This is a genomic window from Pseudomonas sp. ACM7, from assembly GCF_004136015.1.
GTDB lineage: Bacteria > Pseudomonadota > Gammaproteobacteria > Pseudomonadales > Pseudomonadaceae > Aquipseudomonas > Aquipseudomonas frigoris.
In genome coordinates, this window is the sequence record NZ_CP024866.1 from 3,650,907 (window position 1) to 3,707,929 (window position 57,023).

General features: G+C 58.8%; 50 protein-coding genes, 4 tRNA genes and 2 pseudogenes (2 of these 56 cut by a window edge). 34 read left to right on the plus strand and 22 right to left on the minus strand.

Annotation, left to right across the window (positions count from 1 at the left end; translation table 11 throughout):
* The 3 genes from CUN63_RS17195 to CUN63_RS17210 form a co-directional block, all read right to left on the minus strand.
* Positions 1-1,241: the 5' portion of a C4-dicarboxylate transporter DctA gene (locus CUN63_RS17195; RefSeq protein WP_129441059.1), read on the minus strand. Its footprint begins 73 nt before the window's first position; 1,241 of the gene's 1,314 nt are visible here — the first part of the coding sequence; it begins with the start codon at positions 1,239-1,241; its stop codon lies off the left edge, out of view.
* Between the two features lie 355 nt (positions 1,242-1,596).
* The gene (gene glyA, locus CUN63_RS17205; RefSeq protein WP_123367763.1) at positions 1,597-2,850 is read right to left on the minus strand and encodes a serine hydroxymethyltransferase; all 1,254 of its coding nucleotides are present in this window, start codon (positions 2,848-2,850) and stop codon (positions 1,597-1,599) included.
* A 223-nt stretch (positions 2,851-3,073) separates the two neighbouring features.
* A complete protein-coding gene (locus tag CUN63_RS17210) occupies positions 3,074-6,922 on the minus strand; it encodes a bifunctional diguanylate cyclase/phosphodiesterase (protein WP_129441062.1) in 3,849 nt (1,282 codons plus the stop codon).
* A 285-nt stretch (positions 6,923-7,207) separates the two neighbouring features.
* On the opposite strand from CUN63_RS17210, the gene ettA reads away from it, so the two are divergent.
* The gene (gene ettA, locus CUN63_RS17215; RefSeq protein WP_059402021.1) at positions 7,208-8,872 is read left to right on the plus strand and encodes an energy-dependent translational throttle protein EttA; all 1,665 of its coding nucleotides are present in this window, start codon (positions 7,208-7,210) and stop codon (positions 8,870-8,872) included.
* 212 nt (positions 8,873-9,084) lie between these two features.
* On the opposite strand, the gene CUN63_RS17220 is transcribed toward ettA, so the two are convergent.
* The 4 genes from CUN63_RS17220 to CUN63_RS17235 all read right to left on the minus strand — a co-directional run bounded on the left by CUN63_RS17220 (position 9,085) and on the right by CUN63_RS17235 (position 12,651).
* Complete coding sequence (locus CUN63_RS17220; protein ID WP_129441064.1) at positions 9,085-9,579, minus strand: GreA/GreB family elongation factor; 495 nt, start codon at positions 9,577-9,579, stop codon at positions 9,085-9,087.
* A 70-nt stretch (positions 9,580-9,649) separates the two neighbouring features.
* Positions 9,650-10,006: a hypothetical protein gene (locus tag CUN63_RS17225; protein ID WP_129441066.1), complete on the minus strand. Its 357-nt coding sequence runs from the start codon at positions 10,004-10,006 to the stop codon at positions 9,650-9,652.
* An 83-nt stretch (positions 10,007-10,089) separates the two neighbouring features.
* Complete coding sequence (locus CUN63_RS17230) at positions 10,090-11,943, minus strand: DUF4105 domain-containing protein (protein ID WP_129441068.1); 1,854 nt, start codon at positions 11,941-11,943, stop codon at positions 10,090-10,092.
* Positions 11,944-12,162: 219 nt separating this feature from the next.
* Complete coding sequence (locus tag CUN63_RS17235) at positions 12,163-12,651, minus strand: DUF3015 domain-containing protein (protein ID WP_129441070.1); 489 nt, start codon at positions 12,649-12,651, stop codon at positions 12,163-12,165.
* A 275-nt stretch (positions 12,652-12,926) separates the two neighbouring features.
* Between CUN63_RS17235 and CUN63_RS17240 the strand changes: the two genes are divergently transcribed.
* Entirely contained in the window at positions 12,927-15,365 is a 2,439-nt protein-coding gene (locus tag CUN63_RS17240) for a Lon protease family protein (RefSeq protein WP_129441072.1), read from the plus strand.
* 332 nt (positions 15,366-15,697) lie between these two features.
* On the plus strand, positions 15,698-16,039 hold the full coding sequence (locus CUN63_RS17245; protein ID WP_129441074.1) for a hypothetical protein: 342 nt from the start codon (positions 15,698-15,700) through the stop codon (positions 16,037-16,039).
* A 5-nt stretch (positions 16,040-16,044) separates the two neighbouring features.
* Here the strand turns inward: CUN63_RS17245 and CUN63_RS17250 are convergent, their stop codons facing one another.
* Positions 16,045-17,874 carry a hypothetical protein gene (locus tag CUN63_RS17250; RefSeq protein WP_129441076.1) on the minus strand — a complete coding sequence of 610 codons (1,830 nt, stop codon included), beginning with the start codon at positions 17,872-17,874 and terminating at the stop codon, positions 16,045-16,047.
* A 170-nt stretch (positions 17,875-18,044) separates the two neighbouring features.
* On the opposite strand from CUN63_RS17250, the gene CUN63_RS17255 reads away from it, so the two are divergent.
* The 3 genes from CUN63_RS17255 (at position 18,045) to CUN63_RS17265 (ending at position 19,705) form a co-directional block, all read left to right on the plus strand.
* Positions 18,045-18,533, plus strand: a complete 489-nt coding sequence (locus CUN63_RS17255) for a TIGR00645 family protein (RefSeq protein ID WP_033054284.1) — start codon at positions 18,045-18,047, stop codon at positions 18,531-18,533.
* 133 nt (positions 18,534-18,666) lie between these two features.
* Positions 18,667-18,966: a DUF6482 family protein gene (locus CUN63_RS17260; protein ID WP_056742834.1), complete on the plus strand. Its 300-nt coding sequence runs from the start codon at positions 18,667-18,669 to the stop codon at positions 18,964-18,966.
* Between the two features lie 121 nt (positions 18,967-19,087).
* A complete protein-coding gene (locus CUN63_RS17265; protein ID WP_046048787.1) occupies positions 19,088-19,705 on the plus strand; it encodes an FKBP-type peptidyl-prolyl cis-trans isomerase in 618 nt (205 codons plus the stop codon).
* 109 nt (positions 19,706-19,814) lie between these two features.
* Here CUN63_RS17265 and CUN63_RS17270 read toward each other — a convergent pair whose 3' ends face one another.
* The 3 genes from CUN63_RS17270 to CUN63_RS17280 form a co-directional block, all read right to left on the minus strand.
* On the minus strand, positions 19,815-20,072 hold the full coding sequence (locus CUN63_RS17270) for a hypothetical protein (RefSeq protein ID WP_129441078.1): 258 nt from the start codon (positions 20,070-20,072) through the stop codon (positions 19,815-19,817).
* Positions 20,073-20,278: 206 nt separating this feature from the next.
* Complete coding sequence (locus tag CUN63_RS17275) at positions 20,279-20,620, minus strand: zinc ribbon domain-containing protein YjdM (RefSeq protein WP_008154270.1); 342 nt, start codon at positions 20,618-20,620, stop codon at positions 20,279-20,281.
* A gap of 165 nt (positions 20,621-20,785) precedes the next feature.
* On the minus strand, positions 20,786-21,754 hold the full coding sequence (locus CUN63_RS17280; RefSeq protein WP_129441080.1) for a polyprenyl synthetase family protein: 969 nt from the start codon (positions 21,752-21,754) through the stop codon (positions 20,786-20,788).
* Between the two features lie 240 nt (positions 21,755-21,994).
* On the opposite strand from CUN63_RS17280, the gene rplU reads away from it, so the two are divergent.
* From rplU to CUN63_RS17305, 5 genes are all read left to right on the plus strand, one after another.
* The gene (rplU, locus tag CUN63_RS17285) at positions 21,995-22,309 is read left to right on the plus strand and encodes a 50S ribosomal protein L21 (RefSeq protein ID WP_003176051.1); all 315 of its coding nucleotides are present in this window, start codon (positions 21,995-21,997) and stop codon (positions 22,307-22,309) included.
* A 34-nt stretch (positions 22,310-22,343) separates the two neighbouring features.
* Positions 22,344-22,619 carry a 50S ribosomal protein L27 gene (rpmA, locus tag CUN63_RS17290; RefSeq protein WP_003215862.1) on the plus strand — a complete coding sequence of 92 codons (276 nt, stop codon included), beginning with the start codon at positions 22,344-22,346 and terminating at the stop codon, positions 22,617-22,619.
* Positions 22,620-22,813: 194 nt separating this feature from the next.
* Positions 22,814-24,037, plus strand: coding sequence for an Obg family GTPase CgtA (gene cgtA / locus CUN63_RS17295; protein WP_010467530.1), 1,224 nt, complete (start codon positions 22,814-22,816; stop codon positions 24,035-24,037).
* Between the two features lie 123 nt (positions 24,038-24,160).
* Positions 24,161-25,279 carry a glutamate 5-kinase gene (proB, locus tag CUN63_RS17300; protein WP_129445113.1) on the plus strand — a complete coding sequence of 373 codons (1,119 nt, stop codon included), beginning with the start codon at positions 24,161-24,163 and terminating at the stop codon, positions 25,277-25,279.
* A 12-nt stretch (positions 25,280-25,291) separates the two neighbouring features.
* Complete coding sequence (locus tag CUN63_RS17305) at positions 25,292-25,756, plus strand: CreA family protein (RefSeq protein ID WP_129441082.1); 465 nt, start codon at positions 25,292-25,294, stop codon at positions 25,754-25,756.
* A 214-nt stretch (positions 25,757-25,970) separates the two neighbouring features.
* On the opposite strand, the gene rpsT is transcribed toward CUN63_RS17305, so the two are convergent.
* The gene (rpsT, locus tag CUN63_RS17310; protein WP_008154937.1) at positions 25,971-26,249 is read right to left on the minus strand and encodes a 30S ribosomal protein S20; all 279 of its coding nucleotides are present in this window, start codon (positions 26,247-26,249) and stop codon (positions 25,971-25,973) included.
* Between the two features lie 252 nt (positions 26,250-26,501).
* Between rpsT and murJ the strand changes: the two genes are divergently transcribed.
* From murJ to ispH, 6 genes are all read left to right on the plus strand, one after another.
* On the plus strand, positions 26,502-28,040 hold the full coding sequence (gene murJ, locus CUN63_RS17320) for a murein biosynthesis integral membrane protein MurJ (RefSeq protein ID WP_129441084.1): 1,539 nt from the start codon (positions 26,502-26,504) through the stop codon (positions 28,038-28,040).
* 129 nt (positions 28,041-28,169) lie between these two features.
* A complete protein-coding gene (ribF, locus tag CUN63_RS17325) occupies positions 28,170-29,120 on the plus strand; it encodes a bifunctional riboflavin kinase/FAD synthetase (protein WP_008154932.1) in 951 nt (316 codons plus the stop codon).
* A complete protein-coding gene (ileS, locus tag CUN63_RS17330) occupies positions 29,121-31,952 on the plus strand; it encodes an isoleucine--tRNA ligase (RefSeq protein ID WP_129441086.1) in 2,832 nt (943 codons plus the stop codon).
* Positions 31,945-32,457 carry a signal peptidase II gene (lspA, locus tag CUN63_RS17335; RefSeq protein WP_129441088.1) on the plus strand — a complete coding sequence of 171 codons (513 nt, stop codon included), beginning with the start codon at positions 31,945-31,947 and terminating at the stop codon, positions 32,455-32,457. Before ileS ends, lspA begins: the two co-directional genes overlap by 8 nt.
* Before the next feature lie 7 nt (positions 32,458-32,464).
* Complete coding sequence (gene fkpB / locus CUN63_RS17340; RefSeq protein ID WP_178082707.1) at positions 32,465-32,902, plus strand: FKBP-type peptidyl-prolyl cis-trans isomerase; 438 nt, start codon at positions 32,465-32,467, stop codon at positions 32,900-32,902.
* A gap of 191 nt (positions 32,903-33,093) precedes the next feature.
* Positions 33,094-34,041, plus strand: a complete 948-nt coding sequence (gene ispH / locus CUN63_RS17345) for a 4-hydroxy-3-methylbut-2-enyl diphosphate reductase (protein ID WP_033054296.1) — start codon at positions 33,094-33,096, stop codon at positions 34,039-34,041.
* Here the strand turns inward: ispH and CUN63_RS17350 are convergent.
* Entirely contained in the window at positions 34,010-34,567 is a 558-nt protein-coding gene (locus CUN63_RS17350) for a GspH/FimT family pseudopilin (protein ID WP_129441092.1), read from the minus strand. The genes ispH and CUN63_RS17350 overlap by 32 nt on opposite strands.
* Positions 34,568-34,698: 131 nt before the next feature.
* Here CUN63_RS17350 and CUN63_RS17355 point away from each other — a divergent pair, with 131 nt between their 5' ends.
* From CUN63_RS17355 to thiO, 7 genes are read left to right on the plus strand one after another with little or no spacing between them, the layout of a single operon-like run.
* Positions 34,699-35,172 carry a GspH/FimT family pseudopilin gene (locus tag CUN63_RS17355; RefSeq protein ID WP_129441094.1) on the plus strand — a complete coding sequence of 158 codons (474 nt, stop codon included), beginning with the start codon at positions 34,699-34,701 and terminating at the stop codon, positions 35,170-35,172.
* Positions 35,169-35,618: a type IV pilus modification protein PilV gene (pilV, locus tag CUN63_RS17360; protein ID WP_129441096.1), complete on the plus strand. Its 450-nt coding sequence runs from the start codon at positions 35,169-35,171 to the stop codon at positions 35,616-35,618. The genes CUN63_RS17355 and pilV overlap by 4 nt, the downstream gene beginning before the upstream one ends.
* Entirely contained in the window at positions 35,615-36,328 is a 714-nt protein-coding gene (locus CUN63_RS17365) for a PilW family protein (RefSeq protein ID WP_129441098.1), read from the plus strand. Before pilV ends, CUN63_RS17365 begins: the two co-directional genes overlap by 4 nt.
* 11 nt (positions 36,329-36,339) lie before the next feature.
* Positions 36,340-36,819: a PilX N-terminal domain-containing pilus assembly protein gene (locus CUN63_RS17370; RefSeq protein ID WP_129441100.1), complete on the plus strand. Its 480-nt coding sequence runs from the start codon at positions 36,340-36,342 to the stop codon at positions 36,817-36,819.
* The gene (locus tag CUN63_RS17375; RefSeq protein ID WP_129441102.1) at positions 36,806-39,862 is read left to right on the plus strand and encodes a pilus assembly protein; all 3,057 of its coding nucleotides are present in this window, start codon (positions 36,806-36,808) and stop codon (positions 39,860-39,862) included. Before CUN63_RS17370 ends, CUN63_RS17375 begins: the two co-directional genes overlap by 14 nt.
* 14 nt (positions 39,863-39,876) lie before the next feature.
* On the plus strand, positions 39,877-40,278 hold the full coding sequence (locus CUN63_RS17380) for a type IV pilin protein (protein WP_129441104.1): 402 nt from the start codon (positions 39,877-39,879) through the stop codon (positions 40,276-40,278).
* Between the two features lie 56 nt (positions 40,279-40,334).
* On the plus strand, positions 40,335-41,435 hold the full coding sequence (thiO, locus tag CUN63_RS17385) for a glycine oxidase ThiO (RefSeq protein WP_129441106.1): 1,101 nt from the start codon (positions 40,335-40,337) through the stop codon (positions 41,433-41,435).
* 156 nt (positions 41,436-41,591) lie between these two features.
* Here the strand turns inward: thiO and CUN63_RS17390 are convergent, their stop codons facing one another.
* The 4 genes from CUN63_RS17390 to CUN63_RS17405 all read right to left on the minus strand — a co-directional run bounded on the left by CUN63_RS17390 (position 41,592) and on the right by CUN63_RS17405 (position 45,892).
* A complete protein-coding gene (locus tag CUN63_RS17390; protein WP_129441108.1) occupies positions 41,592-42,932 on the minus strand; it encodes a sigma-54 dependent transcriptional regulator in 1,341 nt (446 codons plus the stop codon).
* A 2-nt stretch (positions 42,933-42,934) separates the two neighbouring features.
* Positions 42,935-44,524 (minus strand): PAS domain-containing sensor histidine kinase, encoded by a 1,590-nt coding sequence (locus CUN63_RS17395; protein WP_129441110.1) that lies wholly within the window; start codon positions 44,522-44,524, stop codon positions 42,935-42,937.
* Entirely contained in the window at positions 44,514-44,747 is a 234-nt protein-coding gene (locus CUN63_RS17400) for a PP0621 family protein (protein ID WP_129441112.1), read from the minus strand. Before CUN63_RS17400 ends, CUN63_RS17395 begins: the two co-directional genes overlap by 11 nt.
* A 122-nt stretch (positions 44,748-44,869) precedes the next feature.
* On the minus strand, positions 44,870-45,892 hold the full coding sequence (locus CUN63_RS17405; protein WP_129441114.1) for an outer membrane protein assembly factor BamD: 1,023 nt from the start codon (positions 45,890-45,892) through the stop codon (positions 44,870-44,872).
* Between the two features lie 151 nt (positions 45,893-46,043).
* Here CUN63_RS17405 and rluD point away from each other — a divergent pair, with 151 nt between their 5' ends.
* The 9 genes and pseudogenes from rluD (at position 46,044) to CUN63_RS32760 (ending at position 52,950) form a co-directional block, all read left to right on the plus strand.
* The gene (rluD, locus tag CUN63_RS17410; protein ID WP_046048807.1) at positions 46,044-47,006 is read left to right on the plus strand and encodes a 23S rRNA pseudouridine(1911/1915/1917) synthase RluD; all 963 of its coding nucleotides are present in this window, start codon (positions 46,044-46,046) and stop codon (positions 47,004-47,006) included.
* On the plus strand, positions 47,003-47,728 hold the full coding sequence (pgeF, locus tag CUN63_RS17415; protein ID WP_129441116.1) for a peptidoglycan editing factor PgeF: 726 nt from the start codon (positions 47,003-47,005) through the stop codon (positions 47,726-47,728). The genes rluD and pgeF overlap by 4 nt, the downstream gene beginning before the upstream one ends.
* 130 nt (positions 47,729-47,858) lie before the next feature.
* Complete coding sequence (clpB, locus tag CUN63_RS17420) at positions 47,859-50,423, plus strand: ATP-dependent chaperone ClpB (protein WP_095130594.1); 2,565 nt, start codon at positions 47,859-47,861, stop codon at positions 50,421-50,423.
* Between the two features lie 316 nt (positions 50,424-50,739).
* Positions 50,740-50,815 (plus strand) — tRNA-Asn (locus CUN63_RS17425).
* A gap of 9 nt (positions 50,816-50,824) precedes the next feature.
* Positions 50,825-50,901 (plus strand) — tRNA-Pro (locus CUN63_RS17430).
* 5 nt (positions 50,902-50,906) lie between these two features.
* Positions 50,907-50,982, plus strand: a tRNA-Lys gene (locus CUN63_RS17435).
* 98 nt (positions 50,983-51,080) lie between these two features.
* Positions 51,081-51,157: transfer RNA gene (locus CUN63_RS17440), tRNA-Pro, on the plus strand.
* Between the two features lie 167 nt (positions 51,158-51,324).
* A pseudogene (locus CUN63_RS32755) lies at positions 51,325-52,095 on the plus strand (MCP four helix bundle domain-containing protein); the annotation flags it as partial.
* Entirely contained in the window at positions 52,087-52,950 is an 864-nt protein-coding gene (locus CUN63_RS32760) for a methyl-accepting chemotaxis protein (protein ID WP_371928234.1), read from the plus strand. The pseudogene CUN63_RS32755 and the gene CUN63_RS32760, both read left to right, overlap by 9 nt.
* Before the next feature lie 62 nt (positions 52,951-53,012).
* On the opposite strand, the pseudogene CUN63_RS17450 reads toward CUN63_RS32760, so the two are convergent.
* The 5 genes and pseudogenes from CUN63_RS17450 to CUN63_RS17475 all read right to left on the minus strand — a co-directional run bounded on the left by CUN63_RS17450 (position 53,013) and on the right by CUN63_RS17475 (position 56,468).
* A pseudogene (locus CUN63_RS17450) lies at positions 53,013-53,410 on the minus strand (EF-hand domain-containing protein).
* 319 nt (positions 53,411-53,729) lie between these two features.
* The gene (locus CUN63_RS17460; protein ID WP_129441120.1) at positions 53,730-55,028 is read right to left on the minus strand and encodes an NAD(P)/FAD-dependent oxidoreductase; all 1,299 of its coding nucleotides are present in this window, start codon (positions 55,026-55,028) and stop codon (positions 53,730-53,732) included.
* Between the two features lie 60 nt (positions 55,029-55,088).
* Positions 55,089-55,262 carry a DUF3094 domain-containing protein gene (locus CUN63_RS17465; protein WP_003185543.1) on the minus strand — a complete coding sequence of 58 codons (174 nt, stop codon included), beginning with the start codon at positions 55,260-55,262 and terminating at the stop codon, positions 55,089-55,091.
* A 55-nt stretch (positions 55,263-55,317) separates the two neighbouring features.
* A complete protein-coding gene (locus CUN63_RS17470) occupies positions 55,318-55,845 on the minus strand; it encodes an MOSC domain-containing protein (RefSeq protein ID WP_129441122.1) in 528 nt (175 codons plus the stop codon).
* Complete coding sequence (locus CUN63_RS17475) at positions 55,842-56,468, minus strand: DUF1780 domain-containing protein (protein ID WP_008154887.1); 627 nt, start codon at positions 56,466-56,468, stop codon at positions 55,842-55,844. Before CUN63_RS17475 ends, CUN63_RS17470 begins: the two co-directional genes overlap by 4 nt.
* A 249-nt stretch (positions 56,469-56,717) precedes the next feature.
* On the opposite strand from CUN63_RS17475, the gene CUN63_RS17480 reads away from it, so the two are divergent.
* Positions 56,718-57,023, plus strand: the 5' end (the start) of a protein-coding gene (locus CUN63_RS17480) for an aromatic acid/H+ symport family MFS transporter (RefSeq protein ID WP_129441124.1). Its footprint extends 1,062 nt past the window's final position; only the first 306 of its 1,368 coding nucleotides appear in the window; it begins with the start codon at positions 56,718-56,720; its stop codon lies beyond the right edge, outside the window.

The following is a 57,023-nucleotide window of genomic DNA, read 5'->3' on the forward strand; positions in this document are numbered from 1 at the left end:
ACTTTGTTCGCCCGTTGGATATCGATGTCCTTTTCCCAGCGCGCGATGGCCACGGTGGCGACGCAGTTGCCGATCAGGTTGGTCAGCGCTCGGCCGATGCCCATGAACCAGTCCACTGCCAACACCAGCACCAGGCCAACAACCGGAATCGCCGGGATCGCCGTCAGTGTTGCCGCTAGAATCACCAGCGCCGAGCCGGGAATCCCGTGGGCGCCTTTAGAGGTGATCAACGACACCAGCAGAATCGTCAGCAGGTCGGTCATGGCCAGCGGCGTGCCGGTGGCATTGGCGATGAACACGATGGCGAGGGTCAGGTAGATCGAGAAACCGTCCAGGTTGAACGAGTAACCGGTAGGAATGACCAACCCGACCGTCGAACTGCCAATGCCCAGATGCTCAAGCTTGCGCATGATTTGTGGCAGCACGGCGTCGGAGGAGGCGGTGCCCATGACGATCAGCAGTTCTTCGCGCAGGTACTTGAGCAACGGCCACATCTTCAGGCCCGAAAGGCGCATCACCAGGCCGAGAATCAATGTCACAAACGCCACGCAGGTCAGGTAAAACAGGCCGACCAGGCTGCCCAGGTGCTGCAGCGAATCCAGGCCATATTTGCTGGTGGTGAAAGCGATGGCGCCGAACACGCCGATCGGCGCCAGGCGCACGATCATGCCCATGATGCGGAAGATCACGTGGCTCAGCTCATTGATCAGCCGGGAAATACCCGACGCTGCTTCGCCCACCAGGTTCAGCGCACTGCCGAACAGCACCGAAAACAGCAGGACTTGCAGAATGTTGTTCTCCGCGAAGGCGCCGATTACCGAGGTCGGGATCAGGTTCATCAGGAACTGGGAGGTGGTTTGCATGTGCTGACCGCGCTGAGCGATGTCGCCCATGTCGGCAGCGGAAAGCTGATCCAGATGAATGTTCGCGCCGCTGCCGATGCCGGTGCTGAAGGCGAACACCAGACCAATCACCAGGGCGATGGTGGTCAGGATTTCGAAGTAGATCACCGATTTCAGGCCGATGCGTCCGACCTTCTTCAGGTCGCCGGCACCGCTGATGCCGCTGACCACTACGCAGAACACGATCAGACCGATGAGCATCTTGATCAGTTTGATGAAGCCATCGCCGAGCGGTTTGAGCTGGGCGGAGTATTCAGGAAGGGCCAGCCCACAGACGATGCCGAGCACCAGTCCGAGAACCACTTGGAGGAAGATTGAGCGCGAGCACCATCTGAGCATGGGAGGAATCCTGGTCGGTGTCCTGGCTGCCGTGCGCTTCGCGCATCAGATTCAGGACTTAATTATTGTGGTCTTACCGGTATGTCCAGTGCAGGCGCAGTCTACGCTGGGTTTTTTCAGGATGACAAGTAAAAATAGCAAAATTGGCATGACCGGTCTGACCAGTGGTGCGGGTCCCCCAAGGAGCTGCCGAAGGCTGCGATCTTTTGATCTTGCTCTTCATCGGTCTGTCGGACGCTAAAATCAAAAGATCGCAGCCTTCGGCAGCACCTACACCGGTCGTCATGAACGTTCAGGCATAAAAAAACCGGCCATCACTGACCGGTTTTTTCATTGCTGCGGTTTAGCGGGCTGATTAGGCGCCGTATACCGGCAGCTTCTTGCAGATGGCCTTGACCTTCTCACGAACGGCGTCGATCACCGCTTCGTTGTTCAGGTCCGCCAGTATGTCGCAGATCCAGCCGGCCAGCTCTTTGCACTCTGCTTCCTTGAAGCCACGAGTGGTCACAGCCGGAGTACCGAAGCGCAGACCGGAGGTGACGAACGGGGAGCGTGGATCGTTTGGCACGGAGTTCTTGTTCACAGTGATGAACGCTTTGCCCAGAGCGGCGTCGGCGTCTTTACCGGAGATTTCCTGCTTGATCAGCGACAGCAGGAACAGGTGGTTTTCAGTACCGCCCGAGACCACGTCGAAACCGCGCTCGATGAACACGCCGGCCATGGCCTTGGCGTTCTTCACCACTTGTTGCTGGTAAGTCTTGAACTCAGGCTGCAGTGCTTCCTTGAAGCAGATCGCTTTGGCGGCGATCACGTGCTCCAGCGGGCCACCCTGGGCGCCCGGGAATACCGCGGAGTTGAGCTTCTTCTCGATGTCGGCGTTGGCGCGAGCCAGGATCAGGCCGCCACGGGGACCGCGCAGGGTCTTGTGCGTGGTGGTGGTCACGACGTCAGCGAAAGGCACCGGGTTCGGGTAGACGCCAGCGGCGACCAGACCGGCCACGTGGGCCATGTCGACGAACAGGTAAGCGCCAACCTTGTCAGCGATTTCGCGGAAACGCGGGAAGTCGAGGATCTGCGAGTAGGCAGAGAAACCGGCCACGATCATTTTCGGTTTGTGTTCAACAGCCAGACGCTCGACTTCGTCGTAGTCGATCAGGCCGTTGCCGTCGATACCGTACTGAACGGCGTTGTACAGCTTGCCGGAGGAGGAAACGCTGGCACCGTGGGTCAGGTGACCGCCGTGCGCCAGGCTCATGCCCAAGATGGTGTCGCCCGCTTGCAGCAGAGCCAGGTAAACGGCGCTGTTGGCTTGCGAACCGGCGTGCGGCTGAACGTTGGCGTAATCGGCGCCAAACAGTTCTTTTGCACGGTCGATGGCCAGTTGCTCGACCACGTCGACGAACTCGCAACCACCGTAGTAGCGCTTGCCCGGGTAGCCTTCGGCGTACTTGTTGGTCAGTACCGAGCCTTGAGCTTCCATCACCGCAGGGCTGGTGTAGTTTTCCGAAGCGATCAGCTCAATGTGCTCTTCCTGGCGCTGAGCTTCTTGCTCCATGGCGGCAAAGAGATCGGCGTCGTACTTGGCAATAGTCAAATCACGGCTGAACATGGCGGTCCTCAAGGATCGGGGGCAGAAAAGGGGGGCATTCTAACCCATCGGGTTTTGGAAGGCATATGAAAGGACATCATGTCGCAGACAAGTGGGCTTCATGACCAGATATGTGGCGCCTGGAAGGGCCTCTTCGCGAGCAAGCCCGCTCCCACATTTGAAATGCGTTCCCCTGTGGGAGCGGGCTTGCTCGCGAAGAGGCCGCCTGCATCACTACAAAGTCTCAGTCGAACATGAACAACGCATCATTGCTGAACTGCGCCTCAAACCGGTTCGCCGGCATCGGCCGGCCGAACAGATACCCCTGAACCTCATCGCAACCATGCTCACGCAGGAAGTCGAGTTGCTCGTGTGTTTCCACGCCCTCGGCGATCACCGCCAGATTGAGGCTGTGGGCCATGGCAATGATCGCGCGGGCAATCTGCGCATCCTGCTCACCCGACGGCAGGCCGTCGACGAAGGTGCGGTCGATTTTCAGCACGTCGATGGGGAACTGCTTGAGGTAGTTGAGCGATGAGTAACCGGTGCCGAAGTCGTCGACCGCAATGCTCAGGCCGAGATTTTTCAGCCCGGCGAGAATCTGCATCGCTTCGCTGACTTCGCGCATCAGGATACTTTCGGTCAGTTCCAGCTCCAGGCACGCCGGCGGTAGGCCGGTTTCCTTGAGGATGGTGGCGATTCGCGTCCCGAGTTGGCCGTCGGAGAATTGCCGGGCCGAAATGTTCACCGACACCTTCGGCACCCGGACCTTGGCTTGATGCCAGGTCTTGAGTTGACGGCAGGCCTCGCTGATCACCCAGTCGCCGACATCCACCACCAGACCGAGCTCTTCGAGCACCGGTATGAAGTCTCCCGGCGGCACCAGACCGCGTCGCGGATGGCGCCAGCGCAGCAAGGCTTCGGCGCCGGTCAGGCGTTTGCCATCGCCGCTGAACTGCGGTTGGTAGTACAACACGAACTCGTCCTGCTCCAGGGCGTGTCGTAAGTCGCTTTCCAGCTCCAGACGCTCCAGGGCGCTGGCGTTCATATCGGCCTGATAGAACTGGAAGTTGTTCTTGCCACGCTCCTTGGCGTGATACATCGCGGTGTCGGCGTTTTTCATCAGCTGGCTGAGTTCGTTACCGTCCTGAGGGCTCAGGGCGATGCCGATACTGGCCGTGACGAAGAACTCGCGGCCTTCAAGCACGAACGGTTTCACCAGGCTGGCGAGAATCTGTTCGGCCACATGAATCGCCCGGTTCAAGGCAATTTCACGGTTGGCCCGCGGTTGCAGCAGCAAGGTGAATTCATCGCCGCCCATGCGCGCCACGGTGTCGTCATCATCGACACAGCCGAGCAGGCGCGTGGCCATTTCCTTGAGCATGCGATCGCCGGCGGCGTGGCCCAGGGAGTCGTTGATCGGTTTGAAGCGGTCCAGGTCGAGGAACATCAGCACGACCCAGGACTTCTGCCGTTCGGCCGATTGCAGCGCCGTGTGCAGGCGATCCTGGAACAGCGTGCGGTTGGGCAGGTGGGTCAGGGCGTCGTAATAGGCGAGGCGGTGAATCCGCTGCTCACTGGCCTTGCGTTCGCTGATGTCGCTGAAGAAGCACACGTAGCTGGCCAGGTCGCCTTCGTCATCCAGCACCGCCGTAATCCCGACCCAGGCCGGGTAATGCTCGCCATTGCGGCGCTTGAGCCAGACTTCGCCTTCCCACGTGCTGTGCTGATGCAATTGCTTGAGCACATAACGCAGATGGGCTTCCTGCTGTTCGTCGACGGTCAGCATGTTCGGCAACTGGTCGAGCACCTGCTCCACCGCATAACCGCTGACACGGCTGAAGGCTTCGTTGGCCTGGACGATGTAGCCGGCCGGGTCGGTAATCAGGATCGCAGAAGTCGAGTGCTCAAATACGGTTGCGGCCATGCGCAGGTCTTTTTCGGCCCGGCGTTGCTGGCTGATGTCACGACCGACGCCCAGCACGCCTTCGAATGCACCGTGTTCGTCCCAGACCAGCACCAGCCGCAGTTCAATAGGAATCTTGCGCCCGTCGGCCCGCAGACAGTCGAACAAAAACAGTTGGGTCTGCACCTGACTGCGCAACAGCGCCAGTTGGTCGGGTTTATTCAGCGCTTTGCTGACCCGGTCCATCAGGTGGTAAATGCCGGTCAGCTGTTGCGGGTTGGCGATGGTCGATTGCCAGCCGTTCTGGAAAATCCAGTCGGCGTCGTAGCCCAGCACGGCTTGCACCGACGGGCTGACGTAGTTGAGCGCCATCTTGCTGTCGGTCGAGAAAATCACGTCGCTGATGCTTTCGGCGAGCATCCGGTAACGCTGCTCGCTGTCGCGCAGGGACTCACTGGCCTCGATCTGATCGGTGATGTCCTTGGCCACGCCGATGATCCGCGTGACCTGATCATGCTTGTCCCGCGCCAGTGCCTGTTCGCGGATGTCGAAACGCCGCCATTTGCCGTCCCGGTGGCGGAAGCGCAGCTGGCATTGCATCAATTGTCTGTAACCGGCCTGGCGCTGGGTTTGGCGCGAGCGGTGGTAGAAGTCCGCATCTTCGGGGTGCAGCAGAATTTCCCAGAAATACTCGCCCATCTGGTGCAGTTCGGTGCGGTTGTAACCGAGCGTCTGGCCCAGGTGGTGGTTGCTGAAAATCATTCGCTGGCTGATCACGTCCTGCACGTACAGATGATCCGGCACGGTGCGTACCACGTCGGACCAGAATCCTTCGCGCTCCAACAGCGACAGTTCGACGAGCTTGCGGCTCGTGATGTCGGTGATGCTCAGGATCACCGCTTTATAGTCGTCCTGGTCTTCCGGCAGACGCAGGACCAGCCACAAGTGCTGGTCGCGGCCATTGGCGTCTTGCAGTTTGATTTCCAGTTCAAGCTGTTTCTGCTGGTTGAGCACCGCGTCGAGCACTTGATCGCCGATGGCGGTGCCGTCCTGCGGGTTGCCGTCGATCAGCAGTTTCCAGGCTTGATCGCAAGCGTTGACGTTGAGCAGTTGCAGGGCGACCAGGTTGACCTCGGTGATGCGCAGTTCCTGCAGAAGTTGCTGGCGTTGTTCCGGTGTATCGAGCCAGGCCTTCAGGTGCTCGCTGCTGTGCAGCTGAGCCTTGTCGAAGACGCTTTTGAGCCCGGACACGTCGAGTACACACAAGGCAACGCCGGTGCCTTCGAAAATATCCTGGTAGCGTCGACGGCCTTCGTGCACCTGGCGTTGGCGGCGGCGCATGTTCAACAGGGCGATGAACGGCAGGAGCGAGAACGCCAGGCCCAGAAGGCATTTGCCGATGAACGCCGGCAGCAGCTGTTCGATCACCCGTTGCCGGTCGAACAACCCGCGCAGTTGCCAGTCGCTGTTGCTCAGGGGCACTGTCAACACGCTGTTGGCAACATCGTCCTCGGTCAGTTCACCCGACTTGGCCAAGGGTAGTGACTCTTCGCGACTGATGACTTGGTGATTGAAGCGGTTTTCTACCAGCCACAGCGGGCGGATACCCGCTTCGTTTGGTTTGGTCAGCGACGAGAAAAATGTCGGCGTCAGGCGCAGAACCCAGTAGCCGCGGGTGCTACCGCTGGCTTGATGCAGCAGCAGATGCACCACCGAACCGTCATTGGCATTGCTGAAATAATGGGCCTGGGCGTGACTGCGCCGGACCAGTTCGCTCAGGTACTCGGCGTCGTCGCTGTCGTCGGCACTGTCGTTGAGGACTTTGCCGGAGGGGCTGAGTAACGCGAGGCTGCGCAGGTCGGGCAAGGATTTTTGCAGTTTGCGCAACAGCGCCTGCTGTTCGTCGGCGCTTTGCGGTTGTTCGACGATCGGTAGCAGGTTGAGGGCGATCTGGGCGTTGAGCGCCATGTTCAGGCTGACTTGCGAGGCCAGATCAGCGGTGTAGTCGATGGTGTACTGACGCTGGTTTTTCTGGGTTTCGCGAAGCTGATCCAGCAACTGCCAGAACAGCAGCGCGAGCAGCAACAGAACGAGCGCCGCCAGCGCGCCCTTCAAGGAGCCACGCAGGGGTGAGCCGGTCGCAGGATTGAGTGCGCTCACGGAAGAAGGTGGGGAGACATTAGACAAACTGTAATCCTGCGGTTTGGCTGGACTGGCGCGACGTGCACTATAAGCCGGACGCCCGGAGGGCGGCTAGCATGCCCTGAGTTGTGGCAAAGTGCCAGTCCCGCTCGGCTGGACTGCCTTCCGTCAATCAGGTAGCTTTGCCGGTTACGCGGGAGCGTTCCAGCTCCTAGAATTTGGCTTTTTCAGCGCGCACGCATTGATACCCATCAATCGGACGACGCGCACGGCCTGGCCGGGCATCGCCCGCGCCCCAATCATTCATCGTTCACTGACCCTAGGTTCTCCATGGCTCAATACGTATTCACCATGCATCGGCTGGGTAAAGTTGTTCCGCCGAAGCGGGAAATCCTGAAAAACATTTCGCTGTCGTTCTTCCCGGGCGCCAAGATTGGCGTACTCGGCCTTAACGGTTCGGGTAAATCCACGCTGTTGAAAATCATGGCGGGCGTCGACACCGAGTTCGACGGCGAAGCCCGTCCGATGCCGGACCTGAACATCGGCTACCTGCCGCAAGAACCGATCCTGGACCCGACCAAGACCGTGCGTGAAGTGGTTGAGGAAGCGGTCAGCGTGATCAAGAACGCCCAGGCTCGCCTGGACGAGGTCTACGCGGCTTACGCTGATGAAGATGCCGACTTCGACAAACTGGCCGCTGAACAAGCCAAGCTCGAAGCCATCCTGCAAGCCAGTGACGGCCACAACCTGGATCGCCAACTGGAAGTCGCCGCCGATGCGCTGCGTCTGCCGGCCTGGGATGCCAAGGTCGAATTCCTGTCCGGTGGTGAGAAGCGTCGTGTGGCCCTGTGCCGCCTGCTGCTGTCCGCACCCGACATGCTGCTGCTCGACGAACCAACCAACCACCTGGACGCCGATTCCGTCGCCTGGCTGGAGCACTTCCTGCACGATTTCCCGGGCACCGTGGTCGCGATCACGCACGACCGTTACTTCCTGGACAACGTTGCCGGCTGGATCCTCGAACTCGACCGTGGCGCCGGTATCCCGTACGAGGGCAACTATTCGGGTTGGCTCGAAGCCAAGTCCGATCGTCTGGCTGCCGAATCCAAGCAGCAGTCGGCCCACGAAAAAGCCATGAAGGAAGAACTGGAGTGGGTGCGCAAAGGCGCCAAGGCCCGCCAGTCCAAATCCAAGGCTCGTCTGCAACGCTTCGAAGAAATGCAATCGCAGGAATTCCAGAAGCGCAGCGAAACCAACGAGATCTACATCCCGGCCGGTCCACGCCTGGGCGACAAGGTCATCGAATTCAAGAACGTTTCCAAGGGTTATGGCGATCGCGTGCTGATCGACAACCTGTCGTTCTCCATGCCTAAAGGCGCCATCGTTGGCGTGATCGGCGGTAACGGTGCCGGTAAATCGACCCTGTTCCGCATGCTGATGGGCAAGGAAACGCCGGATTCGGGCAGCATCGAAGTCGGCGAAACCGTGCAACTGGCGTGCGTCGATCAGAGCCGCGAAGACCTGGACGGCAGCAAGACTGTGTTCCAGCAAATCTCCGACGGCTCGGATCAGATCCGTATCGGCAACTACGAGATTCCGTCGCGTACTTACGTCGGTCGCTTCAACTTCAAGGGCGGCGATCAGCAGAAGTTCGTCAAGGACCTGTCCGGTGGTGAGCGCGGTCGCTTGCACCTGGCCCTGACCCTGAAAGAGGGCGGCAACGTCCTGCTGCTCGACGAACCGTCCAACGACCTCGACGTTGAAACCCTGCGTTCCCTGGAAGAAGCCCTGCTGGACTTCCCGGGCGCTGCCATTGTGATCTCTCACGATCGGTGGTTCCTTGACCGCGTCGCGACTCACATCCTGGCGTACGAAGACGACTCGCAAGCGGTGTTCTTCGAAGGTAACTACACCGAGTACGAAGCCGATCGCCGCAAACGCCTGGGCGAAGCCGCGACTCAGCCGCATCGTGTACGGCACAAGAAACTGGCCTGATTTCAGGTTGGTTGCATGAAAGAACGGAGCCTTCGGGCTCCGTTTTTTTATGGGGTTTCAGATAGGCCACAGCGCGGCCATCGTCGGAACGCCGCCTGAAGCAAGCTCGCTCCCACATGGATTTATGTAGGCCGAAAATCTTCAATCCAATGGAGATCTACTGTGGGAGCGAGCTTGCTCCGGGCGGCGTTCCGACGATGGCGCCTTCAAGCTCACCCAATTTCTATGCCCAAAACCTCAATCACCAAATCCCCCGCCGGCCGCTTCCACAGCACTTCATCCCCGACCTGCGCCCCGAGTAACGCCCGACCCAAAGGCGAACCCCAGTTGATCAACCCACTGGCAGCATCCGCCTGATCCTCGCCGACCAACTGCACACGCTGCTCGTTGCCCTGTTCATCGGCAAACGTCACCCAGGCGCCAATCTGTACTTTGTCAGACGAAGAGGCCGGGACGACTAACTGAGCGCTTTGCAGTCGTTGATTGAAATACCGCCAGTCACGCTCAAGGTCGGCCTGGCGCTGTTTGTCGGCCAGTTCACCTTTGGCACTCTGTTCATTGAGCAGGTTTTGCACGTCGGCAAGTTTCGCCTGAAGTTGGGCGAGTCCGGCTGGGGTGACGTAATTGGGCTGCGCACTGACTTGCCGTTCGACGGGCTGATCGGCTTGCGCGGCGGCGTTATCTTCATTGACGAAGGCGCGACTCATGGTTTTCTCCCGTTATAGGGTTTGGGCCATGGTCGCAGGCTTTTAGTTTCGGCAGATGTCTGCGGGCGACTTATTGCGAGCGAAAAGCACGAGCGGCGTCCTGATCCTTCTGCTGCTGCCAGGCCTTTTCGCGCTCGTCCCAATGGTGGCTGCGATAATCCTCACGGTCCTCGCTTTCGCGCATCGCCTGACACTGACGGAAGCCATCGCTCCAGCCCTCGGCGTACTGCTTGTCCTTGAGGTAACGCGGAACGTTTTTACGAAATTCTCCGGTGATTGCCCCCGCCGCTTGCCGGCCACTGCTGCAACCGTCATCGAAGCCATCGGCGAATGCCGGTGGATAACCCTTGGCGATCAAATCCTCGTGGGTTGTCTGGCAACCAGCGATCAACATCAGCAACCCCGCCACGCCCACGCAACGCCACATCTCAGACTCCCAGACCGTCAACGGCCTATAGGAGAAGTCTAGGAGTGGATTCGTGAGCGGGATGTGAAAGAAAGATCAAAAGATCAATAGTGATACCACTTCACCTCAAGCATCACTTCATTCTCGGGCGAAGCCAGGTGGCTGAACTCGCGCTGGGCACTCAGGCGCAAACCCAGGTTGCGCGACAATTCCCACTGTTGATTCAGACTCACGCTACGGCGCACTTCGCCATTGGTGAAGAAGTCGCCCTTGGCCTCCAGGCTGAAGTTGCCCAGCGGGTTTTTCCACAGCACGCCGCTGTTGAAACCTGCCGCCGGCGCGATGAAACCGGCAAAGTCGTTGTTGTGCTCAACGCGCACGGTGCCCAAAGCAAAGCCAAGCATGTCGTCGCCCAGTTTCCAGGTCCCGCCGCCACCGCCATTGACGTGGCTGACCAGGGTTTCGTCGTCATGCTTGCCCGGCACACGCTCCAGGCCGCCGGTGACTTGCCACGAGAGTGGTTGCAGCAATTCATTGCGCGGGGTCAGGGAACGGATGGTCGCCAGGTCCAATTGCTGCAACTGCCAGTGATTGCCTTCGTACTGGCGCAGTTTCATTTGCAGGATTTCAATCTGCGCGCCGAGGGGGAAGCTCTCGGCGTTGTCGTTGAGGTCGTGATAAGCCATGCGCAAGCCATACTCGCCAAAGGCCTTGTCGCCCCGAGTGCCGATGCCGGCCTGCCAGGTGCGCGATTCATGGCCATCCTCAGGCAGGCCGGGTTGCGGGATGTCCAGTTCCGGTGCCGGATTCTGGTTGATCGCCCGCAGCAATTCGAAACTGCGCTGCGCCCGTTGCGGATCGCGTTCCTGGCCGTTGGCGCGGTAGCGCTCCAGGCGATAGGCGGCGTCGATGATCAACGCCTGACGATCCTTGGGTTGAGCCTTGAACGCCGGTTCCTGTAACTGCTTCTGGTCGGCGCTGACTTTCAGCACCCACTCCTGTTCTTCATTGGTCAACGGCTCGGCGCGGCTCAACAGTTCACGTTCGCGAGACGGTCGATACTGAATGGATTCCACCAGTCCGGCTTCTTTTACCGCTTTGACGGTGTCCGTAGGAATCGCGGTCAGCGGGAACTGTTCGGTCAATCGCAGGCTCGGGCGGGCGACTTGCAGCAGTTCCAGCAGACGATAGGAGCAGTTTTCGTCGAAGAAGAAATAGTCGAACTGGATCTGCTTGAGCTCCCAGACGTGCTCGACCATGCGCTCGGTTTCTTCCTGGGTCAGATTAAGGCGGTACTCCCACAGATCACGGTTCTCGAGACTGCGGTACTCCGAAAGTTTTTCCTGATAAGGCACCAGGGCAAACAGACCAGGATAGCCGCCCATCAAGCCTTTCCAGGCATACAGGATGCTGTTGTCCGAGCCTTCGATGTATGCGCCGAAGTTGATCGCATAACTGAGCAGGGCGGTTTGATCGCTCTGTACATTGGCCTGGTCGATGCGCAGCAATGTGTGGCCGAACATCGATGACGGACTGTTCAGATACGCTGCCGGGAAAATCATCACCGCACTGTGGGGCGAAACATCCTTGAACCATTGCTTGAATTCAGTGCAGGGAAGCGTCGGCAGATCGGTCAGGTTGAGCTTTGCCTTGAGCCAGCGGGTGCGGGCCGGGTAGACGCATTGCGCATGTTTTTCGCCAGCACTGGCCGGGGCGTAGAGCGCTTGCACGGTCGCCGCCAGCTCGCGGTCAGGATGTTCATTGCCGTCGGCGGCGAGGAAGAATTTCTTGTCGCTGACATAGCTGCGCCAGCCGCCGAGTTTGGCGGTTTCGTAGTGACCCAGGGAAATCCAGAAGGGGTCATTGGCCAATTGCTGCAAACGTTGATTGTCGATTTTGGGCGTGGCAGACAGCGGGGCGCAGACACAGAGCGCCAGCCAGGCAAGGCGTTTGAGCATAGTGGGCAACTTAATCGAAAGAAACAAAGACCCAGCGCGGTTGATGCCATTTGTCTGTAGGAGCTGTCGAGTGAAACGAGGCTGCGATCCTTTGATCTTTAAAAGCAAAGATCGCAGCCTCGTTTCACTCGACAGCTCCTACAGTTGAATGACATTACCCAAAGAGGGGCAGGTCCAAAAAATAAAGCCCGCCCCCCGAAAGGCGCGGGCGGATCGAGCTTAAGCTTGAGTGGCGTACTTGGCCAGACGCGGATCGCTCTTCAGAACGGCCAGGGTGTTGGTATGCACGTCGTCAGCGGTCACGTCAGCCTTGCTGAAGATCTGCTGGAAGTGCTCATGAGTGACGGCGGCGAAATGCGCACGGTCTTCCGGCGCCACGCCCAGTACCACGGCGTAAGTGGTCAGCGCTTCGCCCTGACCTTTAGCCATGTCTTCGGACAGCTCGTTCATCATGCCATTCATGGCAATCCAGGATTTGCCGCCATAGGTCAGCGACGCATTAGTCGCGCAACCGTTGGTACCGGAGGTCATACCGAAGGTTGCGTTGCCGGAAGTGCCGTTGGTGGTGGATGCCAGGAAGTGAGCCGGGGTGCCACGCTGACCTTCGAACAGCATGTTGCCCCAACCGCAATCCGGGCCGCCTGGCGCCTGAGCCATGGCATTGAGGGATACAGCGGTGAAGAGAGTACCGAGAAGAATCCGTTTCATAGCTTTGTTCTCTTTATGTGCATACCAATGGACAAGGGGTCTGGCCCAATCCGGCGCCAGTGGGCCAGTTATTAATCCAGCCGCGCAGTTTGGAGTTTAGGCACGATCCCGGGGTTCCGTGATTTTTTGCAAAACATTATTGAAAACATTGATTTGGCCCCGTCCCGCTTGGGGATGCCGCTTTGTCTATGCTTTGGCTAGAGGCGCGCCTTGCAAGTGAGGTATGGGCAGCGCCAGAATGCCGCTATCTGCCCCGCCTGATGTAAGGAAGCCCGATGCCTGATCCTGTTGCTGCCAGCTTGCGTCTAGCGCCCGAAGCGCTGACCCGTCCGTTTTCCGCTGAACAGTTCAGCTTCTCTACCACCAATGATTTGGAGCCCTTCCGCGGAGTGCTTGGCCAGGAACGTGCGGTCGAAGCCTTGCAATTCGGTGTGGCAATGCCACGCCCCGGTTACAACGTATTCGTCATGGGCGAGCCCGGCACCGGCCGGTTTTCGTTCGTCAAACGCTACCTGAAAGCCGAAGGCAAACGCCTGCAGACCCCGGCGGACTGGGTCTACGTCAACAATTTCGATGACCCTCGCGAGCCTCGCGCACTGGAGTTGCCGTCGGGCACCGCCGGTGCCTTTATCGATGACATCAACGGCTTGATCGACAACCTGCTGGCGACTTTTCCGGCCGTGTTCGAGCACCCGTCCTACCAGCAGAAGAAAAGCGCCATCGACCGCGCCTTCAACCAGCGTTACGACAAGGCGCTGGATGTGATCGAGCGCCTGGCGCTGGAGAAGGACGTTGCGCTGTACCGCGACAGCACCAATATCGCGTTCACGCCGATGAGCGAAGGCAAGGCCGTGGACGAGGCCGAATTTGCCCAGTTGCCGGAAGCCGATCGCGAGCGTTTTCACGACGACATTTCATGGCTGGAAGAGCGGCTGAACGAAGAACTCGCCAGCCTGCCGCAGTGGAAGCGTGAGTCGAGCAATCTACTGCGCCAGCTCAACGAAGAAACCATCACCCTGGCCTTGCAACCCTTGCTCGCGCCGCTGTCGGAAAAGTACGCGGAAAACGCCGGCGTTTGCGGTTACCTGCAAGCGATTCAGGTGTATCTGCTCAAAACCGTGGTCGAGCAACTGGTAGACGACAGCAAGACGGACGCCATCGCCCGCAAGCTGCTGGAAGAGCAATACGCGCCGAGCCTGGTGGTCGGTCATCCGTTCAGCGGCGGTGCGCCAGTGGTCTTTGAGCCGCACCCGACTTACGAAAACCTGTTCGGTCGCATCGAGTACACCACCGATCAGGGCGCGCTCTACACCACGTATCGACAGTTGCGTCCGGGTGCGCTGCACCGCGCCAACGGCGGCTTCTTGATTCTTGAAGCGGAAAAAATGCTCAGCGAGCCATTCGTGTGGGATGCGCTCAAACGCGCGCTGCAATCGCGCAAACTGAAAATGGAATCGCCGCTGGGCGAGATGGGCCGTTTCGCCACCGTGACCCTGACACCGCAACACATTCCGCTGCAGGTCAAAGTCGTCATCATTGGCGCCCGACAGCTCTACTACACGCTGCAGGACCTCGATCCGGACTTCCAGGAGATGTTCCGCGTCCTGGTGGACTTCGACGAAGACATCCCGATGGTCGACGAAAGCCTGGAACAGTTCGCCCAGTTACTCAAAACCCGCACCTCCGAAGAAGGCATGGCGCCGCTGACCGCCGATGCGGTGGCGCGTCTGGCGACTTACAGTGCTCGCCTGGCTGAGCACCAGGGGCGTTTGTCGGCGCGGATCGGTGATCTGTTCCAACTGGTCAGCGAGGCGGATTTCATTCGCCAACTGGCCAGTGACGAAATGACCGACGCCGGGCACATCGAACGTGCGCTCAAGGCCAAGGCCACGCGGACCGGGCGCGTCTCGGCGCGGATTCTCGATGACATGCTGGCCGGGATCATCCTGATCGACACCGCAGGTGCGGCGGTCGGCAAGTGCAACGGGCTGACAGTGCTGGAGGTCGGTGACTCGGCCTTCGGTATACCGGCGCGGATCTCCGCCACGGTCTACCCGGGTGGCAGCGGCATCGTCGATATCGAGCGTGAGGTCAACCTCGGCCAGCCGATTCACTCCAAGGGCGTGATGATCCTCACCGGGTATCTGGGCAGCCGATACGCCCAGGAATTCCCGCTGGCGATTTCCGCGAGTATCGCCCTGGAGCAGTCCTACGGTTACGTCGATGGTGATAGTGCATCGCTGGGCGAGGCTTGCACCTTGATTTCGGCACTGTCGAAAACCCCGCTCAAGCAGTGTTTTGCGATCACCGGTTCGATCAACCAGTTCGGTGAAGTGCAGGCGGTGGGTGGGGTCAACGAGAAGATCGAAGGCTTCTTCCGACTCTGCGAAGCCCGCGGGTTGACCGGTGAACAGGGAGCAATCATTCCCCACGCCAACGTTGCCACGCTGATGCTCGACGAAAAAGTGCTGACGGCGGTGCGCGCGGGGCAGTTCCACGTCTACGCCGTGCGCCAGGCTGATGAAGCCTTGAGCCTGTTGGTCGGCGAGCCGGCCGGTGCGCCGGACGCCGATGGCCAGTTCCCTGAAGGCAGTGTTAACGCGCGAGTGGTGGAACGCTTGCGGGTCATCGCAGAAATGATCAGCGAAGAAGACCTCAAGGAAGCCGAGAAAGAAGCTGCGCAGGAAGCACTGGTCGAGGCCAAACCGGCTTGATACAAACCTGAGGTCACCTCAATCCCCTGTGGGAGCAAGCTCGCTCCGGGCGGCGTTCCGACGATGAGGCACTGACATTCAACATCTCTGTTGGCTGACAGTGCGCTATCGCGAGCAAGCTCGCTCCCACATTTGACTTGGGTGAATCATGAAAAGTGCCATCAGTCTGGCGTCAATATTCACACGAATGACCATTCGGCGCCTTTCGGTCTCACTTGACGTGCTAGTCAGACTTTTCCTCTATTCTCAGGTCAAGGATATCGACAGTAATCACTGGATCGAGACAGTCCTCCCGTGGGGGCTGAATACCGGATCTACCGAGGGTCGCCGCCATGTCGCGCAACCTCTGCCTCACCCGTCAATGCCTGGGCCTTGTGACCCGTATCGAGTGTGCCATCCGCCCATTGGCGGGGGATACGGGCATGTGGACCTTACTCTTCGCCGCCGGAATGGAAGGTGAACAACCTTCTGCCATCAAAGCCCAGGGCCCGTTTCATGGCCCCTTTGTGGCTGAGTCGATCCTCGACACCATCGTTGAAAGTCTCACCCTGCACGGCTATGAGCTGGCCGATGATCCGCAAATCTGGTGCCTGCACCTGCAAGCTCAGTTGCGGGAAATCAATGGTGGCCGCTGCCGTAACCCTGGAGGTTTCGAGTTTCGGCCCGAGCACTGAACAGGCTATTGAGCAAGGTTGGACGTGTCCGCCTTGTCGAGTTTGACCTCGAAGCCATATTGCACGGTGGAGAGATCGGTTCGTTGATAGGTTTCCAGACGGGCAGGCTGCCCGTAGAAATAATGCACCCCCAATAATGCCGGGCCTTCTGCGCTCGCATCGTGGCTGACCGAAAGAATCTCCTTCAGATAATTGCCGCTGTCGTCCTTGGCGAAGAAACGCCAGTCCTGGGCGGGAAACTGCTTCAGATCAACCACCAGCGCATTGCCCTTGAGCACCAGCCCTTTGGGCAACTGGTGGGCGTCGATGGTTTTCTTTTCGACGATGGCGAGAAACAGCGGCATGGAGCCCACCGCGTAAGCCGGGGTTTCTGGAAACAGGTTCAAGTCGTAGGTGATGGTTCCGCGCAGGGGATCGACCTGGTAAGCCTCTGGCGGCAATTCGATCGGCTCATCGCGCTTGCCGTTACCGTCCTCGGTAAAGAAGCTGACCGGGCTTTCGCCGGGGGTGAAGGAGGTGCCGAGCAGCTCATCATTGAAGCTTTTGGGGTGATCGAACTCGATGCGCGCGGCGCTGGGGTCTTCGACCGACTGGCTGATGCGGATGCTTTTTTTCAGTTGTTCCTCGCCAAGTGTGGCGCCCTTGAGCCAGATCGTGGCCTGGTCGTCGTACACCACCACTGGCAGCGTCAGTGGCTGGATGGTCTTTTGCGTGGTGTGTGGGTCGAAGCGAAGTACCGGCAGGTTCAGGTCCTTGCGGGTCACCGTGGCGGTTGAATAGTCCAGTACGCTGACCTCAAGCGTTTCGATCGGCCCGTTGAAGTACACCTTGGAATAATGGTGGCTCTGTTGCTTCTCAAAGGCGCGCTGCTCTTCATCGATCTGTTTCTCGAAGCTCTCGCTCCAGGCTTTCTGCTGTTGCATTTTCGCCAGTTGCTTTTGATAGAAGGCTATTTGTGCGGCGGTTTCGTTGATCGAGCCTGAGCGCGAGAGAAATTGCCCGCTGCTGTCCTTGGCCTGGACGATCAGCGGGTTCAGCGGTGTTTCGCTGACCTCGGGGGCCAGTGGCGCGCTGTTGTTGAATTCGATTTCGGCGTAGTTGTTTGCAAGGTTCAGCAGGTTGACGCTGAGGTTGTCGTTGGTGCGAGTCTGGCCAACGTCCTTTTTCGTCAGGTCGAAACTGTAGAGCCGGCGCGGCGCGATGACTTCCACCTTGCCTTGCAGACTCACCGGTTGTGGCTGGTTCTTTTTGTCCACGTCCAGGCCGTCGATGAAGGGGTAGGTCACCGTCAAATCATCGGGGTTGGTCAGGTTGGAGCTCGACGGACTGAGCTGAATGCCCGGATCGGTTTCTGACCATTCCGGCTGAAACGGGATGACGCGTTTATTGCTCAAAGTCACCGATTGCCATTCAAGACTATGGGGAAAGAGAAACGCGACCGGAATGTTGAAGTTGAAAGGGAACACCGGTTGCAGATCGGTCAGGTAGTCGGAACTGGAATCTTTGTGCAGCACGAACAGGCCGTTGATGTAGGTGTCGACCAAGGCTTGGGGCGTCGGATAGTGCTTGAGGACGGCGAGGGCGTCTTCGCCATATTCTGTTTCCACCGGTTTGCTGTCGAGCTTGAGTTGCGCACGCTCGAGCAACAACAGTGAGCCGCCGAGTTCAGCCACGGCTTCCCTGAGTTTTGGGTCCTGAATCGCATCCAGAGACTTCTCGAACTGAGCAGTCTTTTCCTCGAGGCTGACCTGGCGCTTCTCATCGCTGGGTGAGCAGGCGCTCATCAGCAAAGCCAGGCAAATTCCGGCGCTCGTTAAAGGCAATCGCACATCCATTTCCCGTCTTCCTGTCCGATGTCGCTGAGCTGTCAATGCTTTGGACACTAGCAGAAAAACCTTGTCACACACGCGCAGGTTGCGGATTTCCCAACGGTTTCTGGCTGCTTCTGGGTATAGACAGGTGGCTGGTATACTCGCGGCCATTTCCAGGCCTTGTGTGAGATTTAATGGAACGCTTTATCGAAAATGCAATGTACGCCAGCCGCTGGCTGCTGGCGCCGATCTACTTCGGTCTGTCCCTCGGGCTGTTGGCCCTGGCGCTGAAATTCTTCCAGGAAGTCTTCCACGTCATCCCTAACGTGTTCTCGATGGCCGAGTCGGATCTGATTCTGGTGCTGCTCTCGCTGATCGACATGGCGCTGGTAGGCGGTTTGCTGGTGATGGTGATGATTTCCGGTTACGAGAACTTCGTTTCCCAACTGGACATCGACGACGACAAGGAAAAGCTCAACTGGCTGGGCACCATGGATTCCTCTTCATTGAAGATGAAGGTGGCCGCTTCCATAGTGGCCATTTCGTCCATCCACCTGCTGCGGATTTTCATGGACGCCAAGAACGTCGATCCCGAGCATTTGAAGTGGTACGTGATCATCCACATGACCTTCGTGATTTCGGCGTTTGCCATGGGTTATCTGGATAAGCTGACCAAGCACTGATCGCTTTTTATTGCTATACCAAACCGCCCGTCTGTTGCGAAACAGACGGGCGGTGTCGTTTGTGGCTTGTACTTTGATGCGCCGAGGCCTATGCCTGTAAGGATCTTGGCTCGCCACTGCGTGAGGTGCGTTTATGGACCTGAAAGAGTTGAATGCTTATGCCATCGCCGGGAAGGTTGATGAACTCAACCTGATCTCGATGGAAGGCGGGATCTACCTGTTGGAAGCGCGGATGCATGGCGCGGCGTATCCGCTGAGTGATAACCACGGCCAGATGTTTCATCTTCGTTCGGTCGAGCATGCGCGTGAAGTACTTCATGCCTTTCCCAGCTTGCCGTTCAACCTTGTGCACGTTTCGGTTCATGACGAGATGTGTGGACTCGGTGCTAGCTCCGAGGGAAGCCTGAAGGTACCGATTGCGTGGCAGCACTGACGGCTCTCATCAACGCAATGACATCTGTGCTAGTCTGCTGGCCCTTTTGGTTCCGGGCGCTCCGGGACGCGCTGTGCACGCACGGCTAGTTCCAGGGCCGTCCGCACAGCGGAGCAGTGTCATGTCCGAAGTAAATCTGTCCACCGACGAAACCCGCGTCAGCTACGGTATTGGCCGTCAGCTGGGCGATCAACTGCGCGACAACCCGCCACCGGGCGTTAGCCTGGACGCGATCCTGGCAGGCCTGACCGACGCTTTCGCCGGCAAGGAAAGCCGTGTGGGTCAGGAAGAAATGTCCGCGAGCTTCAAGGTCATTCGCGAAATCATGCAAGCTGAAGCAGCTGCCAAAGCTGAAGCCGCTGCTGGCGAAGGCCTGGCATTCCTGGCTGAAAACGCCAAGCGTGACGGCATCACCACCCTGGCTTCCGGCCTGCAATTCGAAGTGCTGACTCAAGGTGAAGGCGCCAAGCCAACCCGTGAAGATCAAGTGCGCACTCACTACCATGGCACTCTGATCGACGGCACTGTGTTCGACAGCTCCTACGATCGTGGTCAGCCTGCAGAATTCCCGGTTGGCGGCGTGATCGCTGGCTGGACCGAAGCCCTGCAACTGATGAACGCCGGCAGCAAATGGCGTCTGTACGTGCCGAGCGAACTGGCTTACGGCGCTCAAGGCGTTGGCAGCATTCCGCCGCACAGCGTACTGGTATTCGACGTCGAACTGCTCGACGTTCTGTAATCCCAATGTGGGAGCGAGCTTGCTCGCGATAGCGGCATAACAGTCGACAGAGATGTTGAATGCTAGTCAGTCATCGCGAGCTCGCTCCCACAGTTTTTTGCGACGATCTTCATATTTCAAGCTTGTGGTGCAGTTCGCTTGTCGGGCGCAACGCCCGGGCATAGCAGAACAGAAACAGATTGCGCACCAGTTCCTTGAGCACCACCGGCTCGCTGGAGCTCAAGCCATTGACGTCCAGATCCCCCTGATCCTGCAGCTCGTTCAAGGCTTCTTCTTCAAGCACTGCACAGACTTCCCCGGTTTCCCGATGCAGGATCCTGAGGTAAGGGTGTGGGCGGTCCAGCCAGGCATCGATCAAATAAGTCATGGGTCTCATCTCCATTGATTGGTTTCAATGAGAATAATTCTTATTAATCAAATAGCAAGGACCTATTGGCGGTTTGTGTTTTTTTAAGGGTAAAGGTTGCGTAAGGTCAAAACGGCTGGCGTTTGGCTATTGCGAGGGATTGTTGGGCGAAGCGGGGGAGGGTGAAGCACCATCCCACGCAGGACGCGGGATGGAATACAGCGGGCTCAGACTTTTCTGACGAACTCGGATTTGAGCTTCATCGGGCCGATGCCGTCGATCTTGCAGTCGATGTCGTGATCACCATCGCACAGGCGGATATTCTTGACCTTGGTGCCGACCTTGACCACTAGCGAGGTGCCTTTGACCTTGAGGTCCTTGATCACAGTGATGGTGTCGCCGTCCTGCAGGACGTTGCCGACCGAATCCTTTTTCACGGTGTCATCGGACACTGCTTCGGCTTCGCCGCTGGCGGACCACTCGTGGGCGCACTCAGGGCAGATCAGTTGGGCGCCGTCTTCGTAGGTGTACTCGGAATTGCATTTTGGGCAGGGTGGCAACGTGCTCACTAAAGCTCCTTGGATTGGGGGGCGCTAAAAGTCGCACATTGTATAGGGTTTTATCGGAGGAGGGGCGCACAGCAAAAGATCGCAGCCTTCGGCAACTCCTACAGTGTTTTGTGTACTCCTGTAGGAGCTGCCGAAGGCTGCGATCTTTTGCTCTTGCTTTGAATATCAGTGCGTGCGGGCGACCGCAAATTCGCTCAACTCGACCAGAGCATCGCGGTATTCGCTGGCAGGCAGCGCGTCGAGGCACTTGATCGCGCGGGCCACGTAGTCACGGGCCAGCTGCGCGGTGTAATCCAGCGAACCTGAGGCTTCCACGGCTTCGCGGATGCTTTCCAGGTCTTCGATGCCGCCTTTCTGGATTGCCTTGCGCACCAGTGCAGCCTGCTCCGGCGCGCCTTCGCGCATGGTGTAGATCAGCGGCAGGGTCGGTTTGCCTTCAGCCAGATCGTCACCGACGTTCTTGCCCAGGGTTTCGGCGTCGCCTTTGTAGTCCAGCAAGTCGTCGACCAGTTGGAAAGCCACACCCAGGTGATCACCAAACGTACGCAGGGCTTCTGTCTGTTCCGATGTCGCTTCGCAGAGCGCTGCAGCACTGTGGGTCGAGGCCTCAAAGAGCATCGCGGTCTTGCCGCGGATGACTTCCATGTAGGTTTCTTCGGTGGTGCTGGCGTCACGAACCTTGGACAGCTGCAACACTTCGCCTTCGGCGATGATGCGCGTGGCTTGCGAAAGGATTTTCATCACCGGCATGGAGCCCAGTTCGACCATCATTTCGAAGGATCGCGAATACAGGAAGTCGCCCACCAGCACGCTTGGCGCGTTGCCCCACATGGCGTTGGCGGTCGAGCGGCCACGGCGCATGCCGGACATGTCGACCACGTCGTCATGCAGCAGGGTCGCGGTGTGCAGGAACTCGATGGTCGCGGCCAGCAGGCGCAGGTCATCGCCTTCGCGACCCAGAGCCTTGCCACACAGCAAAACCAATAGAGGGCGCAGGCGTTTACCGCCAGCCGAGGTAATGTAATCGCCGATTTTCGATACCAGCGGCACTCGGGAAGTCAGCTGCTTCTTGATGATGCCGTCGACGGCGCGAAAATCGTCCGCCACCGCGCGGTAGAAAGCTTGGGGTTGCATCAGCGACAGTTGCTCCAGAAGGGTTGCGCGGCATGCTAGGACCCACGTCGGCGGGTGTCAAGGTACGATGGACGGCCTCTTGCATCGCCCCGGCAGCTTGCGTACAATCGCGCACCCTGAACTTCCTGGGCAGCACCTGCCTTACGCAATTGCAAACAGGCCTTCCAGCCCAATGCAGCCATGCCAGCCAATACCTCTTCTTATAAAGAGCTGGGTGAGCAGGATTATCGGAGAAATACCATGTCGTACGCAGTAATTGTTACTGGTGGCAAGCAATACAAGGTCGCCCCAGGTGAATACCTGAAGATCGAAAAACTGGAAATCGCTACCGGCGAATCCGTTACTTTTGATCGCGTTCTGTTGGTCGCCAATGGCGATGACGTGAACATCGGCGCTCCAGTTGTTGCTGGCGCTACCGTTGTGGCTGAAGTGATCTCCCAAGGTCGTCACGATAAAGTCCGCATCATCAAGTTCCGTCGTCGTAAGCACCACATGAAGCGTATGGGCCACCGCCAGTGGTACACCGAGATCAAAATCACCGGTATTCAGGCTTAATTTCAGCCTAATTCCTCACTAGGAGAATTGACTCATGGCACACAAAAAAGCTGGTGGTAGTACCCGTAACGGTCGCGACTCAGAAGCCAAGCGCCTTGGCGTGAAGATGTATGGCGGCCAGGTTATCATTCCGGGCAACATCATCGTGCGTCAGCGCGGCACCCAATTCCACGCCGGTTACGGTGTTGGCATGGGTAAAGATCACACTCTGTTCGCTAAAATCGACGGCGTGATCAAGTTTGAAGTAAAAGGCGCTTTCAACCGCCGTTACGTGAGCATTGTCCCGAAGACTGAAGTCGTCGCGGCATAATTACGTAGTTGCTGGAAAAGCCCTGTCTCGCGACGGGGCTTTTTCGTTTGTGGGGTGAGTCTCTTGCAAAGCTGTTTGTGATGGGCTCCAGCGCTGGATTTGCGGTCGTTGATTGAGGTCGCTGCGCTCATTTTTGCAAGAGTCTTATGTCTTAGTGTTTTTCGGCTCGTCCGTATGACGAGAGGCGTTTTGTTATGAAGTTTGTTGATGAAGTATCGATTCGAGTAAAGGCCGGCGACGGCGGCAACGGTTGCATGAGCTTCCGTCGCGAAAAATTCATTGAAAACGGCGGCCCGAACGGCGGTGACGGTGGTGATGGCGGCTCGGTCTACATGATCGCCGACGAAAACCTCAACACCCTGGTGGACTACCGTTACACCCGGCACTTTGATGCCGAGCGTGGTTCCAACGGCGGCAGCACTGACTGCACCGGCAAGAAAGGTGAGGAGCTGGTGCTGCGTGTTCCGGTCGGTACGACCGTTATCGACTCCGCTACTCAGGAAGTGATCGGCGACCTGACCAAGGCTGGCCAGAAACTGCTGGTGGCTCACGGCGGCTGGCATGGTCTGGGTAACACTCGTTTCAAATCCAGTACCAACCGTGCTCCGCGTCAGACCACTCCGGGCAAGCCGGGTGAGGCGCGTGATCTGAAGCTGGAAATGAAGGTATTGGCTGACGTCGGTCTGCTGGGCTTGCCGAACGCTGGTAAAAGTACCTTCATTCGTTCGGTGTCGGCCGCCAAGCCGAAAGTCGCCGACTACCCGTTCACCACGCTGGTGCCGAACCTGGGTGTGGTCAGTGTCGATCGCTGGAAAAGCTTCGTGGTCGCGGACATTCCGGGTCTGATCGAAGGTGCTTCCGATGGCGCAGGCCTGGGGATTCGCTTCCTCAAGCACTTGTCGCGTACGCGTTTGCTGCTGCACCTCGTGGACATGGCGCCGCTCGATGACGCCAGCGCCCCGGATGCTGCGGAAGTGATCGTCAGCGAGCTGACCAAGTTCAGCCCGTCCCTGGCTGAGCGTGATCGTTGGTTGGTGCTGAACAAGTGCGACCAGATCCTTGAAGAAGAGCACGATGCTCGCGTCAAGGAAATCGTTGATCGCCTGGAATGGACCGGTCCGGTCTACGTGATCTCGGCCATCTCCAAGCTGGGCACCGAGCGTCTTTGCCACGACATCATGCGTTATATGGAAGATCGTGCCGATCGCCTGGCTAACGATCCGGTTTACAAAGAAGAATTGGCCGAACTCGATCAGCGCATCGAAGACGAAGCCCGTGCTCAGCTGCAGGCCCTGGATGATCAGCGTGCCCTGCGCCGTAGCGGCGTGAAGTCGGTCCACGACATCGGCGACGATGATTGGGACGAAGAAGATGTGGATGACGAAGACGGTCCGGAAATCATTTACGTGCGTGACTGATTCGTTGCAGTAAACTTAAGCGCCGCTCAATCGAGCGGCGTTTTAGTATCTGGAAATCGGTAGTCACGAATAACGTTACGGACGGCGCTGGGTCGCGCTGTCCTCAAGCTAAGGTTGAAGATGATGCGGAGCAAGGTGACAGGTGCGCAGCGTTGGGTCGTGAAGATCGGCAGCGCTTTGCTGACGGCGGACGGCAAGGGCCTGGATCGCGCGGCAATGAGTGTTTGGGTCGAGCAGATGGTGGCTTTGCATGAGGCTGGCGTCGAGCTGGTGCTGGTGTCCTCCGGAGCGGTGGCGGCTGGCATGAGTCGCTTGGGCTGGACCGTACGACCCAGTGCGATGCACGAGTTGCAGGCCGCTGCCGCCATCGGTCAGATGGGGTTGGTGCAAGCCTGGGAGTCGAGCTTTGCCGAGCATGGCCGGCATACCGCGCAGATTCTCCTGACCCACGACGACTTGTCCGACCGCAAGCGCTACCTGAACGCCCGCAGCACCTTGCGCGCGTTGGTCGAGCTGAAAGTTATTCCGGTGATCAACGAAAACGACACCGTGGTCACTGATGAAATACGTTTCGGCGACAACGACACCCTGGCGGCGCTGGTAGCCAACCTGGTCGAAGCTGACTTGTTGGTGATCCTTACCGATCGCGATGGCATGTTCGACGCCGATCCGCGCAACAACCCTAACGCCAACCTGATTTACGAAGCGCGCGCTGATGATCCGGCGCTGGATGCGGTGGCGGGCGGTACCGGTGGTGCGCTGGGTCGTGGCGGCATGCAGACCAAATTGCGTGCTGCGCGGCTGGCGGCTCGTTCCGGTGCGCATACGATCATCGTTGGCGGGCGTATTGAACGCGTGCTGGATCGCCTCAAGGCGGGCGAGCGCATCGGCACCTTGCTGTCGCCTGAGCGCGGCCTGTTGGCGGCGCGCAAGCAATGGCTGGCCGGGCATCTGCAAACCCGCGGCACGCTCGTGCTGGATGCCGGTGCGGTGACGGCGCTGTCCAAAGGCAACAAAAGTTTGCTGCCTGTGGGGGTCAAGCTGGTCCAGGGCAGCTTCCGTCGTGGCGAGATGGTGGTTTGCGTGGCGCCGGACGGTCGTGAAATCGCCCGGGGCCTGGCCAACTACAGCGCGCTGGAAGCACAAAAAATCATCGGTCAGTCGTCTGAGGCGATTGTCGGTCTGTTGGGTTACATGGCGGAGCCGGAACTGGTTCACCGCGATAACCTGATCCTGGTCTGAAGGAATACCTGAATGCGCGTGGCAAAAGGATTGTTGGGTCTGCTGTTGGCGATGCCGCTGCAGGCCTCGGCCGAGGAGATTGGTCAGGTGTCGACGGTGTTCAAGTTTGTCGGCCCGAACGACCGCATCGTCGTCGAAGCGTTTGATGATCCAAAGGTTGAGGGTGTGACTTGCTACCTGTCGCGAGCCAAGACGGGTGGCGTGAAGGGTGGTTTGGGATTGGCTGAAGATCGCGCGGAAGCGTCTATCGCTTGTCGTCAGGTCGGGCCGATCAGCTTCAAGGGCGAGTTGAAGGATGGTGACGAGGTGTTCAAGGAGCGCACTTCGCTGGTGTTCAAGACCATGCAGGTGGTGCGATTCCTCGACAAGAAGCGCAATACGCTGGTGTATCTGGTCTATAGCGATCGTGTGATCGAGGGTAGTCCGCAGAATGCGGTCACCGCCATCCCTATCCTGCCGTGGGCGAGCGCCCAGTAATCTGACGCAAATCGAAATGTGGGAGCGGCGGTGCGACGATTCGACTTGCTCGCGAAGGCGGTGTAACAGTCAACGATGATGTTGAATGTTATGGCCTCTTCGCGAGCAAGTCGAATCGTCGCACCGCCGCTCCCACATTTTTTTGCGTTATAGCTGCCAAATCGCAGGCAATAAAAAACCGACCCTGAGGTCGGTTTTTTAACAAGCTTATCGCTTATGCGGCAACAGCAAGGTTCAGAGCCTTGACGTGACCGTTCAGGCGGCTCTTATGACGAGCAGCCTTGTTCTTGTGGATGATGCCTTTATCGGCCATACGGTCGATAACTGGCACGGCCAGAACGTAAGCAGCTTGAGCTTTTTCAGCGTCTTTTGCGTCGATGGCCTTAACTACATTCTTGATGTAGGTACGAACCATGGAACGCAGGCTGGCGTTGTGGCTGCGACGCTTCTCAGCCTGTTTTGCACGTTTTTTGGCGGAAGGTGTGTTGGCCACCGTCGAGCTCCTCGAAAGACTTTTTAGGAAATAGCAAACAAAATAGGCCGCGAATCATGCCGATGAGTTGATGTCTTGTCAAGGGCGGTTGAGACGTTCCGCTAAGTGGTAGGTATAAAGAGGCGGGATATTTATTTCCGGCGCTTGACCTGTAAACTCGCGAGCTTTGGCTCTGTGCTGCTGCGGCGCGGAGTATCGCATAAGTAGGCGCTTTGTTCGCCTGCTGTTTATCGACAGGCACAAACTCTTTCAATGAATCTGCTCAAATCGTTGGCCGCCGTCAGCTCTATCACGATGCTTTCCCGGATTCTGGGGTTCGTTCGTGACACTCTCATTGCGCGCACATTTGGCGCCGGGATGGCGACTGACGCCTTCTTTATCGCCTTCAAACTGCCCAATCTGCTGCGACGGATCTTCGCCGAGGGGGCTTTTTCCCAAGCATTCGTGCCGATTCTTGCCGAATATAAAAGCCAGAAGGGCGAGGAGGCGACGCGAACCTTCATTGCCTACGTCTCGGGCCTGCTGACGCTGGTACTGGCGTTGGTCACCGCTTTGGGCATGATCGCTGCGCCGTGGGTCATCTGGGCGACCGCGCCGGGTTTCACCGATACGCCGGAAAAATTCGAGCTGACGGCCAGTCTGTTGCGCGTGACCTTTCCTTATATATTGCTGATCTCCCTGTCTTCATTGGCCGGGGCGATCCTCAATACCTATAACCGCTTTTCGGTGCCGGCCTTCGTGCCGACCCTGCTCAACGTCAGCATGATCATCTTTTCGGTGTTCCTGACGCCGTACTTCGATCCGCCGGTCATGGCGCTGGGTTGGGCAGTACTGGTGGGTGGTCTGGCGCAATTGCTCTATCAGCTGCCGCACCTGAAAAAGATCGGCCTGCTGGTGTTGCCACGACTGAACCTGCGTGACAGCGGCGTCTGGCGGGTCATGAAACAAATGCTGCCGGCGATTCTCGGTGTGTCCGTGAGCCAGATTTCGCTGATCATCAATACCATTTTCGCCTCGTTCCTGGTCGCCGGTTCCGTGTCATGGATGTACTACGCCGACCGTTTGATGGAATTACCGTCCGGTGTGCTGGGTGTGGCGCTGGGTACGATTCTTCTGCCGACCCTGGCCAAGACCTACGCCAGCAAGGATCGCCAGGAATACTCGCGAATCCTCGACTGGGGTCTGCGCCTGTGCTTCATGCTGGTGTTGCCGTGCTCCCTGGCGCTGGGGATTCTCGCCGAGCCGCTGACGGTTTCTTTATTCCAGTACGGTCAGTTCAGCGCGTTTGACGCCTCCATGACCCAGCGGGCGCTGATCGCTTATTCGGTCGGTTTGCTTGGGATTATCGTGATCAAAGTGCTGGCGCCGGGCTTTTATGCGCAACAAAACATCCGCACGCCGGTAAAAATCGCAATTTTCACCCTGATCGTTACCCAGTTGTTCAACCTGGTGTTGATCGGCCCGCTGGCCCACGCCGGTCTCGCGCTGGCCATCAGCATCGGCGCGTGCATTAACGCCGGCCTGCTGTTCTATCAGCTGCGCAAGCAGCAGATGTATGAGCCGCAACCGGGTTGGGCGAAATTCGGCTTCAAGCTAGTGATTGCGGTGTTGGTGATGTCTGCTGTGTTACTGGTCGGAATGCATTTCATGCCTGCCTGGGATCAAGGGCATATGCTGGAGCGGTTCCTGCGTCTGGGCTCATTGGTCGTTGCCGGAGTGGTCGCTTATTTCGGCATGTTGCTGTTGATGGGCTTCCGTTTGCGAGACTTCAATCGCAAAACGCTGAGCTGAGGTCACGACCTCGATAAACACGGGCGAGTCGACGGTTTTGTCGGCTCGATCACTTTGGGTTACGGTGTTGCCTGTCGTCGGCCGCCGGGTGTGGTTATAATCGACCACTTTATGAGCAAGAAGCGCGTTATGCAGCTGGTTCGAGGCCTCCACAACTTGCGCCCCCAGCATCGGGGCTGTGTCGCCACTATTGGCAACTTTGACGGTGTTCACCGTGGCCACCAGGCTATCCTGGCGAGGCTCCGTGAGCGTGCGCTCGAGTTGGGCGTGCCCAGCTGCGTGGTGATTTTTGAGCCGCAGCCGCGAGAGTTCTTCGCCCCGGACACGGCGCCGGCCCGTCTGGCCCGGCTGCGGGACAAACTGCAGCTGCTGGCCGAGGAAGGTGTCGACCGGGTCCTGTGCCTGGCCTTCAACCAGCGCCTGAGCAAGCTCAGCGCCGCCGAATTCGTCGACACCATTCTGGTGGACGGCCTCGGTGTACAACATCTTGAGGTCGGTGACGACTTCCGTTTCGGCTGTGACCGGGTAGGGGATTTCGATTTCCTGCAACAGGCCGGCGTCCTGCAAGGCTTTACCGTCGAAGCGGCGCAGACGGTCGAGCTGGACGGTATTCGTGTCAGCAGCACCCAGGTCCGCAATGCCCTGGCCGCTGCCGATTTTGCCCTGGCCGAGCGACTGCTCGGTCGTCCGTTCCGGATTGCCGGGCGGGTCCTGCATGGCCAGAAGCTGGCGCGTCAGTTGGGTACGCCCACGGCCAACATACAACTCAAGCGTCGTCGCGTGCCGCTGACCGGGGTTTACCTGGTCAACGTCGACATCGACGGCAAGACCTGGCCAGGCGTCGCCAATATCGGCGTGCGGCCAACGGTCCAAGGGGATGGCAAAGCCCACCTCGAAGTGCATCTTTTAGATTTTGCCGGCGATCTGTATGACCGGCGTTTGACGGTGGTTTTCCACCACAAGCTGCGTGAAGAGCAGCGTTTCGCCTCTCTGGAGGCGCTTAAGACGGCGATCAATGCGGATGTTGCCGCCGCCCGTGCCCTGTCGCACCTAGCGCCAATCGCTAATGAAGAGCCTTAAATGACCGACTATAAAGCCACGCTAAACCTTCCGGACACCGCCTTCCCAATGAAGGCCGGCCTGCCTCAGCGCGAACCGCAGATTCTGCAGCGCTGGGACAGCATTGGCCTGTACGGTAAGTTGCGCGAGATTGGCAAGGATCGTCCGAAGTTTGTACTTCACGACGGTCCTCCGTACGCCAACGGCACGATTCACATCGGTCATGCGCTGAACAAGATTCTCAAGGACATGATCATCCGCTCGAAAACCCTGTCGGGTTTCGACGCGCCTTATGTTCCGGGCTGGGACTGCCACGGTCTGCCGATCGAGCACAAAGTCGAAGTGACCCATGGTAAGAACCTGGGCGCGGACAAAACCCGCGAACTGTGCCGTGCCTACGCCACTGAGCAGATCGAAGGCCAGAAGTCCGAATTCATCCGTCTGGGCGTGTTGGGCGATTTTGCCAACCCGTACAAGACCATGGATTTCAAAAACGAGGCCGGCGAAATCCGCGCCCTGGCAGAAATCGTCAAGGGCGGTTTCGTGTTCAAGGGCCTGAAGCCTGTGAACTGGTGCTTCGACTGCGGTTCGGCCCTGGCTGAAGCAGAAGTCGAGTACGAGAACAAAAAATCCTCGACCATCGACGTGGCCTTCCCGATTGCCGACGAAGCCAAACTGGCTGCCGCTTTCGGTCTGCCGTCGCTGGGCAAACCTGCTTCGATCGTGATCTGGACCACCACCCCGTGGACCATCCCGGCCAACCAGGCGTTGAACGTTCACCCTGAATTCAACTACTCCCTGGTCGACGTCGGCGACAAACTGCTGGTGCTGGCTGAAGAGCTGGTCGAGTCGTGCCTGGCCCGTTACAGCCTGGAAGGCTCGGTCGTTGCGACCACCACCGGTAAAGAGCTGGAACTGATCAACTTCCGTCACCCGTTCTACGACCGTCTGTCGCCGGTTTACCTGGCCGAGTACGTTGAACTGGGCGCTGGCACGGGTGTGGTTCACTCCTCGCCAGCCTATGGCGTGGACGACTTCGTGACCTGCAAGAAGTACGGCATGGTCAACGATGACATCATCAATCCGGTACAAAGCAACGGCGTTTACGTACCGTCGCTGGAGTTCTTTGGCGGCCAGTTCATCTGGAAGGCCAACCCGGCCATCGTCGACAAGTTGACCGAAGTCGGTGCGCTGCTGCACACCAGCATCATCGAACACAGCTACATGCATTGCTGGCGTCACAAAACCCCGCTGATCTACCGTGCCACCGCGCAGTGGTTCATCGGCATGGACAAAGAACCTGTGACCGGCGAAACCCTGCGCAAGCGCGCGATCAAAGCCATCGAAGACACCAAGTTCGTTCCGGCCTGGGGCCAGGCGCGCCTGCACTCGATGATCGCCAACCGTCCGGACTGGTGCATCTCCCGTCAGCGCAACTGGGGCGTGCCGATCCCGTTCTTCCTGAACAAGGAAAGCGGCGAGCTGCACCCGCGCACAGCCGAATTGATGGAAGAAGTCGCCAAGCGCGTCGAAGTCGAAGGCATCGAGGCCTGGTTCAAGATGGACGCGGTCGAGTTGCTCGGTGACGAAGCGCCGCAATACGACAAGATCAGCGACACCCTCGATGTCTGGTTCGATTCGGGCACCACGCACTGGCACGTTCTGCGCGGTTCGCACCCGATGGGCCACGAAACCGGTCCACGTGCCGACCTGTACCTGGAAGGTTCGGACCAACACCGTGGCTGGTTCCACTCGTCGTTGCTGACCGGTTGCGCCATCGACAACCACGCGCCGTACCGCGAGCTGCTGACCCACGGCTTCACCGTCGATGAGTCCGGTCGCAAGATGTCCAAATCTTTGGGCAACGTGATCGCGCCGCAAAAGGTCAACGACACCCTGGGCGCCGACATCATGCGTCTGTGGGTTGCTTCCACCGATTACTCGGGTGAAATGGCGGTTTCCGAGCAGATCCTGCAGCGCAGTGCGGACGCCTACCGGCGGATCCGCAACACCGCGCGCTTCCTGCTCTCGAACCTGACCGGCTTCAACCCGGCCACCGACATCCTGCCTGCCGAAGAAATGCTGGCGCTGGACCGTTGGGCCGTGGACCGCACCTTGCTGCTGCAACGCGAGCTGCAAGAACACTACGGCGAATACCGCTTCTGGAACGTCTACTCCAAGATCCACAACTTCTGCGTGCAGGAGCTGGGCGGTTTCTACCTCGACATCATCAAGGACCGTCAGTACACCACTGGCGCCAACAGCAAGGCCCGCCGTTCGGCGCAAACCGCGCTGTACCACATCTCCGAAGCGCTGGTGCGCTGGATCGCGCCGATCCTGGCATTCACCGCTGACGAACTGTGGGAATACCTGCCGGGCGAGCGTAACGAATCGGTAATGCTCAACACCTGGTACGAAGGCCTGACCGAGCTGCCGGAAAACGTCGAGCTGGACCGCGCCTACTGGGAGCGGATCATGGCGGTGAAGGTCGCGGTCAACAAGGAAATGGAAATCCAGCGTGCGGCCAAGGCCGTCGGTGGCAACCTGCAAGCCGAAGTGACGCTGTTCGCCGAAGAGGCGCTGAGCGCCGACCTGGCCAAGCTGAGCAACGAACTGCGCTTCGTATTGATCACCTCGACCGCCACCGTTGCACCGTTCGTTCAGGCGCCGGCCGATGCCGTGGTCACCGAAGTCACCGGTTTGAAACTGCAAGTGGTCAAGTCGAGCCACGCCAAGTGCGCCCGTTGCTGGCACTGCCGTGAAGACGTCGGCGTGAACCCGGAGCATCCGGAAATCTGCGGTCGTTGCGTCGATAACATCAGCGGCGCTGGCGAGGTTCGTCACTATGCCTAATGCGGCTGGCCGTTTCGGACGGCTGAGCTGGCTCTGGTTGAGTTTGCTGGTCCTGGTCATCGACCAGGCCAGCAAGTTCTACTTCGAAGGCAAGCTCGAGATGTTCCAGCAAATCGTGGTGATCCCCGATTTGTTCAGCTGGACCCTGGCCTACAACACGGGCGCAGCGTTCAGCTTCCTGGCCGACAGCTCCGGCTGGCAGCGCTGGCTGTTTGCTCTGATCGCGGTCGTGGTCAGTGCGGTGCTGGTGGTGTGGCTCAAGCGTCTGGGGCGCAACGAAACCTGGCTGGCCGTTGCTTTGGCGCTGGTGCTGGGTGGCGCGCTGGGCAATCTGTATGACCGCATTGCCTTGGGCCATGTGATCGATTTCATTCTGGTGCATTGGCAGAACCGCTGGTATTTCCCGGCGTTCAACTTTGCCGACAGTGCAATTACTGTCGGTGCCGTAATGCTTGCGCTGGACATGTTCAAAAGCAAAAAAACCGGAGAAGCCGTTCATGACTGAACAGGTATTGGCTGAGCAACGCATCCGCCAGAACACGGAAGTCACCTTGCACTTTGCACTGCGCCTGGAGAACGGCGACACCGTCGACAGCACCTTCGACAAAGCCCCGGCGACCTTCAAGGTCGGTGACGGCAACCTGTTGCCAGGGTTCGAAGCAGCGCTGTTCGGCTTCAAGGCTGGCGACAAGCGTACGCTGACGATTCAGCCGGAAAACGCTTTTGGCCAACCCAACCCGCAGAACGTACAGATCATCCCGCGCTCTCAGTTCAAGGACATGGAACTGTCGCCTGGCTTGCTGGTGATCTTCAACGATGCGGCCAATACTGAGTTGCCCGGCGTGGTGAAGGCATTCGATGACGAGCAAGTGACCATCGACTTCAACCACCCGTTGGCCGGCAAGACATTGACCTTTGACGTCGAGATCATCAACGTCAAATCGTTGTAACTGACCGGAAACGGTCAAAATGTGGGAGCGAGCTTGCTCGCGATGAGGACCTGACATTCAACATTGATGTCGACTGATACTCCGCCATCGCGAGCAAGCTCGCTCCCACATAGATTTCACTGTTCTCGGACCTTGTGTTCGATCAACAGGCAGGCATTACTATTTCTTGCGCGCAAGACACGAGGCACAGCATGCAAATCAAACTCGCCAACCCCCGTGGCTTCTGCGCTGGTGTGGACCGGGCGATCGAAATCGTCAACCGCGCCCTGGAAGTCTTCGGGCCGCCGATCTACGTGCGCCACGAAGTGGTCCACAACAAATTCGTCGTCGAAGACCTGCGTGCTCGCGGGGCGATCTTCGTCGAAGAACTGGATCAGGTGCCGGACGACGTCATCGTGATCTTCAGTGCCCACGGCGTTTCCCAGGCCGTGCGTACCGAAGCCGCCGGTCGTGGCCTGAAGGTGTTCGACGCCACCTGTCCTCTGGTGACCAAGGTACACATCGAAGTTGCACGCTACAGCCGCGACGGCCGTGAATGCATACTCATCGGCCACGCCGGTCATCCGGAAGTCGAAGGCACCATGGGCCAGTACGATGGCAGCAATGGTGGCGCGATCTATCTGGTCGAAGACGAGAAAGACGTCGCCGCCTTGCAGGTGAACAACCCTGAAAAACTGGCGTTCGTGACCCAGACCACCCTGTCCATGGACGATACCAGCCGCGTCATCGACGCACTGCGTACACGCTTCCCGGCGATCGGTGGCCCGCGCAAGGACGACATCTGCTATGCCACGCAAAACCGTCAGGACGCGGTCAAGCAACTCGCCGACGAATGCGACGTGGTTTTGGTGGTCGGCAGCCCGAACAGCTCCAACTCCAATCGCTTGCGTGAACTGGCCGAGCGCATGGCCACCCCTGCCTACCTGATCGACGGTGCCGAAGACCTGCAAAAGAGCTGGTTCGACGGTGTCGAGCGAATCGGCATCACCGCTGGCGCCTCCGCACCGGAAGTCCTGGTGCGTGGCGTGATCCAGCAGTTGCAGGCGTGGGGCGCTACCGGCGCCGATGAGCTGGCCGGTCGCGAGGAGAACATCACCTTCTCCATGCCTAAAGAGCTGCGCGTCCGCTCCCTGCTTTAACGCTTTTGCCCCCTGGGCACAGCGCCTGCTCAGCCTTATGGCTGCGCAGGCTGACGCGGCCGGTCGCGGCCAGCACCACCTGGAGCTGAGTGACCGGTTCGCGAGCTGCGCAAATGTGCAGTGTCCCCGCTTGAAAGGCCCGTCCGGGCATCTGTGGCTCGCCAATACTGTTGAAGCGTATGTATCGCCTGACCGGCCAATTGCCGACAATCGGCACCCGAGTGCCACTCGCGCGCTCAACCAGCAGCGGATTGCTGTTGTCCTCCGCCCCTTTGCCACTGATATCCAGAATGATCCGCCAGCCCTGACTCCAGTCGCTGTTGATGGCGTGAATCACGACACTCTGGTTGCGTGTGATGGCAACGGTTCTGGCGTTGCGTATACCGCTGATAAGCGACTCTGCCACCTGCTCGCGATGGTTCGATTCAGTCAGTGCTGCAAATGCCGGACTGACCAATAGCAGAACAATCCCGACAATTGTCAGTCCCATGAGCAGTTCGATCAGGCTGAAACCTCGCTGATGCATGTCATCTCCCTCCCTGGAGTGCTGCGGCCCGCGCGGTCCCTGCGCGAGTAATGGCAAAACAACCGAACACCTGTCGGTCGAATGCTCTAGCGTGTAGAAGCAGGTATAGCCGACGGCAACGGAGGGCACCGATGGATCATCGTACAAAAGGTTTCACGCTGATCGAGTTGCTGATCGCGCTCGCGGTGTTTCTGGTCCTGATCACTCTGGCCGTACCGGCGTTTACCCGATCGGTGCAAATCACCAAGGCCGACACCGAAATCGGCGATCTGCAACGGGGTCTGAATTTCGCCCGGCTCGAGGCGATTGATCGGGGGATCACCACCCGGGTTCGTCCGACGGCGGGTGGCAGTGTCTGGACCGGGGACCTGGCGGTCTATGAAGGTATTGGCAATCCGGCCAATGTATTGCGGGTTGTTCCAGCGATGAGCAGCGGAGCGACTCTGACGCTACCCTCAGGAGTGACCGCCATTGATTTCAACAATCTGGGCGGGTTGTCGGCACCGTCCACGGCGGTAGTGATCAGTTATGTACTGGGGACGCAAAGCAGAACGCTGAATGTGTGTTTGAACGGACGTATTCTATTGGGTGGAAATTGCGGATGAGGGGATGGAGCAAGCGTGCACAGGAGGGCATGACGCTGATCGAAGTCTTGGTCGCGTTGTTGATTCTGGGTGTTGGGTTGTTGGGGGCGGCGGCGATTCAGCTCAATGCGCTGAAGTACACGGACAGCGCGCGGATGACCAGCCAGGCGAGTTTTATCGCCTACGACATGATGGACCGCATTCGCGCCAACTCCGGTGCCGACTACACCGTCACGCCACCGACCTCAGGCAACCTGAGCGTCGCCCGGGATCAGGACCTATACGACTTCACCACCAACATTGTCGATTTCGGCGGCGCCACTGCCACCGGAAGCGTTACGCTCAATCAGCGGGTGTACACCATCACTATCACCTGGGATGACTCGCGGGCTGCGAACATCGCCAATTCGCGGCGCAGTTTCGTCCTGACCAGTCGTGCCACCGTCGATCCGGTGTCGACGCCATGAATCAGACCAACAGAGGTTTCGGCCTGATCGAGTTACTGATCGCCCTGGCATTGAGTTTGGTCGTGGTCCTGGGCGTGGCGCAGATTTTCATCGCGGCCAAGAACACCTATGTCAGCCAGAACACCGCTGGCGCCATGCAGGAAGATGCGCGTTTCGTGCTGAGCAAGATGATTCAAGAAATCCGCATGGTCGGCATGTTCGGATGTCTGGGGGCGGTCACCGATTCAAGCTCGGCGGGTGACTTCAATGCCAGCCAGACAACGCCCATCAGTTGGGATAACGCCAACCTCAAACTGACCCTGGTGACAGCGGATGTCGGCGGCAGTGGCGGGGTACCGACCTGGACGGTGGTTTCCGATTGTCGGAACAATGCAACGGCCTACACCGGCGTCCGGGTTCCGGGGTCGGGAGAGCTGGCGTTTCCGATCCGGCGCTTGATCTACAGCTTCAGCAACAATCAACTGCTGATGGGTGTCGGCACCGGCACGCCGGCTCAGGCGGTGCTGGTGAACAACGTCAGTGCCTTCAACGTGAGCTTCGGCCTCGCCAGTTCCGCTACTGATGTGGCCGCCTCCAGTTACAGCAGCAACCCCTCTGATTCGGCGCGCATTCGCAGTGTTCGCCTGACATTGACCCTCACAGACCCGAACAACCGGGTACACAATCAAACCTTCAACGTGGTTGCCGCTCTGCGCAACCGCTTGCCATGAGGGGAGGGCCGATGAGTATTTCTCCCGTGACCCCTCACGCCCAGCGGGGCATGGCGTTGCTGGTTAGCCTGGTGTTTCTTCTGTTGCTGACACTGATCGGCCTTTCATCGATGCAAAACGCCACCCTGCAGGAAAAAATGGCTGCCAGCGTGACCTTGCGCAATCAGTCGTTCCAGGGCGCCGAATCGGCGTTGCGCGTGGGTGAAAGCGCGGTGCAACTGGATACCTTTTCGTTGCCGGTCTGCAGCGGCACTACCCAATGCGCGCCACCGGCCGAGTCGTCGACAATCACCGGTGCCGGTTTCAATTCCACTTCGGGGGTAACCTGGATCGCCTCCGGCAGCGGTTTTTACGGGGTGCAGAACATCGGCACCACCCTGACCGCCGTCAATGTTCCGAGCAATACCTCGACAACGCTGTACCGGGTGACCGCAGTCGGCATCGCGGGCAATTCCCGCAGTGTGGTGGAGAGTATCTATGCGAGGTACTGAACGGCACGCCGGGCTGTGGCGCCTGGTTTGCGGCGTGTTGCTGGGTTTATATCTCTCAGCGCCCGCGTATGCCTTCACACCGTCGGATTCACCGCTGTTGAGCGCTGCTGCCGTTGCGCCGAACGTGATGTTGTTGCTCGACGACTCGGGGAGCATGAACAGCATCATCTACGCGGCGGGGTTCGACCCGGCAGTGAACCGAACCCCGGCCCGGCGATGCGATGCGTTTCTGGGACTATGTTTTGGTTTTTCCAACATCACCGGTGACACGGTCTTCCTCTCCAGCTTGCCGACGTCCGGCTGCTCCAATGGTTACTACGCGTTTTACAACAACAGCCTCACGCCCCTGTGCCTCAAACTGCCCGATCCGGTAGGCAACGAAAATACTCGATATTCTGCGGATTACATTTCGTACCTGGTGGGGCTGGCCAACGGTAGCAACCGCGATTTCACCACGGGTTCAATCCCCAACGACTACCGGATGAACGTTGCGCGCAAGGCGGCCACCGATCTGGTGACCACTAACCGCGGGTTGCGTATTGGCCTGGCGACGTTCAACCCGGCCAACAGCAACAACGCTGGCAATGGTGGCTACATCGCCCGTTCCATTAGCGATCTGGCGGACCAGGCCAATTACAGCGCCCTGATTACCTCGATCAACGGCTTGAGTGCGGTCGCCAATACGCCGCTGGCGGAAGCCTATTACGAAGTGACCCGGTACATGCGCGGCATGGCGCCGTTCTACAACGCTACGCCCGCCACCTACACCAGCCCGATCCAGTACCGCTGCCAGAAAAACTATGGTGTGGTGATTACCGACGGCCTGCCCACCTATGACCGGACCTTCCCGACCACCGATCCCCTGGGTGGTACCCGACTTCCCAATTGGGACGGTATAAACAACGATGGCCCCGGCGGCGACGATGAGGGCGACACCCTTTATCTGGATGACATCGCCAAGTTCGCCTTCGACATCGACATGCGCACGACCGGCACCGATTCTGCGAGCAAAAGCTGGGACGCAGCGGATTTTCCAAAGCAGAACATGAACACCTACACCGTCGGTTTCGCCACTGCGAACCAGATGTTGTCGGACGCGGCGACTTACGGGCAGGGCAAGTATTACCAGGCGACCGACAATGCAGGCCTCAACAGTGCACTGTCGTCAGCGCTTAGCGATATTACGTCCAAGGCCGGCTCCGGCGGCAGTGGCGTCACCAGCGGGACCACTCTGGCCAGCGGTTCGAGTTACTTTCAGACCAGTTACGATCCCAAGGATTGGCGCGGCACGATCAAGTCCTACGGATTTACCTCCGCTGGAACGGTCAACACCGCCTCGGTGTTGTGGACAACCGATACCGCCATCGTGCCCGGTGCCACGGCGCCGACCTATCAATCCTGGAACACGCTGACCAATGCGGCCGTGACGCTGGCCTACGCCAGTTTTTCCCCTGCCCAGCAAACTTCCCTCAACCAGAGTTTGCCCACCGGCATCACCGGCAGCGATCTGCTGGAGTGGAGTAAGGGCACCAACAAGGCGGGTCTGAAAGTGCGCAGTGTGCTGCTTGGCGACATCATCAATTCGCCATTGGCCCTGGCATCGCCCACGGATAAAACCGCGTCCGATCTGTCAGGCGACACCACTTACAGCACCTATCTGGCAACCAAAGCGGCAAGCATGAACGCCAGCCTCGTGGTGAACGCCAACGACGGCTTTGTAAACGTCATCAACACGGCCAACGGCACACGGCGTTACGCTTTTATGCCATCCAGTGTGTTGCCGTCACTGCGCTACATCGCCGACCCGACTTACATAAACGGGGTGAGCCACAAGTTTCTGGTGGACGGCCAGGTGGGCGTGTTCGATGCCCAGCTCAACAGTGCCTGGAAAACCCTTGCGTTGGGCGGGACAGGGGCGGGAGGTCGGACCTTCTATGCGCTGCAACTGTTCGACGCATCGGCTGGTAACGTAACGAAGGCGTTGTGGGAGATCAGCGCACCGGCCACAGCAAATACGGCGAACGTTTTCAATGATCTGGGTTATGCCTACGCACGACCGGAAGTGGCACGCTTGTCCGACGGTCGATGGGCGGCATTCATCTCCAACGGTTATGGCAGCAACTCCGGGGTGGCAGCGTTGTACGTGGTCGACATTCGCGACGGCACGCTGATCAAGAAAATCGTGGTGGACGGCGCGGAGACGACCAACGGCCTGTCGTCGGTAAAACTTCGGGTCAACTCGCAGAATGTGGTACAGGCCGCTTATGGCGGCGATTTGAAGGGGAGGCTGTGGAAGTTTGATTTGAGCGCCACCGCCCCGGAGTCCTGGGATCTGGCGTTTTCCCGAAAACCGCTGTTCACCACCGCCGGTGGCATCACCCAGCCGATTACCGCGCAACCATTGCTCGCGGATAATTCGTTGGGAGGGAAGGAAGTGTTTTTCGGCACCGGTAAATTCAACGAGACGGCCGACAAGACCAACAAAGACCTTCAGGCGTTCTATGCCGTGTGGGATGCGGAAGGTGGCTCCGGGCAAATCACAACGTCCAGTTTGCAGGCGCAGGCGGTGACCGGAGTGCTCTCCGGTAGCAGTGGGCAATTCATCACCACCAGCCAGAACGACGTGACCTATCCGGCGAAAAAAGGCTGGTACCTGCCGCTGGTGTACAACAACGTGCTAACCGGTGAGCGGGTGATCAATCAGGCCAGTCTGGTGGCCGGCCGGATCGTATTCACCACGGCCAGCGTGGACACCACCGACCCGTGCGCCAGTTTCGGTACCGGCAAACTGGTCGAACTGGATGCATTCAGCGGTAAGATGCTCAATTACGCGGTGCTCGACAGCAATGGCGACGGGCTGGTCGACATCAAGGATTCGATTTCCAGCGGGGTGATTTTCACCGGTGGTATTCCGACGCTGAACGCGATCGTCAACAATGCGTCCCGCAAGATTGTGAACGACTCCAGCGGTGGCATCAGCTCCCTGGTGGAAAAGCCCGGCAGCGGCGGCAGCCGTCGCATCATGTGGCGACAAATACAGTAAGTGAGAGTTGAGGCATGCGCAGATCCAACCGAGGTTTTACCCTGATCGAAATCATGATCGTGATTGCGATCATCGGGATCGTCATCACCATTGGCTACCCGAGCCTCACCGAGTACGTAAAAAAAGGCCGTCGAACGGAGGTGGCCGGGCTGCTCTCCGAGCAGGCACAGATCCTCGAGCGTTTCTATTCGAAGAGCAATGTCTACACCGGCGTTGCAGGCCTGAGTGCTGGCAATGACTTTTACACCATTACCCAGACCCTGACTGATCAGACCTTCCTGCTGACGGCAGTTCGCAAGGCTGGCAAAGCCATGGAAACTGACAAGTGCGGTGATTTCACCATCACCAACACTGGCGTCAGAAGCATGGTCAACGCCACGGCCGGGTTGGTTGCCAAAGATTGCTGGGGTCGCTGAGTTTCTTTTTCGGGTGCCTTTTGTGCCTTCTGTCTATTTAACGGTTGGATCAGAACATGACCAGGCAACAGCAAGTGGTGATTGTCGGCGGCGGGGTAATTGGCCTGCTGACAGCGTTCAATCTCGCGTCCGAAGTGCAAAGCGTTGTGCTGCTGGATCGTTCGAACGTCGGTCAGGAGTCGTCCTGGGCCGGCGGCGGCATCGTTTCGCCGCTCTACCCGTGGCGCTACAGCCCGGCAGTCACCGCGTTGGCGCATTGGTCCCAGGATTTTTATCCACAGCTGGGTGAGCGACTGTTTGCCGCCACCGGTGTCGATCCCGAGGTGCATACCACCGGGCTGTACTGGCTGGACCTGGATGACGAGGCCGAGGCGCTGGCCTGGGCCGAGCGGGAAAACCGTCCGTTGCGGGCTGTGGATATCTCGGCGGCTCACGACGCGGTGCCGGTGTTGGGGAGCGGTTTTTCCCGGGCGGTCTACATGGCCGATGTGGCCAATGTGCGTAATCCGCGGCTGGTGAAGTCCCTCAAGGCTGCGTTGCTGGCGCTGCCGAACGTGACGATTCATGAGCAGTGTGAAGTCAGCGGGTTTATCCGAGAAGGCGCTACGGTGGTCGGGGTGCAGACCTCGGCGGGAGCGATTCATGGCGATCAGGTGGTTTTGACCGCGGGTGCCTGGAGCGGTGATTTACTCAAAAGCCTGGGCCTGAACCTGCCGGTCGAACCGGTGAAAGGGCAGATGATTCTCTACAAATGCGCAGCGGATTTCCTGCCGAGCATGGTTCTGGCCAAGGGGCGTTATGCGATTCCTCGGCGCGATGGGCACATTCTGATTGGCAGTACGCTGGAGCATCAAGGCTTCGACAAGACGCCGACCGAATCTGCCCTGGAGAGCCTGAAGGCATCGGCGGTGGAGTTGATTCCTGCACTGGCGGATGCCGAGGTCGTGGGGCACTGGGCCGGGTTGCGACCGGGTTCGCCGGAAGGTATTCCCTACATCGGTCGGGTGCCAGGGTTCGAAGGGCTTTGGCTTAATTGCGGGCATTACCGTAATGGCTTGGTACTGGCGCCAGCGTCATGTCAGTTGTTTGCGGATGTGATGCTGGGGCGTGAGCCGATCATTGATCCGGCGCCGTATGCACCGGCTGGACGTATTTAACCGTTAGATATTGATTGCTTGCCCGATCGCCATCGTCGGAACGCCGCCCGGAGCAAGCTCGCTCACACAGTTGATCTGAGGTGTGGAAATTATGTGCACACCACTGAACCCTGTGGGAGCGAGCTTGCTCCGGGCGGCGTTCCGACGATGGGTCCCTCAATCCAATCCAAGTTTCTTGAGCCTGTAACGCATCGACCGGAATGATAGATTCAACCGTTGAGCCGCCGCCGTGCGGTTCCAGCGGGTTTCTTCCAGGGCCTGGAGGATAAGGTTGCGTTCGACGTTTTCCAGGTAGTCTTCCAGGTTGTCGATCTGCGTCAGGTCCGGCACACCACCTTCCGGGTTGCAGTTGCCTTCGGCCAGTCGCAGGTCGCTGGCTTCAATTTGTTTGTTTTCGCACAACGTGTGAGCCCGTTCGAGCACGTTCTCCAGTTCCCGCACATTGCCGGGGAAGCGATAGCTTTTCAGCGCGTCGAGGGCTTGGGGGTGGAGTTTTGCGGCGGGTTGGCCAGTGTTGATGGCCAAGCGTTTGAGCACGTGGCTGGCGAGGGATTCGATGTCGTCCCGGCGTTCGCGCAAGGGCGGCACCTTTAGTTCGATCACGTTCAACCGGTAGTACAAATCCTGGCGAAAACGTTCGGCGGCGACTTCGGCGTCGAGGTCTTTGTGGGTGGCGCAAAGAATACGCACATCGACCACGGTTTCCTGCTGTTCCCCGACACCGCGAACGGCTTTTTCCTGTATCGCCCGTAGCAGCTTGACCTGCATCGCCAGCGGCAAATCAGCCACTTCGTCGAGGAACAGGGTGCCGCCATGGGCAGCCTGGAACAGTCCAGGTTTGTCTTCGATGGCACCGCTGAAGCTGCCTTTACGATGCCCGAAAAACTCGCTCTCCATCAATTCCGACGGAATCGCCCCGCAATTGACAGGGATAAACGGTTGGCTGGCGCGGGGGCTTTGCTCATGGATCAGTCGCGCAACCAACTCCTTGCCGCTGCCGGATTCGCCGCTGATGTACACCGGCGCTTGGCTGCGGGCCAGTTTGTCGATGTGTTTGCGCAAGGCGCGCATTGGCGGTGAATCGCCCAGCAGCCGGCGATCGATGGCGACGCCGGTGCCGCCCGGCGCAGGTAAACGCAGCGCGCTGCTGACCAGTTCCCGTAGGCGAGTGAGGTCCACCGGTTTGGTCAGGAAGTCGAAGGCGCCGGCCTTGAGGGCGTTGATCGCCGTTTCCAGGCTGCCATAAGCGGTGATCATTGCCACCGGTACGTTTGGGTGGCGTTGCTGGATGTGTTGCACCAGTTCAAGGCCGGTGCCGTCCGGCAAGCGCATGTCGGTGAGGCACAGGTCGAACGTCTCTCGCGAGAGCAGGGTCTGGGCTTCGCCGAGGTTGCGGGCACTGAAGGTGTCGAGTTTCATCCGGCCCAGGGTGATTTCCAGGAGTTCGCGGATATCCGGTTCGTCGTCGACGATCAGGACTTTTTGCCGTGGGCTCATGTTCAACTTTGTTTCCGTCCGTGAGCAAAAGTGATGCGAAAGCAGCCGCCGCCTTGGCGTGATTTGAAGTCTAGGCGGGCCTGGTTGCTTTCGCACAGCTCACGGGACAGATAAAGCCCCAGGCCGGTGCCTTGGGGGCTGGTGGTGAAGAACGGTTCGAACAAGTGCACGTGATGCTCCGGTGCCACGCCGGGGCCATCGTCCAGGATCTCGAGGACCGGCAGCTGGCTGTCCGGGTCAACAAACAACTCGAGCCAGACCTGCGCGAGGTCGTGATTCAAGGCGCTATGGCGCCAGGCGTTGCGCAACAAATTGTCGAGAATCTGGGTCAGTTGGTCTGGGTCCATCAGGGTTTTGAAGTCTCCTGAGCCGATGCGCAGATGAATCTGCTGATGCTCGGTCGCCCCCTCGCGGGTTTCGTTGACGAACTGTTCCAGCCACGGCTTCAGATCAAGCCGTTGCGCTACGGTTTGCTGGCGGCGGGACAGTTGCAGGACGTTTTCGATTACCCGATTCATTCGCTGAGAGTGGTCTTGAATAATCTGTGTCAGACGTCGATCCGCGCGGTTCAGTTCCTCTGATTCTTGCAATAGCTGCGCGGCATGACTAACGGCGCCTAGTGGATTGCGGATTTCATGGGCGATACCGGCGGTCAGGCGACCGAGGGCAGCGAGCTTCAATTGCTGGGCTTGTTGAGCGATTTGCGCGAGGTCTTCGAGAAAGACCAGGGTCTGGTGGTGTGGACTTTGGTCCAGGGCAATGAAGCTCGGTTGCAGCTCCAGACCACTACTGGCGACTTTCAGGCTCTGGGGGCGCAGCGTCGGATTGTTGAGCCACAGTTGCAGGCGTTCGACCAGGCTGGGTAAGTAGTCGTCGATCAGTTGGCCTGCAAGATTTTCCCTGCCTAACAGGTTCAAGGCGCTGTGGTTGGCCAGTTGAACCCGCCGCTTGTCGTCGAGTACCAGGATGCCGGTACGCATGCGTTGCAGGATCAGTGCGTTGAGGGCTTCGAGGCCGACGACTTCGCTGGCCCGTTGTTCGGCGAGGGTTTCGCTGACTTCCAGGCGTCGGATCAGCCCTTGCACCAGCAATGCCGCAGCAAAACACAAGGCGCCGAGCGTGCTGACTTGCAGGTAATCGTTGGGGGTGGCGGGATGGCTGAAACTCAGGAGGAAGCTCAGCCCGACGATGCCGAGCGCGCCAACCGCGGCAATCAGCAGGCCGATGCGCCCTCGCAACAAGGTGTTACTGATGGCTACCGATACGATCAGCAAGTTGCCGATGGCGCTGGCCACACCGCCGGCGGCGTAGAACAGACCGCACAGCAGCAGGACGTCGGTCAGCGCCAGGCTGAACAGTTGCGCCGGGCGCCGGGTGTTCCCGAGGAATACCACCAGCAGGATATTCAGCACCAGGTAAAACCAGCTGCCACTGCGCAGCAGGTCGTCATTGCTGAACGTCAGCAGCTGGTTGTCCATGTTGCTGGAGATCAACAGCACCAGGGTGATGCCGATGCTCAAGCGGTAAAGGTGATAGAGGCGCAGCAGTCGCTGGGCCTGTTTGCTGCCGGGACTGGAGGTCTCAGCGATCACTGGAGCCCGGGCCTTGCTCAAGATGAGCCTGGCTGCAATACCACTGTTGTTGAAGGCTCAGCGCGCGGTCGCGTGGCAGGTGTACGCCGCAATGGGCGCAGCGGACCATGGGCGCCGCTTCCAGCTCGGCAGGGGACTTGGGCACGGAAGCCTGGCCCTTGAACTTGCGCCAGAACCATATCGCTGCGGCAATCAGGGCGATCCAGAACAGTAAACGAAGCATGATGAGCTGCTATTCGACGAGTGATGAGCCAGTTTAGCCAAGGACATGACCAGCGCACAGCGTAATAATCGAGCCCATAAAAAAGGAGCCTCGAAAGGCTCCTTTTTGTACAACCCGATGTGTCAGTCAAACACGCCGAAGGTCATGTAGCTGAACCACGAGCGGTCGCTGTTATTGGCTTCGGACTCGTGTTGCTCTTCTTCGATCACGTCGCCATTTTCATCTTTAGGCTTGAGATCGTTCGGAATCGCGTCCTTGGCGTCCTGGAATTGCTTCTGCACGTCCTGGTTGGCGCGGGTTTCGCCCGGCGGCAGCGGTGGACGGGATTCGATCAAGCCCAGGGTCGCCTTGCTCAACCACGACCGGTTGTCGGCTTCGGCCACCGATGGCACGAACTGACCGTCCACCAGGCTTGGGTGTTTCGGGTAGTTGAGTTTCAGTGTTTCGAGGCTGGTGTTGGCGAGTTCGTCCAGGTGCAGACGCTGGTAGGCCTCTGTCATCACCGCCAGGCCGTCACCGACCGAAGGGGTTTCCTGGAAGTTTTCCACCACGTAGCGACCACGGTTCGCGGCGGCGACATAGGCCTGACGCGTCAGGTAGTAGTTGGCAACGTGAATCTCGTAGGCCGCCAGCAGGTTGCGCAGGTAGATCATGCGCTGCTTGGCGTCCGGCGAGTAGCGGCTGTTGGGGAAGCGGCTGGTCAGCTGGGCGAACTCGTTGTAGGAGTCGCGAGCGGCGCCCGGGTCACGCTTGGTCATGTCCAACGGCAGGAAGCGCGACAACAAGCCGACGTCCTGGTCGAAAGAAGTCAGACCCTTGAGGTAATACGCGTAATCCACGTTCGGGTGCTGCGGGTGCAGGCGAATGAAGCGTTCGGCGGCGGACTTCGCAGCTTCAGGCTCGGTGTTCTTGTAGTTGGCGTAGATGAGCTCGAGTTGAGCCTGATCGGCGTAGCGACCGAACGGATAACGCGACTCCAGCGCCTTCAGCTTGGCTGTGGCGGCGGTGTAGCTATTGTTGTCCAGATCGTGCTGAGCCTGCTGGTACAGCTCGACTTCGCTCAGGTTTTCGTCTACGACTTCCTTCGATGAGCAAGCAGCGGTCAATGCGAGGATGGCGATCAGCAGCAGGTGTTTCACTTGCATGGCGGCTTGCGTCCCTATGACGGCCGCTGTCTTGGGCGGGGCCGTCCTGTTATGATGAGCGCCCCGTTGAATAGCCTCGGGGCAAAAGACGCCGTATTTAACCACAAGCGCGCAGCCGAAACCAAAGGCTGTGCCGACGCCTAGTCTGAGCATGTCCGATAAAATTGAACTTCGCGCAGAGGTGCCGTCCGAATTGGGCGGCCAACGCCTCGATCAAGTCGCCGCACAATTATTCGCTGAGCACTCGCGCTCGCGCCTTTCCGCCTGGATCAAAGACGGCCGCCTGACTGTGGATGGGGCGGTTATCCGCCCGCGAGACATCGTTCATGGTGGTGCCATTCTTGAACTCACTGCCGAGCAGGAAGCTCAGGGCGAATGGATCGCTCAAGACATCGAGCTGGACATCGTCTATGAAGATGACGACATCCTGGTGATCAACAAACCCGCGGGTCTGGTGGTGCATCCTGCCGCCGGTCACGCTGATGGCACCTTGCTCAACGCCTTGCTGCACCACGTGCCGGACATCATCAATGTACCCCGCGCCGGTATCGTGCATCGTCTGGACAAGGACACCACCGGTCTGATGGTGGTGGCCAAGACCATTCAGGCGCAAACACAGCTTGTCACGCAATTGCAGAGCCGCAGCGTAAGCCGGATCTACGAGTGCATCGTGATCGGTGTGGTGACGGCCGGCGGCAAGATCAACGCGCCGATCGGTCGTCATGGTCAGCAACGCCAGCGCATGGCCGTGATGGAAGGTGGCAAGCAAGCCGTCAGTCATTACCGCGTGCTCGAGCGTTTCCGTTCCCACACTCACGTGCGGGTGAAGCTGGAAACCGGTCGTACGCACCAGATTCGTGTGCATATGGCTCACATCAACTTCCCGTTGGTCGGAGATCCTGCCTACGGCGGTCGTTTCCGCATTCCGCCGGCAGCCAGTGTGACCATGATCGAATCGTTGAAGGCGTTCCCGCGTCAGGCGCTGCATGCGCGGTTCCTGGAGCTGGATCACCCGACCACCGGTAAACGCATGAGCTGGGAATCGCCACTGCCGGACGATTTCGTCTGGTTGCTGACGCTGCTCAAGCAAGATCGTGAGGCGTTCATCGGATGAGTGACTGGCTGATTCCCGACTGGCCTGCGCCTACCGGGGTGAAAGCCTGCGTTACCACCCGTGCGGGCGGCGTCAGTCTGGCGCCGTTCGACAGCCTCAACCTCGGCGATCACGTCGATGACAGCCCCGAAGCTGTTGCCGAAAACCGCCGTCGCCTCACCGATCATTTCTCTATTCAACCGGCCTGGTTAAAGCAGGTTCACGGCATTGCCGTGGCCCACGCAGACCCAAGCCAGGTGGCCACGGCCGATGCCAGCTGGACGGCAACGCCCGGTATTGCCTGTACGGCGATGACCGCGGATTGCCTGCCTGCATTGTTTTGCGACCGTGCAGGTACTCGCGTCGCGGCGGCCCATGCCGGTTGGCGCGGGTTGGCGGCGGGTGTGCTGGAAGCGACTCTAGACACGCTGGCCGTGCCACCAGAAGAAGTGCTGGTCTGGCTCGGCCCGGCCATAGGCCCGCAAACCTTTGAAGTCGGCCCTGAAGTGCGCGAAACTTTCGTCGAGCAATTGCCCGAAGCCGCCAAAGCCTTCGTACCGAGTCAAAATGCTGGCAAATTCATGGCTGACATTTACGAGCTGGCGCGCTTACGTCTGGCGGCTCGCGGTGTCACCGCTGTTTATGGTGGCGGTTTCTGTACCGTGACCGATCCACGCTTCTTTTCTTACCGCCGCAGTCCACGCACCGGTCGGTTTGCCTCCCTCATTTGGCTCGAACGCTAAACTTCTCTGATCTGCATCAACTGAGCGACGCTTGAAACTCCCAGAATCGACCGCATCTATAACGGTATCTGGCAGGTTTCTTCATTCAGGATGTTTTATAGGTCCGGCCTGCTCAAAAGGAAGGTGACCCATGCGTATAGACCGTTTAACCAGCAAGTTGCAGTTAGCCTTGTCCGACGCCCAATCCCTGGCCGTCGGCCTCGATCATCCGGGGATTGAACCGGCGCACTTGATGCAAGCCATGCTTGAACAGCAGGGTGGTTCGATCAAACCCCTGTTGATGCAGGTCGGCTTTGACGTCAACAGCTTGCGTAAAGAGCTGACCAAAGAGCTCGACCAACTACCAAAAATCCAGAACCCGACCGGCGACGTCAACATGTCGCAGGATTTGGCGCGCCTGCTCAACCAGGCCGATCGTCTGGCCCAGCAGAAGGGTGACCAGTTCATCTCCAGCGAGCTGGTGTTGCTCGCCGCCATGGACGAGAACAGCAAGCTCGGCAAATTGTTGCTCGGCCAGGGCGTCAGCAAGAAAGCCCTGGAAAACGCGATCAACAACCTGCGCGGTGGTGAGGCCGTCAATGACGCCAACCACGAAGAGTCGCGTCAGGCGCTGGATAAATACACCGTCGACCTGACCAAGCGTGCCGAAGAAGGCAAGCTCGATCCGGTGATCGGCCGTGACGACGAAATTCGCCGGACCATTCAGGTCCTGCAACGCCGCACCAAGAACAACCCGGTGCTGATCGGTGAGCCTGGCGTGGGTAAAACTGCCATCGCCGAGGGCCTGGCCCAGCGCATCATCAACGGCGAAGTGCCGGATGGATTGAAAGGCAAGCGTCTGCTGTCCCTGGACATGGGGTCGCTGATTGCCGGTGCCAAGTACCGTGGCGAGTTCGAAGAGCGCCTCAAATCCCTGCTCAACGAACTGTCGAAGCAGGAAGGACAGATCATTCTGTTCATCGACGAACTGCACACCATGGTCGGCGCCGGTAAAGGCGAAGGCTCGATGGACGCGGGCAACATGCTCAAACCCGCCCTGGCTCGTGGTGAGTTGCACTGCGTCGGCGCGACCACGCTCAACGAGTACCGCCAATATATAGAGAAGGATGCGGCCCTCGAACGGCGCTTCCAGAAAGTGCTGGTGGACGAGCCGAGCGAAGAAGACACCATCGCGATTCTGCGTGGCCTGAAAGAGCGTTACGAGGTTCACCACAAAGTGGCGATCACCGACGGTGCGATCATCGCTGCGGCCAAGCTCAGTCATCGCTACATCACTGACCGTCAGCTGCCGGACAAAGCCATTGACCTGATCGACGAAGCCGCCAGCCGCATCCGCATGGAGATCGACTCCAAGCCCGAAGTGCTCGATCGTCTGGAACGTCGTCTGATTCAGCTGAAGGTGGAATCCCAGGCGCTGAAGAAAGAAAGCGACGAAGCCGCGATAAAACGTCTGGAAAAACTCCAGGAAGAAATTGTTCGCCTCGAGCGTGAATACTCGGACCTGGAGGAGATCTGGAACGCGGAAAAAGCCGAAGTTCAGGGTTCTGCGCAGATCCAGCAGAAAATCGAACAGTCCCGTCAGGAACTGGAAGCTGCCCGCCGCAAAGGCGACTTGAACCGAATGGCCGAGTTGCAGTACGGGATCATCCCGGACCTGGAGCGCAGCCTGCAAATGGTCGACCAGCACGGCAAAACTGAAAACCAGTTACTGCGCAGCAAGGTGACCGAAGAAGAGATTGCTGAAGTCGTTTCGAAGTGGACCGGCATTCCGGTGTCGAAAATGCTCGAAGGCGAGCGCGACAAGCTGATGAAGATGGAAAGCCTGTTGCACCAACGTGTGATCGGCCAGGACGAAGCGGTGATTGCCGTTTCCAACGCCGTGCGGCGGTCCCGCGCCGGTTTGTCCGATCCTAATCGCCCGAGCGGCTCGTTCATGTTCCTCGGCCCTACCGGTGTCGGTAAAACCGAGCTGTGCAAGGCGCTGGCCGAGTTCCTCTTTGATACGGAAGAGGCGATGGTGCGGATCGACATGTCCGAATTCATGGAAAAACATTCCGTGGCTCGCCTGATCGGCGCGCCACCAGGCTACGTAGGCTACGAAGAGGGCGGTTACCTGACCGAGGCGGTGCGTCGCAAGCCTTATTCGGTGATCCTCCTGGACGAGGTCGAGAAGGCCCACCCGGACGTTTTCAACATCTTGCTGCAAGTGCTGGAAGATGGCCGACTGACCGACAGTCATGGCCGCACGGTGGATTTCAAAAATACCGTGATTGTCATGACCTCCAACCTCGGTTCGGTGCAGATCCAGGAATTGGTCGGTGATCGTGAAGCGCAGCGTGCGGCGGTGATGGATGCGATTTCCACGCACTTCCGGCCGGAGTTCATCAACCGTGTCGATGAAGTGGTGATCTTCGAGCCGTTGGCTCGGGATCAGATCGCGGGCATTACCGAGATCCAGTTGGGTCGCCTGCGCAGTCGCCTGACCGAGCGCGAGCTGAAGCTTGATCTCAGCCCTGAGGCCATGGATAAGCTGATCGCGGTAGGTTACGACCCGGTTTACGGCGCACGGCCGCTCAAACGAGCGATTCAGCGCTGGATCGAGAACCCGCTGGCGCAGCTGATTCTGTCCGGTCGTTTCATGCCGGGCGATACCGCCAAGGGTGTCGTGGAAAATGACGAAATCGTCTTCGTCTGATCCCTGGCGGCAGTAAAAGAGAGGAGGCCTCGCATTGCGAGGCCTTTTTTTCGCCAGGCTGTTGAACTGAAAGGAAAAGGCTTGTAAAGTGCGCCCCGCAGTAAGTCGCCCTGAAGGGTTTCTGCTCCCCAAGCAGGAATCTGAAATAAGTTGCAAATCATTAACTTGAAAGCAATTTAGGGGGTTGACAGAGGTGCTTAAGATTGTAGAATAGCGCGCCTCAGACACACGAACGCAGCGATGCGAACGGGTCGAAGAGGTGAAGCAAGCTTCATAGTTGTAAATTGAAATATCAGTAGTAATTGAAATATGTAGTTCCGTGATAGCTCAGTCGGTAGAGCAAATGACTGTTAATCATTGGGTCCCAGGTTCGAGTCCTGGTCACGGAGCCAATTTCAAGCCGGGGTATAGCGCAGTCCGGTAGCGCGCCTGCTTTGGGAGCAGGATGTCAGGAGTTCGAATCCCCTTACCCCGACCATTTTTGGGTCGTTAGCTCAGTTGGTAGAGCAGTTGGCTTTTAACCAATTGGTCGTAGGTTCGAATCCCACACGACCCACCATTTTTGAAACCAGTTAACGCTGGGGTCAGATCTTAAGATCAGAGGCCAAAAAGCACTGATCGAAGAAGGCGACTTTTTAAAGGTCGCCTTTTTATTACCGGGGTATAGCGCAGTCCGGTAGCGCGCCTGCTTTGGGAGCAGGATGTCAGGAGTTCGAATCCCCTTACCCCGACCATATTAAAAATCCTCGTATCGAAAGATACGGGGATTTTTTTTGTCTTCGATTTTTTGTCTTCGAGAAATAACACTTCAGTCATCGTACAACTTGCCGATAACGAGGCGACGGGGTACTGCCGAAACAACGCCCCTTATCCAAGCCACTACAAGAAAAGGGCGTTCGTTATGGTGCTTCGTCAGTTAAATATCGCTCCTCGGGCAGCCTTGGGGTTCGCCCTGATAGCCGTATTGGTCGCTTTGCTCGGGATTTTTGCCCTGGGGCAGATGTCGAGCATTCGCGACAGCGAGGTGGCGGTGGAGAAACAATGGCTGCCGAGCATTCGCGGTGGTGACGAGATCCGCGAAATCATGCTGCGCATCCGTACCATTTCCCTGCGCATGGCCCTGGATCAGGATCCGAAGAACATTCCTGTCTACCGTGGCCAGATGGACACTCGCGACAAAGAGTTGAGCCAGAAGATTGCGGCTTATGATCAGTTGGTCAACACCGCAGAAGGCAAGGCCTTGTATGACCAGTTCAAAACCACCTTCGCGGCTTATCGCTCCGGCATTGCTCAATCGTTCTCCCTGGCCGAACAGGGTCGCCGTGACGAACTGACCAAACTGCTGCTGATCGACATGAAAACCGTGGTCGATGGATCCGGCAAACAGCTCACAGACCTGGCGGATCTGTTCGCCAGACAAGTCGCCGCCGAGAGCCAGAAATCCGCAGCGCATTACGAAACTTCGCGGATGATCGTCAGCCTGTTCATCGCATTGGCGGCGTTGGCCACCGTCGGCCTGGCCATGCTGCTGACCCGCAGCATCGTCAAACCGTTGAGCGAAGCATTGCATGCCGCGGAAAACGTGGCACGAGGCGACCTGACTCGCCCTATCGAAACCCATGGCAACGATGAAGTGAGTCGCTTGCTCAAGGCGTTGGCGACCATGCAACACAACCTGCGTGAAACCTTGCAAGGTATCAGCGGCTCGGCGGCGCAATTGGCGACAGCGGCTGACGAGTTGAATGCGGTCACGCTCGACAGCACGCAGAACCTGCAACAGCAGAACAACGAGATCGAACAAGCGGCGACGGCTGTCACTGAAATGACCACCGCGGTGGAGCAGGTCGCTCGCAACGCGGTCTCTACCTCCGATGCCACGCGCCAATCCAGTGAGTCCGCGCACGCGGGCCAGGAGCGGGTCAGCGAAACAGTCACCGCCATCGGCGCCCTGGCCAGCGATGTGCAGATCACGGGCGGATTGGTGCAGTCCCTGGCCAACCAGTCTCAGGACATCGGCAAGGTGCTGGATGTGATTCGTGCGATTGCCGAGCAAACCAACTTGCTGGCCCTCAACGCTGCCATTGAAGCGGCGCGCGCCGGGGAAAGCGGTCGCGGTTTCGCAGTGGTTGCCGATGAAGTCCGCGCGCTGGCGTATCGCACGCAGCAATCGACTCAGGAAATCGAGCAAATGGTTCAGGGCATGCGTAACGGCTCAACTCAGGCGCTGGATTCCATGCAGGCCAGCTCAACCCGTGCGGCCAGCACGTTGGCCTTGGCCGAGCGTGCAGGCGAAGCGTTGCAGACCATCACCGCGTCGGTCCATCAGATCCACGAGCGCAATCTGGTGATCGCCAGCGCTGCCGAAGAACAGGCACAGGTGGCACGTGAAGTCGACCGTAACCTGGTGAATATTCGTGACCTTTCGGTGCGATCTGCTGCCGGGGCGGATCAGACCAGCGCGTCCAGCCATGAGCTGTCTCAGCTGGCCAATGCCTTGCAGGGCATGGTGCGGCGCTTCCAGCTTTAAATGTTCCAGACACAAGAAAGCCGCGCTTCTCGACGGAAAAGCGCGGCTTGGTTCTCGGAAACTTAGGCGCCGTCTTGGTCTTTCAGGTACTCGAACAAACCTTTTGGCATTTTCTTGCCATTGGCTTCGAAGTTGGCTTTCACGTTGTCGTAAGCCTCTTGCTCGTCGATGAAGCCGTCATGGTTGGTGTCGATCTTGTCGAAATTGGACTTCGGCGCGACTTTCTGGAATTCGGCACGGGAGACCTTGCCATCGCCATCCGTGTCGGTTTTTGCCATCGAAGCATCGCCACACTTGCCTCGCCACATTTACCTTCAGGGGTTTTCACAACCTGTTCGGCCGAGGCCAGCAGGTAGCCCTGAGTCAGAGGTTGCGAGGCGAACACAGAGCCGGACAACATCATGCCACCGGCCAAAACAGCGCCGAGCAAACCGATAGTGTTTTTGGTGGTACGGGACATTTCAATACTCCTGGGTTGCACGACACAACCGTTCGATAAAGGACGCCACGTAAGTGCGGCGATAACCGTAGCTGGCGGGGAGCCTTGCTTGGGTGTGGCCATTTAGCGGGCGTGGTGTATCGCTACTGTGTCGCGCAAGGGGGGAGTTTGTAAGCGAAGGGGATGAAACGGCAGGGGAGATACAGTGAGACACAGATCTGCAAGGCACTGACTAACAAATGTGGGAGCGAGCTTGCTCGCGATAGCGTCCGTACAGTCGACATCAATGTCGCCTGACGCGCCGCCATCGCGAGCAAGCTCGCTCCCACAGGTTTTTGTATCAGTGCAGCTTCAACCGCGGCTCAGTCCCGCGCCCGATCTTGCTCCCCAACATCAACATCGCCGTACGAAACGCGCCATACAGCGCCATCTGGTGCATGCGATACAGCGACACGTAAAACATCCGCGCCAGCCAGCCTTCAAGCATCACGCTGCCGGTGAGGTTGCCCATCAAGTTACCCACAGCCGAAAAACGCGACAGCGAGATCAGCGAGCCGTAGTCGGTGTATTTGTACGCAGGCAGAGGCTTGCCTTCGATCCGCAGTTTCAGCGATTTGGCCAGCAACGAAGCTTGCTGATGAGCAGCCTGGGCGCGCGGCGGTACATTGCGATCGGTGCCCGGTTGCGGGCAGGCCGCGCAGTCACCGAAGGCGAAGATGTTCTCGTCGCGGGTGGTTTGCAGGGTCGGCAGTACTTGCAGCTGATTGATCCGGTTGGTCTCCAGACCATCGATGTCCTTGAGAAAACCCGGTGCGCGAATCCCGGCGGCCCAGACTTTCAGGCTGGCGTTGATGACTTTGCCATCGGCGGTAATCAGGCTGTCGGCTGTCACTTCACTGACGGCGGCATTGGTCATGACGTTGACCCCGAGTTTCTCCAGGGTTTTATGCACAGGCCCGCCGATACGTTCCGGCAGGGCCGGCAACACCCGTGGCCCGGCTTCGATCAGGGTGATGTGCATGTTTTCCGGTTTGATCCGGTCAAGACCATAGGCGGCCAATTCATGCGCGGCGTTGTGCAATTCGGCGGCCAGTTCAACCCCGGTGGCACCGGCGCCGACGATGGCGACGCTGATCTGCTCGACCTTGTCGGTTTGCCCGGCATGGGCGCGCAGGTAATGGTTGAGCAATTGCTGGTGGAAACGCTCGGCCTGTTTGCGGGTGTCGAGGAACAGGCAGTGTTGCGCCGCGCCCTGGGTGCCGAAATCGTTGGTGGTGCTGCCGACCGCGATCACCAGCGAGTCGTAACCCACTTCGCGCGCCGGGACCAGTTCAATGCCGGCTTCGTCGTAGGTGGCCGCCAGCTGGATTTTTTTCGCCGCGCGATCAAGCCCGCTCATGCGCCCCAGCTGGAACTCGAAGTGGTTCCATTTGGCCTGGGCAACATAGTTGAGTTCGTCTTCGGAAGAGTTCAGCGACCCGGCCGCCACTTCGTGCAACAGCGGTTTCCAGATGTGGGTCAGGTTCGCGTCGACCAGCATCACACTGGCCGTGCCGCGCTTGCCCAGAGTCTTACCCAGACGGGTAGCCAACTCCAGACCGCCGGCGCCGCCGCCAACGATGACAATACGATGAGTCATGGGGATATCTCGCAAGGCTAAAAGAAATCGGTGCAATTACCCGAGCGAGCGCGATGCTGCTCATAGCGTCAGGTAACTGATAAGTCGGCTCAACAGGCCTAAACCAATGGTCACTGCCAACACCACCACCAGGAGCATCCACGGCCGGAAAGGCCGGCGCTCGACTCGGTGCTGGGACAGTTGCAGGTACTCTTCGACATGCTTTTGGTCGTCGGGGTTCAGGCGGCTGGTCATATTGGGCCTCGTCAGGGGGTAGACGTTGCTAAATGTGTAGAAGCTACAGCAGGTTTTAGCCCACATTGAACGGAGCATAGCCGCTGGCAGGAATGGGCTCGACGCTCACCGTATCGTCCAGGCGAATGATTCCACTTTGTAACACCCGGGCGGTGATTCCGCCATGTCCGCGAACGGCCTGAAAGGTCCCGGGGCCGAGGTTATTCTCGAGGCGGGCGCAGGGTTGGCACCAGCCGGTGGTTTCGAAAATCGCCTGGCCAATCCTGAAGCGTCGGCCCTTGAGGCTGAAGAGATTGATGCCGCTGACGACGATGTTGCGCCGCAAATCCTGCGCTAACACCGGTTGATCCGCCGGGCGGCCCATCAGTGAGTTGATCACCGCCAGATGCTCCCATTGCATCAGCGTGACCTGCCGCGCATTGCGTACGCCGGGACGCGTGTGATCACCGGTCAAACCGGCTTCAAGCCGTGCCTCCACGGCATCGAGTTCGATCATTTGAGAACGTGATTTCGGCCGCACGCCGATCCAACGAACGCGACCCGTTTGCGGCACTTCGGCAATCAGTTCCTGCAATGGACTCACAGGCTGATCCCGACATCGAAAACAATGCTGCGACCCAGGTTGCTGCGCAGGAAATCCGGTGCGTCCGGGTGCGCAAACAGCACACGGGCGAAGGTCGGACCGACCAGCGACAACGAGCGCCAGCCCTGGCGCAGGTATTCGGTCGGCGGCGGGAAATGGCTGTTGAGGTCCAGCACTTCGCGCTTGAGGCTGGCGAAGGCGATGATGTCAAGTTCGCCCAGGTCCATGCCGCGTTCTTTGTAGTTGTGCGCTTTTTTGCGCAAGGTCGGCGCCAGTCTCAGCAAGAATTCATTCGCCGGAATGCGCCGGGGCTTGGCCTCGCGGCGCACCAGCGAACTCAGAGAAAACGCGCTGCGCCGGCGTTGCAGCTCATCGCGCCATTCATCGTTGAGGCGCCGACCTTCATCGAGTACGAAAAACACTTCGAAACTGGCGTCACGAAACAGCACGTCCGGCGGCTCCCCGGCCGGGGCGAATTCGTCGGCGCGATAGGGAATGTTCAGGCCTTGCAGCAGGCGCTGACAGACCCAACGCTCACGCTCCCATTTGCGGGCATTGGACAGGAACGCGTTGGCTTGCTCGGCCGCGATGGTCAGCAGGCGTAAATAATCTGAGTCATCCATAAGCCCAAGCTTAGCGTTCAAATGTGATCGCAAAAAAGACAATTTGTCGGAGAGGGTCAGATCTGCCGGATCTGCGGCGCGCCATGCCCGCGACAATCCTCATCCCACGCCCGGTTCAGGGCATTGCACAAAACGGATAGCGATCTGCGCAAAGCGGATATTGCCCCGTGCCTGTCGCCTCTACCCTCGGCTGTACGGACGTAAGCCGCTTTACCGACGCTCTAAAAATAACAACAAGAGATAAATGCCATGCGCAAGATCGACGTACATGAGGTTATCGACAACGCACGATTCAACCGCTTTCACTGGATGGTGCTGTTCTGGTGTGCCCTGATCATCATTTTCGACGGTTACGATTTGGTGATCTACGGCGTGGTGCTGCCGATGCTGATGAAAGAGTGGGGGCTCAGTCCTCTGCAAGCCGGCGCACTGGGCAGTTATGCACTGTTCGGGATGATGTTCGGCGCGCTGTTCTTCGGCCCGCTGTCGGACAAGATCGGCCGCAAAAAAGCCATCACGATCTGCGTGATGCTGTTCAGCGGTTTTACCGTACTC

Excerpts from the sequence above, each read along its gene's own strand:
- CUN63_RS17475 (WP_008154887.1), bottom strand. The coding sequence starts at position 56,468 with ATGGATGACTCAGATTATTTACGCCTGCTGACCATCGCGGCCGAGCAA.
- CUN63_RS17260 (WP_056742834.1), top strand. The coding sequence starts at position 18,667 with ATGGACCTGAAAGAGTTGAATGCTTATGCCATCGCCGGGAAGGTTGAT.
- murJ (WP_129441084.1), top strand. The coding sequence starts at position 26,502 with ATGAATCTGCTCAAATCGTTGGCCGCCGTCAGCTCTATCACGATGCTT.
- CUN63_RS17255 (WP_033054284.1), top strand. The coding sequence starts at position 18,045 with ATGGAACGCTTTATCGAAAATGCAATGTACGCCAGCCGCTGGCTGCTG.
- thiO (WP_129441106.1), top strand. The coding sequence starts at position 40,335 with ATGACCAGGCAACAGCAAGTGGTGATTGTCGGCGGCGGGGTAATTGGC.
- CUN63_RS17270 (WP_129441078.1), bottom strand. The coding sequence starts at position 20,072 with ATGACTTATTTGATCGATGCCTGGCTGGACCGCCCACACCCTTACCTC.
- CUN63_RS17355 (WP_129441094.1), top strand. The coding sequence starts at position 34,699 with ATGGATCATCGTACAAAAGGTTTCACGCTGATCGAGTTGCTGATCGCG.
- CUN63_RS17265 (WP_046048787.1), top strand. The coding sequence starts at position 19,088 with ATGTCCGAAGTAAATCTGTCCACCGACGAAACCCGCGTCAGCTACGGT.
- CUN63_RS17405 (WP_129441114.1), bottom strand. The coding sequence starts at position 45,892 with ATGCAAGTGAAACACCTGCTGCTGATCGCCATCCTCGCATTGACCGCT.
- CUN63_RS17390 (WP_129441108.1), bottom strand. The coding sequence starts at position 42,932 with ATGAGCCCACGGCAAAAAGTCCTGATCGTCGACGACGAACCGGATATC.
- CUN63_RS17370 (WP_129441100.1), top strand. The coding sequence starts at position 36,340 with ATGAGTATTTCTCCCGTGACCCCTCACGCCCAGCGGGGCATGGCGTTG.
- glyA (WP_123367763.1), bottom strand. The coding sequence starts at position 2,850 with ATGTTCAGCCGTGATTTGACTATTGCCAAGTACGACGCCGATCTCTTT.
- CUN63_RS17365 (WP_129441098.1), top strand. The coding sequence starts at position 35,615 with ATGAATCAGACCAACAGAGGTTTCGGCCTGATCGAGTTACTGATCGCC.
- CUN63_RS17240 (WP_129441072.1), top strand. The coding sequence starts at position 12,927 with ATGCCTGATCCTGTTGCTGCCAGCTTGCGTCTAGCGCCCGAAGCGCTG.
- CUN63_RS32760 (WP_371928234.1), top strand. The coding sequence starts at position 52,087 with ATGCAACACAACCTGCGTGAAACCTTGCAAGGTATCAGCGGCTCGGCG.
- CUN63_RS17225 (WP_129441066.1), bottom strand. The coding sequence starts at position 10,006 with ATGTGGCGTTGCGTGGGCGTGGCGGGGTTGCTGATGTTGATCGCTGGT.
- CUN63_RS17380 (WP_129441104.1), top strand. The coding sequence starts at position 39,877 with ATGCGCAGATCCAACCGAGGTTTTACCCTGATCGAAATCATGATCGTG.
- CUN63_RS17375 (WP_129441102.1), top strand. The coding sequence starts at position 36,806 with ATGCGAGGTACTGAACGGCACGCCGGGCTGTGGCGCCTGGTTTGCGGC.
- CUN63_RS17460 (WP_129441120.1), bottom strand. The coding sequence starts at position 55,028 with ATGACTCATCGTATTGTCATCGTTGGCGGCGGCGCCGGCGGTCTGGAG.
- CUN63_RS17465 (WP_003185543.1), bottom strand. The coding sequence starts at position 55,262 with ATGACCAGCCGCCTGAACCCCGACGACCAAAAGCATGTCGAAGAGTAC.
- CUN63_RS17305 (WP_129441082.1), top strand. The coding sequence starts at position 25,292 with ATGCGCGTGGCAAAAGGATTGTTGGGTCTGCTGTTGGCGATGCCGCTG.
- proB (WP_129445113.1), top strand. The coding sequence starts at position 24,161 with ATGCGGAGCAAGGTGACAGGTGCGCAGCGTTGGGTCGTGAAGATCGGC.
- CUN63_RS17245 (WP_129441074.1), top strand. The coding sequence starts at position 15,698 with ATGTCGCGCAACCTCTGCCTCACCCGTCAATGCCTGGGCCTTGTGACC.
- ileS (WP_129441086.1), top strand. The coding sequence starts at position 29,121 with ATGACCGACTATAAAGCCACGCTAAACCTTCCGGACACCGCCTTCCCA.
- CUN63_RS17220 (WP_129441064.1), bottom strand. The coding sequence starts at position 9,579 with ATGAGTCGCGCCTTCGTCAATGAAGATAACGCCGCCGCGCAAGCCGAT.
- CUN63_RS17230 (WP_129441068.1), bottom strand. The coding sequence starts at position 11,943 with ATGCTCAAACGCCTTGCCTGGCTGGCGCTCTGTGTCTGCGCCCCGCTG.
- CUN63_RS17400 (WP_129441112.1), bottom strand. The coding sequence starts at position 44,747 with ATGCTTCGTTTACTGTTCTGGATCGCCCTGATTGCCGCAGCGATATGG.
- CUN63_RS17350 (WP_129441092.1), bottom strand. The coding sequence starts at position 34,567 with ATGCATCAGCGAGGTTTCAGCCTGATCGAACTGCTCATGGGACTGACA.
- pilV (WP_129441096.1), top strand. The coding sequence starts at position 35,169 with ATGAGGGGATGGAGCAAGCGTGCACAGGAGGGCATGACGCTGATCGAA.
- lspA (WP_129441088.1), top strand. The coding sequence starts at position 31,945 with ATGCCTAATGCGGCTGGCCGTTTCGGACGGCTGAGCTGGCTCTGGTTG.
- CUN63_RS17280 (WP_129441080.1), bottom strand. The coding sequence starts at position 21,754 with ATGCAACCCCAAGCTTTCTACCGCGCGGTGGCGGACGATTTTCGCGCC.
- cgtA (WP_010467530.1), top strand. The coding sequence starts at position 22,814 with ATGAAGTTTGTTGATGAAGTATCGATTCGAGTAAAGGCCGGCGACGGC.
- rluD (WP_046048807.1), top strand. The coding sequence starts at position 46,044 with ATGTCCGATAAAATTGAACTTCGCGCAGAGGTGCCGTCCGAATTGGGC.
- CUN63_RS17250 (WP_129441076.1), bottom strand. The coding sequence starts at position 17,874 with ATGGATGTGCGATTGCCTTTAACGAGCGCCGGAATTTGCCTGGCTTTG.
- clpB (WP_095130594.1), top strand. The coding sequence starts at position 47,859 with ATGCGTATAGACCGTTTAACCAGCAAGTTGCAGTTAGCCTTGTCCGAC.
- rplU (WP_003176051.1), top strand. The coding sequence starts at position 21,995 with ATGTCGTACGCAGTAATTGTTACTGGTGGCAAGCAATACAAGGTCGCC.
- ispH (WP_033054296.1), top strand. The coding sequence starts at position 33,094 with ATGCAAATCAAACTCGCCAACCCCCGTGGCTTCTGCGCTGGTGTGGAC.
- ribF (WP_008154932.1), top strand. The coding sequence starts at position 28,170 with ATGCAGCTGGTTCGAGGCCTCCACAACTTGCGCCCCCAGCATCGGGGC.
- ettA (WP_059402021.1), top strand. The coding sequence starts at position 7,208 with ATGGCTCAATACGTATTCACCATGCATCGGCTGGGTAAAGTTGTTCCG.
- CUN63_RS17235 (WP_129441070.1), bottom strand. The coding sequence starts at position 12,651 with ATGAAACGGATTCTTCTCGGTACTCTCTTCACCGCTGTATCCCTCAAT.
- pgeF (WP_129441116.1), top strand. The coding sequence starts at position 47,003 with ATGAGTGACTGGCTGATTCCCGACTGGCCTGCGCCTACCGGGGTGAAA.
- rpmA (WP_003215862.1), top strand. The coding sequence starts at position 22,344 with ATGGCACACAAAAAAGCTGGTGGTAGTACCCGTAACGGTCGCGACTCA.